The 56,090-nt window shown below is 59.4% G+C and carries 54 protein-coding genes and 2 pseudogenes (1 of these 56 cut by a window edge); 25 read left to right on the plus strand and 31 right to left on the minus strand.

The window, feature by feature from the left end; all coding sequences use genetic code 11:
* Positions 1 to 316, minus strand: the 5' portion of a protein-coding gene (locus Q9R34_RS03490; RefSeq protein WP_434125000.1) for a hypothetical protein. Its footprint begins 101 nt before the window's first position; only the first 316 of its 417 coding nucleotides appear in the window; it begins with the start codon at positions 314 to 316; its stop codon lies beyond the left edge, outside the window.
* 175 nt (positions 317 to 491) lie between these two features.
* Between Q9R34_RS03490 and rstA the strand changes: the two genes are divergently transcribed.
* The 6 genes from rstA (at position 492) to Q9R34_RS03520 (ending at position 5,732) form a co-directional block, all read left to right on the plus strand.
* Entirely contained in the window at positions 492 to 1,220 is a 729-nt protein-coding gene (rstA, locus tag Q9R34_RS03495; protein WP_485892408.1) for a two-component system response regulator RstA, read from the plus strand.
* Entirely contained in the window at positions 1,217 to 2,518 is a 1,302-nt protein-coding gene (rstB, locus tag Q9R34_RS03500; RefSeq protein WP_485892409.1) for a two-component system sensor histidine kinase RstB, read from the plus strand. The genes rstA and rstB overlap by 4 nt, the downstream gene beginning before the upstream one ends.
* Positions 2,519 to 2,538: 20 nt before the next feature.
* On the plus strand, positions 2,539 to 4,026 hold the full coding sequence (locus Q9R34_RS03505; protein ID WP_434125003.1) for a carboxypeptidase M32: 1,488 nt from the start codon (positions 2,539 to 2,541) through the stop codon (positions 4,024 to 4,026).
* A 155-nt stretch (positions 4,027 to 4,181) separates the two neighbouring features.
* Positions 4,182 to 4,637 (plus strand): acid resistance repetitive basic protein Asr, encoded by a 456-nt coding sequence (gene asr / locus Q9R34_RS03510; protein ID WP_485892460.1) that lies wholly within the window; start codon positions 4,182 to 4,184, stop codon positions 4,635 to 4,637.
* Between the two features lie 87 nt (positions 4,638 to 4,724).
* Complete coding sequence (gene ydgU / locus Q9R34_RS03515) at positions 4,725 to 4,805, plus strand: small membrane protein YdgU (RefSeq protein WP_455430548.1); 81 nt, start codon at positions 4,725 to 4,727, stop codon at positions 4,803 to 4,805.
* A 117-nt stretch (positions 4,806 to 4,922) separates the two neighbouring features.
* The gene (locus tag Q9R34_RS03520) at positions 4,923 to 5,732 is read left to right on the plus strand and encodes a trypsin-like serine peptidase (protein WP_434125004.1); all 810 of its coding nucleotides are present in this window, start codon (positions 4,923 to 4,925) and stop codon (positions 5,730 to 5,732) included.
* A gap of 67 nt (positions 5,733 to 5,799) precedes the next feature.
* On the opposite strand, the gene Q9R34_RS03525 is transcribed toward Q9R34_RS03520, so the two are convergent.
* Entirely contained in the window at positions 5,800 to 6,375 is a 576-nt protein-coding gene (locus Q9R34_RS03525; protein WP_434125005.1) for an Ail/Lom family outer membrane beta-barrel protein, read from the minus strand.
* 206 nt (positions 6,376 to 6,581) lie between these two features.
* Complete coding sequence (gene hrpA, locus Q9R34_RS03530) at positions 6,582 to 10,484, minus strand: ATP-dependent RNA helicase HrpA (protein WP_485892411.1); 3,903 nt, start codon at positions 10,482 to 10,484, stop codon at positions 6,582 to 6,584.
* A gap of 255 nt (positions 10,485 to 10,739) precedes the next feature.
* On the opposite strand from hrpA, the gene Q9R34_RS03535 reads away from it, so the two are divergent.
* On the plus strand, positions 10,740 to 11,339 hold the full coding sequence (locus Q9R34_RS03535) for an FMN-dependent NADH-azoreductase (protein WP_485892412.1): 600 nt from the start codon (positions 10,740 to 10,742) through the stop codon (positions 11,337 to 11,339).
* A 55-nt stretch (positions 11,340 to 11,394) separates the two neighbouring features.
* On the opposite strand, the gene Q9R34_RS03540 is transcribed toward Q9R34_RS03535, so the two are convergent.
* The 3 genes from Q9R34_RS03540 to Q9R34_RS03550 are packed head-to-tail and all read right to left on the minus strand — an operon-like array spanning position 11,395 to position 14,521.
* On the minus strand, positions 11,395 to 11,724 hold the full coding sequence (locus Q9R34_RS03540) for a YdbL family probable chaperone protein (RefSeq protein WP_434125076.1): 330 nt from the start codon (positions 11,722 to 11,724) through the stop codon (positions 11,395 to 11,397).
* Complete coding sequence (locus Q9R34_RS03545) at positions 11,724 to 11,912, minus strand: YnbE family lipoprotein (protein WP_033747068.1); 189 nt, start codon at positions 11,910 to 11,912, stop codon at positions 11,724 to 11,726. Before Q9R34_RS03545 ends, Q9R34_RS03540 begins: the two co-directional genes overlap by 1 nt.
* Entirely contained in the window at positions 11,909 to 14,521 is a 2,613-nt protein-coding gene (locus Q9R34_RS03550) for a YdbH family protein (protein ID WP_485892413.1), read from the minus strand. Before Q9R34_RS03550 ends, Q9R34_RS03545 begins: the two co-directional genes overlap by 4 nt.
* Before the next feature lie 143 nt (positions 14,522 to 14,664).
* Between Q9R34_RS03550 and Q9R34_RS03555 the strand changes: the two genes are divergently transcribed.
* A complete protein-coding gene (locus Q9R34_RS03555) occupies positions 14,665 to 15,663 on the plus strand; it encodes a 2-hydroxyacid dehydrogenase (RefSeq protein WP_485892414.1) in 999 nt (332 codons plus the stop codon).
* 39 nt (positions 15,664 to 15,702) lie between these two features.
* Here the strand turns inward: Q9R34_RS03555 and Q9R34_RS03560 are convergent, their stop codons facing one another.
* From Q9R34_RS03560 to Q9R34_RS03570, 3 genes are all read right to left on the minus strand, one after another.
* On the minus strand, positions 15,703 to 15,975 hold the full coding sequence (locus Q9R34_RS03560; RefSeq protein ID WP_033790146.1) for a putative hemolysin: 273 nt from the start codon (positions 15,973 to 15,975) through the stop codon (positions 15,703 to 15,705).
* Between the two features lie 460 nt (positions 15,976 to 16,435).
* Positions 16,436 to 18,565, minus strand: coding sequence for a Fe(2+) transporter permease subunit FeoB (gene feoB, locus Q9R34_RS03565; protein WP_485892416.1), 2,130 nt, complete (start codon positions 18,563 to 18,565; stop codon positions 16,436 to 16,438).
* Positions 18,562 to 18,801, minus strand: coding sequence for a FeoA domain-containing protein (locus tag Q9R34_RS03570; protein ID WP_485892417.1), 240 nt, complete (start codon positions 18,799 to 18,801; stop codon positions 18,562 to 18,564). The genes feoB and Q9R34_RS03570 overlap by 4 nt, the downstream gene beginning before the upstream one ends.
* Positions 18,802 to 19,011: 210 nt before the next feature.
* Between Q9R34_RS03570 and Q9R34_RS03575 the strand changes: the two genes are divergently transcribed.
* On the plus strand, positions 19,012 to 19,194 hold the full coding sequence (locus Q9R34_RS03575) for a hypothetical protein (RefSeq protein WP_434125012.1): 183 nt from the start codon (positions 19,012 to 19,014) through the stop codon (positions 19,192 to 19,194).
* A 12-nt stretch (positions 19,195 to 19,206) separates the two neighbouring features.
* Here Q9R34_RS03575 and Q9R34_RS03580 read toward each other — a convergent pair.
* Positions 19,207 to 20,985: pseudogene (locus Q9R34_RS03580) on the minus strand (EAL domain-containing protein).
* A 332-nt stretch (positions 20,986 to 21,317) separates the two neighbouring features.
* On the opposite strand from Q9R34_RS03580, the gene Q9R34_RS03585 reads away from it, so the two are divergent.
* Complete coding sequence (locus tag Q9R34_RS03585) at positions 21,318 to 22,766, plus strand: methyl-accepting chemotaxis protein (protein WP_485892419.1); 1,449 nt, start codon at positions 21,318 to 21,320, stop codon at positions 22,764 to 22,766.
* A gap of 6 nt (positions 22,767 to 22,772) precedes the next feature.
* Here Q9R34_RS03585 and Q9R34_RS03590 read toward each other — a convergent pair whose 3' ends face one another.
* On the minus strand, positions 22,773 to 22,976 hold the full coding sequence (locus tag Q9R34_RS03590; protein WP_434125015.1) for a DUF3606 domain-containing protein: 204 nt from the start codon (positions 22,974 to 22,976) through the stop codon (positions 22,773 to 22,775).
* A 295-nt stretch (positions 22,977 to 23,271) separates the two neighbouring features.
* Here Q9R34_RS03590 and Q9R34_RS03595 point away from each other — a divergent pair, with 295 nt between their 5' ends.
* Both Q9R34_RS03595 and Q9R34_RS03600 read left to right on the plus strand, forming a co-directional pair.
* On the plus strand, positions 23,272 to 23,502 hold the full coding sequence (locus tag Q9R34_RS03595) for a transcriptional regulator (protein WP_434125016.1): 231 nt from the start codon (positions 23,272 to 23,274) through the stop codon (positions 23,500 to 23,502).
* Between the two features lie 137 nt (positions 23,503 to 23,639).
* Positions 23,640 to 24,176 carry a DUF2058 domain-containing protein gene (locus tag Q9R34_RS03600; protein ID WP_434125017.1) on the plus strand — a complete coding sequence of 179 codons (537 nt, stop codon included), beginning with the start codon at positions 23,640 to 23,642 and terminating at the stop codon, positions 24,174 to 24,176.
* Positions 24,177 to 24,224: 48 nt separating this feature from the next.
* Here Q9R34_RS03600 and Q9R34_RS03605 read toward each other — a convergent pair whose 3' ends face one another.
* From Q9R34_RS03605 to Q9R34_RS03635, 7 genes are all read right to left on the minus strand, one after another.
* Positions 24,225 to 24,923, minus strand: a complete 699-nt coding sequence (locus Q9R34_RS03605; RefSeq protein WP_434125018.1) for an RluA family pseudouridine synthase — start codon at positions 24,921 to 24,923, stop codon at positions 24,225 to 24,227.
* Positions 24,924 to 25,705: 782 nt separating this feature from the next.
* Positions 25,706 to 26,128: a DUF4354 family protein gene (locus tag Q9R34_RS03610; protein WP_434125019.1), complete on the minus strand. Its 423-nt coding sequence runs from the start codon at positions 26,126 to 26,128 to the stop codon at positions 25,706 to 25,708.
* 77 nt (positions 26,129 to 26,205) lie between these two features.
* On the minus strand, positions 26,206 to 26,508 hold the full coding sequence (locus Q9R34_RS03615) for a hypothetical protein (protein WP_485892420.1): 303 nt from the start codon (positions 26,506 to 26,508) through the stop codon (positions 26,206 to 26,208).
* Positions 26,509 to 26,628: 120 nt separating this feature from the next.
* Positions 26,629 to 26,853, minus strand: coding sequence for a YgdI/YgdR family lipoprotein (locus tag Q9R34_RS03620; protein ID WP_434125021.1), 225 nt, complete (start codon positions 26,851 to 26,853; stop codon positions 26,629 to 26,631).
* A 226-nt stretch (positions 26,854 to 27,079) separates the two neighbouring features.
* Positions 27,080 to 28,060: a LacI family DNA-binding transcriptional regulator gene (locus Q9R34_RS03625; RefSeq protein ID WP_485892421.1), complete on the minus strand. Its 981-nt coding sequence runs from the start codon at positions 28,058 to 28,060 to the stop codon at positions 27,080 to 27,082.
* 133 nt (positions 28,061 to 28,193) lie between these two features.
* On the minus strand, positions 28,194 to 29,249 hold the full coding sequence (locus tag Q9R34_RS03630; RefSeq protein WP_485892423.1) for a sugar phosphate isomerase/epimerase family protein: 1,056 nt from the start codon (positions 29,247 to 29,249) through the stop codon (positions 28,194 to 28,196).
* Positions 29,250 to 29,270: 21 nt separating this feature from the next.
* A complete protein-coding gene (locus Q9R34_RS03635; RefSeq protein ID WP_485892424.1) occupies positions 29,271 to 30,500 on the minus strand; it encodes an MFS transporter in 1,230 nt (409 codons plus the stop codon).
* A 289-nt stretch (positions 30,501 to 30,789) separates the two neighbouring features.
* Between Q9R34_RS03635 and dgoR the strand changes: the two genes are divergently transcribed.
* From dgoR to Q9R34_RS03660, 5 genes are all read left to right on the plus strand, one after another.
* Entirely contained in the window at positions 30,790 to 31,479 is a 690-nt protein-coding gene (gene dgoR / locus Q9R34_RS03640; RefSeq protein ID WP_485892425.1) for a D-galactonate utilization transcriptional regulator DgoR, read from the plus strand.
* Positions 31,476 to 32,351, plus strand: coding sequence for a 2-dehydro-3-deoxygalactonokinase (locus Q9R34_RS03645; RefSeq protein ID WP_485892426.1), 876 nt, complete (start codon positions 31,476 to 31,478; stop codon positions 32,349 to 32,351). Before dgoR ends, Q9R34_RS03645 begins: the two co-directional genes overlap by 4 nt.
* Positions 32,335 to 32,952, plus strand: coding sequence for a 2-dehydro-3-deoxy-6-phosphogalactonate aldolase (locus Q9R34_RS03650; protein ID WP_434125027.1), 618 nt, complete (start codon positions 32,335 to 32,337; stop codon positions 32,950 to 32,952). The genes Q9R34_RS03645 and Q9R34_RS03650 overlap by 17 nt, the downstream gene beginning before the upstream one ends.
* Positions 32,949 to 34,097: a galactonate dehydratase gene (gene dgoD, locus Q9R34_RS03655; protein ID WP_485892428.1), complete on the plus strand. Its 1,149-nt coding sequence runs from the start codon at positions 32,949 to 32,951 to the stop codon at positions 34,095 to 34,097. Before Q9R34_RS03650 ends, dgoD begins: the two co-directional genes overlap by 4 nt.
* A gap of 85 nt (positions 34,098 to 34,182) precedes the next feature.
* Complete coding sequence (locus Q9R34_RS03660) at positions 34,183 to 35,574, plus strand: MFS transporter (protein WP_485892429.1); 1,392 nt, start codon at positions 34,183 to 34,185, stop codon at positions 35,572 to 35,574.
* A 164-nt stretch (positions 35,575 to 35,738) separates the two neighbouring features.
* On the opposite strand, the gene Q9R34_RS03665 is transcribed toward Q9R34_RS03660, so the two are convergent.
* The 3 genes from Q9R34_RS03665 to Q9R34_RS03675 form a co-directional block, all read right to left on the minus strand.
* Positions 35,739 to 37,163 (minus strand): alpha,alpha-trehalose-phosphate synthase (UDP-forming), encoded by a 1,425-nt coding sequence (locus tag Q9R34_RS03665; protein ID WP_485892431.1) that lies wholly within the window; start codon positions 37,161 to 37,163, stop codon positions 35,739 to 35,741.
* 112 nt (positions 37,164 to 37,275) lie between these two features.
* Entirely contained in the window at positions 37,276 to 37,818 is a 543-nt protein-coding gene (locus Q9R34_RS03670) for a GNAT family N-acetyltransferase (protein ID WP_485892433.1), read from the minus strand.
* A gap of 112 nt (positions 37,819 to 37,930) precedes the next feature.
* The gene (locus Q9R34_RS03675) at positions 37,931 to 38,326 is read right to left on the minus strand and encodes a RidA family protein (RefSeq protein ID WP_434125032.1); all 396 of its coding nucleotides are present in this window, start codon (positions 38,324 to 38,326) and stop codon (positions 37,931 to 37,933) included.
* A 139-nt stretch (positions 38,327 to 38,465) separates the two neighbouring features.
* On the opposite strand from Q9R34_RS03675, the gene Q9R34_RS03680 reads away from it, so the two are divergent.
* Entirely contained in the window at positions 38,466 to 39,071 is a 606-nt protein-coding gene (locus Q9R34_RS03680) for a TetR/AcrR family transcriptional regulator (RefSeq protein WP_434125033.1), read from the plus strand.
* Positions 39,072 to 39,209: 138 nt separating this feature from the next.
* Here Q9R34_RS03680 and Q9R34_RS03685 read toward each other — a convergent pair whose 3' ends face one another.
* Positions 39,210 to 39,362, minus strand: coding sequence for a hypothetical protein (locus tag Q9R34_RS03685; protein WP_434125034.1), 153 nt, complete (start codon positions 39,360 to 39,362; stop codon positions 39,210 to 39,212).
* A gap of 113 nt (positions 39,363 to 39,475) precedes the next feature.
* A complete protein-coding gene (locus tag Q9R34_RS03690) occupies positions 39,476 to 39,769 on the minus strand; it encodes a hypothetical protein (RefSeq protein WP_485892435.1) in 294 nt (97 codons plus the stop codon).
* 260 nt (positions 39,770 to 40,029) lie between these two features.
* Here Q9R34_RS03690 and Q9R34_RS03695 point away from each other — a divergent pair, with 260 nt between their 5' ends.
* From Q9R34_RS03695 to Q9R34_RS03710, 4 genes and pseudogenes are all read left to right on the plus strand, one after another.
* Complete coding sequence (locus tag Q9R34_RS03695) at positions 40,030 to 40,803, plus strand: COG4705 family protein (RefSeq protein ID WP_485892436.1); 774 nt, start codon at positions 40,030 to 40,032, stop codon at positions 40,801 to 40,803.
* A 317-nt stretch (positions 40,804 to 41,120) separates the two neighbouring features.
* Positions 41,121 to 42,284, plus strand: a complete 1,164-nt coding sequence (locus Q9R34_RS03700; RefSeq protein WP_485892437.1) for an MFS transporter — start codon at positions 41,121 to 41,123, stop codon at positions 42,282 to 42,284.
* A 1,027-nt stretch (positions 42,285 to 43,311) separates the two neighbouring features.
* The gene (locus tag Q9R34_RS03705) at positions 43,312 to 44,022 is read left to right on the plus strand and encodes a colicin-like pore-forming protein (protein WP_485892461.1); all 711 of its coding nucleotides are present in this window, start codon (positions 43,312 to 43,314) and stop codon (positions 44,020 to 44,022) included.
* Positions 43,995 to 44,198: pseudogene (locus Q9R34_RS03710) on the plus strand (colicin-like pore-forming protein); the annotation flags it as partial. The gene Q9R34_RS03705 and the pseudogene Q9R34_RS03710, both read left to right, overlap by 28 nt.
* 34 nt (positions 44,199 to 44,232) lie before the next feature.
* Here Q9R34_RS03710 and Q9R34_RS03715 read toward each other — a convergent pair.
* Positions 44,233 to 44,556, minus strand: coding sequence for a colicin E1 family microcin immunity protein (locus Q9R34_RS03715; protein ID WP_434125039.1), 324 nt, complete (start codon positions 44,554 to 44,556; stop codon positions 44,233 to 44,235).
* 418 nt (positions 44,557 to 44,974) lie between these two features.
* Here Q9R34_RS03715 and ttcA point away from each other — a divergent pair, with 418 nt between their 5' ends.
* Entirely contained in the window at positions 44,975 to 45,904 is a 930-nt protein-coding gene (gene ttcA / locus Q9R34_RS03720) for a tRNA 2-thiocytidine(32) synthetase TtcA (protein WP_485892439.1), read from the plus strand.
* A 501-nt stretch (positions 45,905 to 46,405) separates the two neighbouring features.
* On the opposite strand, the gene zntB is transcribed toward ttcA, so the two are convergent.
* Together zntB and Q9R34_RS03730 are read right to left on the minus strand one after the other, a co-directional pair.
* The gene (zntB, locus tag Q9R34_RS03725) at positions 46,406 to 47,389 is read right to left on the minus strand and encodes a zinc transporter ZntB (RefSeq protein ID WP_434125043.1); all 984 of its coding nucleotides are present in this window, start codon (positions 47,387 to 47,389) and stop codon (positions 46,406 to 46,408) included.
* Positions 47,390 to 47,508: 119 nt separating this feature from the next.
* Positions 47,509 to 49,128 (minus strand): peptide ABC transporter substrate-binding protein, encoded by a 1,620-nt coding sequence (locus Q9R34_RS03730; protein WP_485892440.1) that lies wholly within the window; start codon positions 49,126 to 49,128, stop codon positions 47,509 to 47,511.
* Positions 49,129 to 49,284: 156 nt separating this feature from the next.
* Here Q9R34_RS03730 and mpaA point away from each other — a divergent pair, with 156 nt between their 5' ends.
* Entirely contained in the window at positions 49,285 to 49,992 is a 708-nt protein-coding gene (gene mpaA / locus Q9R34_RS03735) for a murein tripeptide amidase MpaA (RefSeq protein WP_485892441.1), read from the plus strand.
* Here the strand turns inward: mpaA and ycjG are convergent.
* Positions 49,967 to 50,950 carry an L-Ala-D/L-Glu epimerase gene (ycjG, locus tag Q9R34_RS03740; RefSeq protein WP_485892442.1) on the minus strand — a complete coding sequence of 328 codons (984 nt, stop codon included), beginning with the start codon at positions 50,948 to 50,950 and terminating at the stop codon, positions 49,967 to 49,969. The genes mpaA and ycjG overlap by 26 nt on opposite strands.
* Before the next feature lie 143 nt (positions 50,951 to 51,093).
* On the opposite strand from ycjG, the gene tpx reads away from it, so the two are divergent.
* Positions 51,094 to 51,597 (plus strand): thiol peroxidase, encoded by a 504-nt coding sequence (tpx, locus tag Q9R34_RS03745; protein WP_434125047.1) that lies wholly within the window; start codon positions 51,094 to 51,096, stop codon positions 51,595 to 51,597.
* 18 nt (positions 51,598 to 51,615) lie between these two features.
* Here the strand turns inward: tpx and tyrR are convergent, their stop codons facing one another.
* The 4 genes from tyrR to pspD form a co-directional block, all read right to left on the minus strand.
* The gene (gene tyrR / locus Q9R34_RS03750) at positions 51,616 to 53,202 is read right to left on the minus strand and encodes a transcriptional regulator TyrR (RefSeq protein WP_434125048.1); all 1,587 of its coding nucleotides are present in this window, start codon (positions 53,200 to 53,202) and stop codon (positions 51,616 to 51,618) included.
* A gap of 146 nt (positions 53,203 to 53,348) precedes the next feature.
* Positions 53,349 to 54,416, minus strand: coding sequence for a TIGR01620 family protein (locus tag Q9R34_RS03755; RefSeq protein WP_434125049.1), 1,068 nt, complete (start codon positions 54,414 to 54,416; stop codon positions 53,349 to 53,351).
* A complete protein-coding gene (locus tag Q9R34_RS03760) occupies positions 54,413 to 55,807 on the minus strand; it encodes a YcjX family GTP-binding protein (protein ID WP_485892443.1) in 1,395 nt (464 codons plus the stop codon). Before Q9R34_RS03760 ends, Q9R34_RS03755 begins: the two co-directional genes overlap by 4 nt.
* On the minus strand, positions 55,791 to 56,036 hold the full coding sequence (gene pspD / locus Q9R34_RS03765; RefSeq protein WP_033746947.1) for a phage shock protein PspD: 246 nt from the start codon (positions 56,034 to 56,036) through the stop codon (positions 55,791 to 55,793). Before pspD ends, Q9R34_RS03760 begins: the two co-directional genes overlap by 17 nt.
* Positions 56,037 to 56,090 lie beyond the last annotated feature (54 nt).

A 56,090-nucleotide genomic window follows, 5' to 3' on the forward strand; every position in this document is an offset into this window, starting at 1 on the left:
CAGAGAGCGGATAAGGCAGCTGGATATCGAAACGACTGATGTGCTGCTGTTCGGCCAGGGTAATCAGGCGGGCGATATTGATTTCGTCGCTGACCTGGGTCGAAATGATTTGTAATGCTAATTCTTTCAGATGCTCGTCGCTCGCCTGTAGACTGCGAACCGAGGATTTACGCGTCACCATGCCGAAAATCGGCATCACGCCGTAGATGGCGTCAACGAAACTCCAGCGTTTTTTGCAGGAGGCGGAGAGAAAATCGCTGTAGTTCAGGCAGATGCGGTCACTGTATACGGCTGAAGCCAGCTCTTTATCAGACACCCTCTCTCTCCCTCTGTTTTTCATTATGGTTCAGAACCTTGCTTAAACGCGCTGTTAATGATGGCACATTTTGCCGTGCGGATACCAGTCGCGCAGGGATATTTCGTGCGATGGCATAGTGCTCACGGCCGGGAAAAGCTATGCTGCTCGCCAGGCTTATTTGTCGCAGTGGATTATGAATAAAATCGTTTTTGTTGAAGACGAACCGGAAGTGGGTTCACTGATTGCGGCCTATCTTGGCCGCCACGATATCGAGGTGATCGTCGAGACGCGCGGCGACCGCGCCGAAGCGGTGATTGCGGCTGAACAGCCGGACCTCGTGATGCTGGATATCATGCTGCCGGGCAAAGACGGCATGACCCTGTGCCGCGATCTGCGCAGCCAGTGGCAGGGCCCGATTGTACTGCTCACCTCGCTCGACAGCGACATGAACCATATTCTGGCGCTGGAGATGGGCGCGCAGGACTACATCCTGAAAACCACCCCGCCTGCGGTGCTGCTGGCGCGGCTGCGGCTGCATCTGCGCCAGGCGCAGCTCGGCCAGAGCGAGGATGCGCCCGCGCCTGCTTCGGCGCAAAAACAGAAGCTGTTGCGCTTCGGCTCGCTCACCATCGACGCGCTGAATCGCGAAGTCACGCTGTTTAGCGAACAGATTGTGCTCTCCACCGCCGATTTCGATCTGCTGTGGGAGCTGGCCACGCACGCCGGACAGATCCTGAATCGCGACGCGCTGCTGAAAACCCTGCGCGGCGTCAGCTATGACGGACTGGATCGCAGCATCGACGTGGCGATTTCCCGCCTGCGCAAAAAGCTGCACGACAGCGCTACCGAGCCTTTCCGCATCAAAACTATCCGCAATAAAGGCTACCTGTTTGCGCCGCAGGCATGGGATACCCAGGCATGAGAAAGCTGTTTATTCAGTTCTATCTGCTGCTTTTCGTCTGCTTTCTGGTGATGGCGCTGCTTGTGGGTCTGGTCTATAAATTTACCGCCGAGCGCGCTGGCAGGCAGTCGATGAATGACCTGATGGCGAGTTCGCTCTATCTGATCCGCAGCGAGCTGCGCGAAATCCCGCCGCGCGACTGGAACAGAACCATCAAAAGCCTCGATCTCGGCCTGTCGTTCGACCTGCATATTGAGCCGATGAGCAAATATCAGCTCGACGAGCCCGATATGCGTCGGCTGCGCGCCGGGGAGATCGTCGCGCTGGACGATCAGTACACCTTTTTGCAGCATATTCCACGCAGCCATTATGTGCTCTCCGTCGGCCCGATCCCCTACCTCTTCTATCTGCATCAGATGCGGCTGCTGGATATCGCGCTGCTGGTGTTTATCGGCATGTCACTGGCGCTGCCGGTGTTTATCTGGATGCGGCCGCACTGGAAAGAGATGCAGCGCCTGGAGATTGCGGCGCAGCGCTTTGGCCGCGGCGAGCTGGATGTGCGCACCCATTTCGACAACACCTCCAGCCTGTTCCGCCTCGGGGTCGCCTTTAACCAGATGGCGGAAAACATCAATACGCTGGTGGCGAGCAAAAAGCAGCTGATCGACGGCATCGCCCACGAGCTGCGCACGCCGCTGGTGCGCCTGCGCTACCGGCTGGAGATGAGCGATAACCTCACCGCGGGCGAGTCCGCCGCCATCAGCCGCGATATCGGCCAGCTGGAGAGCCTGATTGAGGAGCTGCTGACCTATGCGCGGCTCGACCGACCGCGCGTCGATCTCAACCTGACCTCGTTCGATCTGGCGAACTGGCTGCGCGAACATATCAACGATGTGCGCGCCCTTAATCCACACACGCAGATCGATCTCGACCTGCCGCAGCGCGAAAATCACGGCGTCTCCGACACCCGCCTGATGGAGCGCGTGCTGGACAATCTCGTTAACAACGCGCTGCGCTATGCCGATCATCGGCTGCGCGTCAGCCTGTGGTTTGACGGCGCGCTTGGCTGCCTGCAGGTAGAAGATGACGGCCCCGGTATCCCGGCCGAGGAGCGCGAGCGCGTCTTCGAACCTTTTGTTCGCCTCGATCCAAGCCGCGACCGCGCTACTGGCGGCTGTGGTCTGGGACTCGCTATCGTTCACTCTATCGCGCAGGCGCTCGGCGGCCGCGTCAGCATCGAAGGCAGCCCGCTCGGCGGCGCCAGCGTTCGCTTTTGCTGGCCGGTTGATCTTCCTTTACGTGACCTTTCGGCGCGATAAACCTTCACAAGGAGTTTCTGTTGACTACTGCTTATCAACAACTTAGTGCGACTTTCCAGCGACTCTCCCGCTTCGGCCACCTGATGGCAGTGGCAGGCTGGGACATGCAAACCATGATGCCGACCGGCGGCAGCCAGGCGCGCGGCGAAGCGCTGGCGGAAATGGGCGTGCTGCGCCATGAAATCCTGACCGATCCCCGCGTCGGCGAATGGATTCAGGAAGCTGAGCAGGCTGACCTGAACGACGTCGAGCGCGCCAACCTGCGCGAGATGCAGCGCGCCTGGCAGCAGGCATCGCTGCTGCCCGCCTCGCTGGTCGAGGCAAAATCGCTGGCCGGCTCGCGCTGCGAGCACGCCTGGCGCGAACAGCGTCCGGCGAACGACTGGCAGGGCTTTGCCGCCAACCTGAAAGAGGTGGTACGCCTGAGCCGCGAAGAGGCGCGGCTGCGCGCGGAGGCGAACAACACCTCGCGCTACGACGCCCTGCTCGATCTCTACGAGCCTGGCATGACCGGCGCGAAGCTGGACGCCACCTTCGGCGAACTGAAAAGCTGGCTGCCCGATTTGCTGCAGCGCGTGGTGGAAAAGCAGGCGCAGGAGCCTGTCCAGCAGCCGCAGGGCCCGTTCGCCGTTGCCGCGCAGCGCGAGTTGGGCCTGAGCGTAATGACCACCCTGGGCTTCGATTTCTGCCACGGGCGTCTCGACGTCAGCGCCCATCCTTTCTGCGGCGGCGTGCCGGAAGATGTGCGCATCACCACGCGCTACAATCAGGAGGAGTTTCTCAGCGCGCTGATGGGCGTGATCCATGAGACCGGCCATGCGCGTTACGAGCAGGGCCTGCCGCAGCAGTGGCGCGACCAGCCGGTAGGTCTGGCGCGTTCGACCGCCATCCATGAGTCGCAAAGCCTGTTTATGGAGATGCAGCTGGGGCGCAGCCGCGCCTTCCTGCAGCGCATTCTGCCGCAGGTCTGCGACAAGCTGGGCGCGCAGCCAGCGCTGCAGCCGGAAAACTTCGTGCGTCTGACGCAGCGCGTCAAACCTGGCTTTATCCGCGTCGACGCCGATGAGCTGAGCTATCCGGCGCACGTGATTTTACGCTTCGAGATTGAGCGCGCGCTGATTGAAGGCGACATCGAGGTCGAGGATATTCCGGCGCTGTGGGATGAGAAGATGATGCAGGCTTTGGGGCTGGATACCCGCGGCAACTACCGCGACGGCTGCATGCAGGATATTCACTGGACCGACGGCGCCTTCGGCTACTTCCCAACCTATACGCTGGGCGCCATGTATGCGGCGCAGCTGTTCCAGGCGGTGAAGAAAGCGCTACCCGATTTAGAAGAACGCCTGCAGCATGGCGAACTCCAGCCGGTATTCGACTGGCTGCAGCAGAACATCTGGCAGCACGGCAGCCGTTTCCCCACCGAGCAGCTGCTGATCAACGCCACCGGTGAAGCGCTGAACCCGCGCTTTTTCCGCCAGCATCTTGAACAACGCTACCTGAATCGTTAATCTGTGCGGCCTTCGCGGCCGCCCTTTTCCCGCTTTGTACAATCGGTTACACGCCGATACCAAACACCCACGGAAACGCCTCCTCGTTTTTTTTATAGTCTTTTCACCGGCCCCGCAGTGGGCTACACATGAAAAAAATGTTCGAGGAATTTGCAATGAAAAAATTGTTTGCACTGGTCATCGCCGCTGCTATGGGTCTCTCTTCTGTTGCTTTCGCTGCTGACACCACCGCTGCGCCGGCTGCTGCCCCTACTGCGACTACCACTACCGCTGCACCGGCTAAAACCACGCACAAAGTCGCTCACAAGAAACACAAAGCCGCTCAGAAAGCGCAGGCTGCTAAAAAGCACCACAAAAAAGCAATGAAAAAAGAGGCAGCGCAGAAAGCGCAGGCCGCTAAAAAGCACCACAAAAAAGCCGCTAAGCCAGAAGCTGCACAGAAAGCGCAGGCTGCGAAAAAACACCACAAAGTAGCTAAGAAAGCCGCTGCAACGCAGAAAGCGCAGGCTGCTAAAAAACACCACAAAGTCGCTAAGAAAGCGGCTGCACCGCAGAAAGCGCAGGCTGCTAAAAAGCACCACAAAGTCGCTAAGAAAGCCGCTGCTAAATAATTAAGGTCGCGCACCCTGCGCCTTAAGACGCGTTGACTAATAAAAACACCCGGTTCTGCCGGGTGTTTCGTTACTGGAGTTGCGGAAATGGTGCGTCGCTATCGTTTTGAAATTATCCTGCTGGTGATGATCCTGTGCGGCGTCATCGCGGCCTTCTTTTTTATTTAGTCGTTGTAGCGTGCTGATTATTCCAATAAATCTCCCTTTTTTACCGCTCACCGACTATAGTTATTACGCAAGCGTAATGACAATAACTTCTTTTTAAATCTCGCCATTGAGAGACCTATGCGCCTGGCTATTTTGCTGTTGACTGGATTGTTCTGTTTCACCACTCTGGCCCACGCCGATGATGATGACGATGCGCCGAATCCCGATGAGATCAAAATGCTTTTCTTTGGCAAAGATCACCGTAAGGCGATTAGCGATGTCACGGCCGCGCCCTGGGACGCCATCGGCCAGCTGGAAACCGAGAGCGGCAACCTCTGCACCGCCACGCTGATCTCTGCCCATCTGGCGCTGACGGCGGGACACTGCCTGCTGACGCCGCCGGGCAAATTCGACAAGCCGGTGGCGCTGCGTTTTATGGCGAGCGACAGCGGCTGGCGCTATGAAATCCACGATATCGACGCGCGCGTCGAGCCGTCGCTGGCGCGCAAGCTCAAAGCAGACGGCGAAGGCTGGATCGTCCCCAGTGATGCGGCGCCGTACGATTACGGTCTGGTGATCCTGCGCAATCCCCCTTCCGCCATTAACCCGATTCCGCTGTTCGACGGGTCGCGCAGCGATCTGACCGCCGCCCTTAAAGCGGCGGGCCGCAAGGTGACGCAGGCGGGCTATCCCGAGGATCACCTGGACTCGCTCTACTCCCACAGCGACTGCCTGATTACCGGCTGGGCGCAGCGCGCCGTGCTGTCGCACCAGTGCGATACGCTGCCAGGCGACAGCGGTTCGCCACTGCTGCTGAAAAACGAAAACGGCTGGCAGCTGATTGCGGTGCAGAGCTCGGCGCCGGCGGCCAAAGATCGCTACCTGGCCGACAACCGCGCCATCGCGGTGACCTCGTTCCGCGACAGGCTGGAAGCGCTGGCGCAGTAAAACAGAGTGAACAGAAAAGGCGCGCTGGGGTTGCCAGTCGCGCCTTTTTTATTGCTGAACGCCAGCGTCAGAAGGTGTAGCCCAGGTTAAGGACAAAGCCGTCAATCGACATCTCTTTATCGGCTACATCGAGACGCGATCCCTCATAGCCAATATCGATTGCCAGATTCTCTACGGGATTAATCTGCACGCCTGCGCCGTACATCAGCGACGTTTTCTTCTCGCTGAGAGAGCTGTCGCCCATATAAACGTAACGCCCTTCGTAGTTATACCAGCTTTCGCGATAGTCGACTTTATTGTAATTAAGACCGAGCAACCCATAGACGCTGATATATTGGTTGAAGCGCCACGCGGGGCCGACCGATAACGAATAATATTTTACCTTCGCATCGCCGTCGAATATATCCATCGAGCCGGTAAAAGGGGTATAGCTGCCGCTGCCGCTCATATAGGTCAGCGAGCCAATCAGGCTCAGCGGCGAATCCCACTCATAGCGGTACTTAAGGTTAATCCCGCGGATATTTTTAAAATCCTGCACTTTACTTTGCGCATAGCCAAGCGTCACCGTCTGTTGATCGGCATTCGCGTTGGCATATATTCCCAGAGCAGCCACAATGAGGCTGACTAAAACAGACTTTTTCATATTTATCTTCCTTAATTAACGGTAGCTATCCGGCGCGTGCCTCACGCCAGCCGTGATTTTATCTAAAAATTGAGGCGACGGTCGAAAGCGGCGCGATAATTTGCGTCTGTTTTAAGCACGGGTGTAAACAATTTTTTAGCGCAGGCGATAGCGGGACGAAAAAAAGCCGCAGCGTTTTCGGCTGCGGCCTGCGAGAGCGTCAGCGATTACGCCGCGAACTGCTCCATCGTTTGCAGGATGCGCTTGTCGGAGACGGGATAAGGCGTGCCGAGCTGCTGGGCGAAGTAGCTAATGCGCAGCTCCTCAATCATCCAGCGGATGTCGCGTACCTCTTCATCATCCTGACGCTGCGGCGGCAGCTTATTGCGCCACGCCTGCCACGCCTGCTCAACCGCCTGCACCTTCAGCATGCGCGCGCGATCGCTGTGCGGATCGGCGGGCAGTTTTTCCAGCCGACGCTCAATCCCGTGCAGATAGCGCAGCGTGTCGCCCAGTCGCTTCCAGCCGTTGCCGGTAACGAAGCCGCGATAGACCAGGCCGCTCATCTGCGCCTTAATGTCCGACAGCGCCAGCGCCATGGTCATATCGACGCGCCCTTTCAGCCGCTTGTTGATGTTGAACACGGCGGTAAGGATCTGCTCAACCTGTCTGGCGATCTCCACCACCGTCTCGTTCAGCTCGGCGCGTACCTTCTCGTGCAATTGCTCGAAGTTTTGCTGCTGCCAGGCCGGGCCACCCGCTTCCGCCATCAGCTTGTCGACGCCGCAAGCGATACAGTCGTCGATCAGATCCAGTACCTTGCCGTAGGGGTTGAAGTAGAGCCCCAGCTTGGCTTTGTTCGGCAGCTTTTCGTGCAGGTATTTTATCGGCGAAGGAATATTGAGCAGCAGCAGGCGACGCTGGCCGCGCCACATCATTTTCTGCTGCTCCTGTTCGCTGTCGAACAGGCGGATGGCCACGCTCTCTTTCTCGTCGACCAGCGCTGGCCAGGCTTTGACCTGATAGCCGCCGCGCTTCTGCTCGTAGCTGCGCGGCAGATCGCCGAAGCTCCAGATATGCAGGCCGTTCTGCTCCAGGCCGTCATCCGCCACCTTTGACAGCGTCTCCTGCACTTTTTCTTTCAGTTCGGCTTTCAGCGCGCTGAGATCTTTGCCCTCTTTCAGCTTGCGGTTATGTTCGTCCACGACGCGAAACGTCATTTTCAGGTGATCGGGCACCTGTTCCCACTGCCAGTTTTCCCGCTCCAGCGTCACGCCGGTCATGCGGCGGAACTCTTTCGCCAGCGCGTCGAGCAGCGGCAGCGACATGGCGGTAACGCGCCCTAAAAAGGCATCGGCATAGTTGGGCGCAGGCACCAGATTGCGGCGCAGCGGCTTCGGCAGCGACTTAATCAGCGCGATAATCAGCTCGCGGCGCACGCCGGGGATCTGCCACTCGAAGCCCTGGTCCTCGACCTGATTAAGCAGCGGCAGCGGAATATGCACCGTGACGCCGTCGGCGTCCGCGCCCGGCTCAAACTGATAGCTGAGCTTCAGCTTGAGGTTGCCCTGATGCCAGAAGTTGGGGTAGTCGAGCTGGCTGACCTTGTCCGCGCCCTCTTTAATCAGCATCTGTTTGTCGAAGCTAAGCAGATCGGGAGTATCGCGGCTCGCCAGCTTCCACCAGCTGTCGAAATGCTTCGCCGACACCACCTGCTGGCCGACGCGCTGGTCATAAAAGTTGAACAGGGTGTCGTCATCCACCAGGATGTCGCGGCGGCGCGATTTATGCTCAAGATCTTCGACTTCGCTGCGCAGCTTCTGGTTATTGCGGAAGAAGGCGTGGCGCGTCTGCCAGTCGCCCTCCACCAGCGCGTGGCGGATAAACAGCTCGCGGCTCAGCGTCGGGTCGATGCTGCCGTAGTTGACCTTGCGCGCGGCGACGATCGGCAGGCCGTACAGCGTGACCTTCTCCTGCGCCATCACCGCGCCCTGACCTTTTTCCCAGTGTGGCTCGCTGTAGCTGCGTTTAATCAGGTGCTGCGCCAGCGGCTCGATCCATTCGGGGTCGATACGCGCCGCGATGCGCCCCCACAGGCGGCTGGTTTCCACCAGCTCCGCCACCATGGTCCATTTGGGTGGCTTTTTAAACAGCCCGGAGCCGGGGAAGATGGCGAAGCGGGCGTTGCGCGCGCCGGTAAACTCCTGCTTTTCGGCGTCTTTGATGCCGATATGTGACAGCAGGCCGGTAAGCAGCGCGCAGTGCACCTCGCGAAAGCCGGCCGGCTCGCTGTTGACCGGGATCCCTAGCTCGCGAACCACCTGGCGCAGCTGAGTATAGATATCCTGCCATTCGCGCACGCGCAGATAGTTAAGAAAATCCCCTTTGCACTGGCGGCGGAACTGGTTGCCCGACAGCGCCTTCTGCTGCTCGCCCAGGTAGTTCCACAGGTTGACGAAGGCGAGAAAGTCGGACTCTTTGTCGGCGAAGCGGCGATGTTTCTCATCGGCGGCCTGCTGTTTCTCGACCGGACGCTCGCGCGGGTCCTGAATCGACAGCGCCGAAGCGATAATCATCACTTCGCGCACGCAGCCAAAGCGCTGCGCCTCCAGCACCATGCGTGCCAGGCGGGGATCGACCGGCAGCTGCGCCAGCTGGCGGCCTGAGCCGGTGAGCTTGTAGTGGCCGGTCTCGCTGTTGAGCGTAAGCGCCCCCAGCTCCTCCAGCAGGCGCACGCCATCCTGGATATTGCGCTTGTCGGGCGCTTCGACGAAAGGAAAGGCGCCGATATCGCCCAGCCCCAGCGCCGTCATCTGCAGGATCACCGACGCCAGGTTGGTGCGCAGGATCTCCGGGTCGGTAAAGGCCGGACGGCTGAGGAAGTCATCTTCCGAATAGAGACGGATACAGATGCCGTCGGAGACGCGGCCGCAGCGCCCTTTACGCTGATTGGCCGAGGCCTGCGAAATCGGCTCGATCGGCAGACGCTGCACCTTGGTGCGATAGCTGTAGCGACTGATGCGCGCGGTGCCGGGATCGATCACATATTTAATGCCGGGCACGGTCAGCGAGGTTTCCGCCACGTTGGTCGCCAGCACGATGCGGCGCCCGCTGTGCGACTGGAACACCCGGTTCTGCTCGGCGTTCGAGAGGCGCGCGTAGAGCGGCAAAATTTCGGTATGCGGCAGATCGCGCTTCGCCAGCGCGTCGGCGGTGTCGCGAATTTCGCGCTCGCCGCTCATAAAGATAAGAATATCGCCGCGCCCTTCGTCGCCCAGCTCGTCGACCGCGTCGAAAATCGCCTGCAGCTGATCGCGCTCGCTGTCGTCCGCCTCTTCGACCACCGGCCGGTAGCGCACTTCCACCGGGAAGGTACGGCCCGACACCTCAATCACCGGCGCGTTGTGGAAGTGGCGCGAAAAGCGCTGCGGATCGATGGTCGCCGAGGTGATGATGATTTTCAGATCGGGACGGCGCGGCAGCAGCTCGCGCAGATAGCCGAGCAGGAAATCGATATTCAGGCTGCGCTCGTGTGCCTCATCGATAATGATGGTGTCATATTGCAGCAGCAGGCGGTCCTGCTGGATTTCCGCCAGCAGGATACCGTCGGTCATCAGCTTCACCTGGGTGGTGTCGCTGACCTGATCGTTAAAGCGCACTTTGTAGCCGATGCAGCCGCCGAGCGAGGTTTCAAGCTCCTCGGCGATGCGGTTGGCGACGGTGCGCGCCGCCAGGCGACGCGGCTGCGTATGGCCAATCAGCCCTTTTACGCCGCGTCCCAGCGCCAGGCAGATTTTCGGCAGCTGGGTGGTTTTACCCGAACCGGTTTCACCGGCGACAATCACCACCTGGTGGTCGCGTACCGCCTCGGCGATCTGCTGCTGCTTCTGACTGACCGGCAGGTTGTCGGGAAAGGTTATTTTCGGCGTTGCGGCGGCACGGGCGGCGACGCGCTGCTCCGCCGTCGCAATCTCCTGGCTAATTTCGTCGGCGACGGCCTGCAGCGCCGCTGGGTTAGCCACTTTACCGGCGCCGCGCAGACGGCGCTGCAGGCGCTGGCGGTCGCGCAGCATAAGATTGTCGAGCCGCGGCCACAGCGGCGCAAGAGGAGAGGAAACCGGTGATGACATAGTAATGGAGTACCTTCTCAGACGGAGCCGCTGCCCGTCGCAGCGTCCGATAGCCGGGTTAACCGACTGATTCTAAAAATTGTATTGGATAAAGCGTAACACATTTTATCACGACCGGCTCTGCCTTCCATGCCAGGCTTATTCAAGAAATTCGAACATAGCTCTCGAAATATTGCGCTTTTACCGCGTCGCTAATGACCGTAGAGTGTAACCCATTGAGCGGGAAGCCTTCCGCGTAACAAACAGGAAACAGCAATGAGCAAAGTATTGGTTCTTAAATCCAGCATCCTCGCTGGTTACTCACAGTCAAGCCAGCTGGCCGATTTCTACGTTGAAGAAGCGAAGGCCAAAGGCGATCAGGTTACCGTTCGCGACCGGGCTGCGGATCCGATTCCGGTGCTGGATGGCGAACTGGTTGGCGCGCTGCGTCCGTCAGACGCGCCGCTCTCTCCGCGTCAGCAGGAAGCGCTGGATCTCTCTAATGCGCTGATCGACGAGCTGCAGGCGCACGACGTGATTGTGATCGCCGCGCCGATGTACAACTTCAACATCCCGACCCAGCTGAAAAACTATTTTGACCTGGTTGCTCGCGCTGGCGTCACCTTCCGCTACACCGAAGCGGGTCCGGAAGGCCTGGTGAAAGGCAAGCGCGCGGTGATCCTCTCCAGCCGCGGCGGCATTCACAAAGATACCCCGAGCGATCTGCTGACGCCGTACGTTAAGCTCTTCCTGGGCTTTATCGGCATCACCGACGTTGAGTTCGTCTTCGCCGAAGGCATCGCCTACGGTCCGGAAGTGGCCACCAAAGCCACCGACAGCGCGAAAAACGCCATCAAACAGATTGTTTCTGCCTAATCATTATTATTATTCGCTCTGTGTTTCGATTGCCAGGCATGACGCCTGGCTTTTTTTATTTCTGCATCCACAGCCCGTTGAGGCCGCGCACATATTCGCCCTCGCCCGCGCGCGCCACCAGCTTTGCGCCAGCGATACGCGCCACCTGATCGGTGGTGAGGTTGTTCTGCTGCGCGATGCGCTGATATTCCACGCTTCGTCCGGCGTTAATCCGCTTTACCAGCGCCTGCGTCTCGCCATCCTGCTGGCGCGCGGCGATATAGCCGCTAAAGGTTTCCCCGACTCGCCCCTGCTGGCGCGCCTCATCCAGCGTCAGCGCCAGCGCCGGCTGCGCCGTGCCGATCAGCAGCAGCGCAGCCAGGAGCGGCTTGCGCAACGCGCGCATCAAAACAGATCGCTCTGATTCTTCAGCAGCGCCTCCACGTCTTTGTCCACCTTGATATGAATTTCATGTTCAATCTTCACGTTCATATTGATGGTGATCGGCTCCTTCGGCGCGGCCACCTCGATGCGCGGCACGCAGCCGGTCAGCGGCAGCCCGACTGCCAGCACCAGTAACGCCCTGAGGCTCATGGTTGTTGATCCCTTTTGGTCGGCAGAGTGGCGTTCTGTTCCACCCAGGATTGCAAATTATCGCCAAAGCGCAGGCTGCGCCAGAGTTGAAACAGGTTCTGCTGATGGCGGTAGTTAAGATTGACAGTCTGTTTGCGGTTGCTGAACTGGCTGACGCCCTGCACCTGCGCCTGCATAGCGAGATTGCCAAGGTTGTCGAGATTGAGCGTCGCCCACGAGCGCGAGATCTCCATATAGCGCAGCCAGTCCATCGCCGCGCCCGCGGCGACGTTGCCAGCGGTGATCGCGTCAGCCATATCTTTATCCATACGGAACGTCAGAGCGCCGCTGTTAGCGATCCAGCCATTCTGCACCAGCCAGCGCGGATTGTTTACCCACAGCGGCAGCTCGCCGTTGATCCTGCCGGACATAGCGAACTGCTTAGGCTTTAGCGCGGTGACCAGCTTGCTCAGGCTGATATCGCGCAGGCTCAGCGTCGCTGCCTGGTGCTGCGGCAACCGCAGCGCGGGCAGCGTAACCTTGCCGCCCAGCAGCGCCATGCTGACCGCCTGCAGCGTCAGCGGCCGCGCCTCGCTCCAGGGATAGTAGCCCTGAAGATCGGCGCGGATATCCTGCATCGCAAACTGGTTGGTGATTTCGCCGATGCGCAGCTGCACCGGCCCGCGCACGCCAAGCTGCCACTGCTGATCTTTCAGCCGGAACGGCAGTGAGAAGTCGACGCCGTTGATCTGGTTGTCCGACGTCCAGAGGCTGCCCTGCGTCACCGTCCAGTGCCCGCCCGCGCGGAATCCCTCTTTCGCCGCGGCGGAGAACGCCACCTGCGCGCGCAGCTCGCCCGCGCGGATTTTCATCTTGAGATCAGGGTTGAGCAGCGGCTGAAACACCCTCAGCGACTGCGTCGGCCACCAGGCCTCGCCGCGCAGGCGCTCGCCGTCCCAGCGGCCGTGTACGCGCAGCGGCCCAATCGCCTGCGCCTGCAGCGCGCCGCGCCAGATAAAGTGGCTGGGATCCTGGCCTTTCGCCTCGAAGCGCAGCGACGAGGCGGGCAGACGCCCGCCGAAATCGAACCGCGTCTCTCCCGCGTCGATTCGGAAGCCGCCGTTAAAGGCGGGTCGCTGCGCGTCGCGCTGCCAGTTGACCGGCGCGCTGAGTGTCAGTCGCGGCCGCATCACCTGCGCCATGCCGTACTGCATCTGATTAAAGCCGGCATTCAGGCTGTCGAGATGGATAAGGGTGTCGCGCCAGCCACCCGCCCCCAGAATGGTCCAGGCGGCGTTGAGCGGCCGCATGTCGCCGCTCCCCCAGTAGCGCCATTTCCACTCTCCTTTATCGGGCCAGAAGTTGCTGGCGCGCCCGTCGAGGTGCAGCCTGAACTGGCCGAAGCTCGGATCGTGCGCCTTGAGTATCGCCTGCAGGCGACCGTCGATGCCCTGTGAGGCGAGCCGCACGCCCGCCAGCGGCCAGCGCGCCTCATCGACCTCCAGCGTGGAGAGAAGGCGGCCGCGCAGGCGCAGCAGCGCGCCGGGCTGGAACCTGAGCTGCGGGTCGAGCAACGGCCCGCTAAGATCGCCCGGCAGCGCGGCGTAAAGCTGCATCGCCGCCAGCTTGCTTTCGCCGGTAAGGCGCAGCGGCAGCGCGCTGTTTGTCATGCTCAGCCTTCCAGGGCCGATATTCAGCACCGCGTTGCCTTTGCCGCCGCGTCCCTGTGTCAGCACGTTGAGCCGTCCGGCGAACTGCGTCTCTTCCAGCCCCTGCCGCCAGTTATCAAGTCTGAGATCGAGAAAGCCGGAGAGCGTCTGCTCGCCGGTCGGCCAGCGGTAACGCCCTTTAACAATGCGGATCTGCCGCGCGTCCGCCTGCCACGGCAGCGTCAGCAGCGGCTGGCCGTCGCCGGTGGTGTAGAGCGCCAGTTTTCCCTGCTGCTGCTGCCAGTCGAGCGTCAGACGCAGCGGTTCGCCAGCGTACTGCAGCTCGCCCTCCAGCTGACCGCCGATTGGCAAGCCGTTGGCGAACTCGGGCAGCTCGAACCGGCCATGCAGCGTCACGGGCTGCGGCAGCGCCTTATGGCGCAGCGTCAGCTGCTCTACGTTAAGCTGCTGCCCCTGCAGGCTGGCGTCGATATTAAGGTTGTCGCCGCGATAGCGCAGCGTCTGTTTAGTAGGGGTAAGGCTGAGATCGAAACGGCCGGCGTAGGCTTGCCAGGGCGCAATGGTAAGATTATCGAGCTGGATATCGGCGCCGGGCAACAGCTGCTGCCACGCCGCGAGGCTTTTCGGTGTGCCGGACTGCTCGCTTTGCGGCAGCTGCTGCAGGCAGTCGCTGTCGAGCGTCACCTGACGCGCGGCGAGCCGCCAGCGCCGGTCGTGCCAGCCAAGCGAGACCTGCTCAACGCTTGCCAGCGCGCACTCGCCCGCCAGGTAGCGTACCTGCGGAAACCACAGGCCGCCGTTGCGCCAGCGCGGCGATCCTTCCAGCACGATGCGCGTATCCGCCGGCAGCCAGATGCCAGCCAGACGCGGCAGCCATTGCGTCACAGTGAGCAGCAGCCCCAGCACCAGCAGCGTCAGCGCCAGTAAGGCAGCAAGTAGTCGGCGGAGGCTCCGCGGCATGGCAGCACTATTCCTTTTCCTGACAGGTTCCTGCCCCTGATGATGGCATGTAATCGGCCTGAGGTGAAGGCGCGCCGCCGACGGCAGCAAAATCCACAATAAAACGTTATGCTGTGTGGATACCCGAATGCAGGAGCGTAACGATGAAAATCGCGGTTTACAGCACGAAGCACTATGACCAGAAATATCTCGATCGCGTTAACGAAGACTACCAGTTTGAACTGGTCTATTTCGACTTTCTACTGACGGAAGCGACGGCAAAAAACGCCGTTGACTGCGACGCCGTCTGCATTTTTGTCAACGACGACGCCAGCCGTCCGGTGCTGGAGGAGCTGGCGGCACTTGGCGTGAAGTATATCGCGCTGCGCTGCGCCGGTTTTAACAACGTCGATTTAGCCGCAGCGGAGGAGCTGGGTCTGAAGGTGGTGCGCGTACCCGCCTATTCGCCGGAGGCGGTGGCGGAACATACGGTTGGAATGATGATGACGCTTAACCGCCGTATCCATCGCGCTTATCAGCGCACGCGCGACGCCAACTTTTCGCTCGACGGCTTAACCGGCTTTAATATGCACGGCAAAACCGCAGGCGTGGTCGGCACCGGCAAGATCGGCATAGCGACGATGCGCATTCTGAAAGGTTTCGGCATGCGCCTGCTGGCGTTTGATCCTTACCCGAGCGCGCAGGCGCTGGAGCTGGGCGCGGAGTATGTCGATCTGAAAACCCTGTTCGCCGAGTCGGACGTGATCACGCTGCACTGCCCGCTGACACCGGAAAATCATCATCTGCTGAACGCCGCCGCCTTTAACCAGATGAAAGATGGCGTAATGGTGATTAACACCAGTCGCGGCAAGCTGATCGACTCCCAGGCTGCGATTGAGGCGCTCAAACAGCAGAAAATCGGCTCGCTCGGCATGGATGTCTACGAAAATGAGCGCGATCTCTTCTTTGAAGACAAGTCTAACGACGTGATTCAGGACGATGTGTTCCGTCGGCTGTCAGCCTGCCATAACGTGCTGTTTACCGGCCATCAGGCATTTCTGACCGCTGAGGCGCTGACGGCGATTTCGGAAACGACCTTGTCGAATCTCAGCCAGCTTGAAAAAGGCGAAGTCTGCCAGAACCAGCTGTCCGCCTCGGCCTGACCCGCCGGGCGTAGCCGTTGAGTCGCGCCTGCGGTTTTGTTAGCGGGCGCAGTTGCCGCCGATCAGCGCCTGTTCATCGCAGCGGCGTCCGTTCGCCAGCTGGCACATGCCGATGCGCGTGCCGTCCAGCTGGTGAGAAAAGGCCAGCGTGCCTCCGGCCCCCGCGCAGTTGCTTTCCGCCAGCGACGACATAATGACGTGCGGCTGAATATGGGCTGCGGTGGCTTGTTGCGGCGGTTCGTTATCGCTGTTGCTGCTGCATGCGGAGAGCAGCAGCGCAGCGCCGGCCAGCAGAAAGGTGGCTGCTTTCATCAGTCGGACTCCGGAAGTATTAGGGTTAGAGGCCGGTCAAGCATAAGACAGGCGTCGCAGCCGGTCGATAGGCGACACAGCTTTTTACAAAATTTTCTCTGGCGCTTTGCAAGCGGAATAATCTTGTTTCGCTTCGCTAACGCTTCTCTCAGTTGCTGATGGCTGGCGTTATAGCAGGACCACCGCAAGCAAAGGTGACGCCGTCACATTATTCCTTACCACAGCTGCTTCACCTTCGTGATGCCAGCGAGCGCCCCCCGCCTTCTCTTCCTGCTCGCTAATCCCTTGATCTCGCGCAATAAAGGGCGCGCCTGTTCCTGAACTGTTGAGGCCTGATTAAGAAACGCCGCACTATAGTCAGCGTCGAGGTAACGCCTCACTACAACAAGTACGGCTATTGATTCATTTAGCCGGGTCTTCCGGTAACGCTCCACGACAGGAGCGTTTTTTATTTGCCGGGTTAATGCCCGCACCCTTTACAGCTGCCGCATCCGCCGCCCTCTTTGGCTGGCTGCAACCCAGGCTGCAGGCTGACGCGCTGCTGGCGCAACAGGGTCACCGCGGCCACGCCTGCCGCAACAATAGCCGCCAGGCAGATCAGGCTGAAACCGGGATGCTGTGTAAAGGTGCCGATCTGGTAAATCAGGGTCGCCGCGCTATAGGCCATAACGGTTCCCCAGATCAGAGCAAACCACATCCACTGCCGTCCCGCCTCTTTCGCCAGCGCGCCCATCACCGAGGCGCAGGGCACGTAGAGCAGCACGAAGACCAGATAGCTGTAGGCCGCGAGCGCGCTGCCGAACATCGTCTGCATAACGCCTACCGCGCCCTGACTCATTTCGCCGTCTCCTTTGCTCGCTTCAACAGGGTTAAACAGCGTCTGCGGGCTGAGCGCCTGTTTCAGGTTCTGCCCGGTTTCATCCAGCGCCGAGGCGAAAACCGCCGTCAGGCTTTGCGCTGGCTCAGCGTCCGGCGCATTTTGCGGCTCCGCCAGGTAGAGCGCGTTCAGGGTGCCGACCACACTCTCTTTCGCCAGGGCGCCGGTTACCAGCCCAACGGTCGCCTGCCAGTTGTCGGGCTTGATCCCCATCGGCGTAAACAGCGGCGTCAGGTAGCGGCTGGCGGAAGCCAGTACCGAGTCGTCGACGCGCGGCGCCCGATGGCCGCTCACCGTCAGGCTGGAAAGTAGGCCAATCACCACGCAGGCCGCGACGATCACCCTGCCCGCGCGAATAACGAAGGCGTGCAGCCGAAACCAGGTCTGCAGCAGCAGGATGCGCATCACCGGCACATGCCACAGCGGCAGCTCCATGATGGCACAGGAGGCGCCGCCCTTTAGCAAGGTATGCTTCAACACCAGCCCGGTAAAAACCGCCGCCACGATACCGAGCAGATAGAGCGAAAAGATGACGCCCGCGCCGGCGTTACCGAAAAAGACGCCGGAAAATACGGCGAATATCGCCAGCCGCGCGCCGCAGGACATAAAGGGGGCCATCAGCATCGTAACCAGCCTTTCCCGCTCGGTTTCCAGCGTGCGCGCTCCCATCACGGCCGGCACGTTGCAGCCAAAGCCGACGATCAGCGGCACAAAAGATTTCCCCGGCAGCCCCAGCCAGCGCATCAGCCGATCGACCACAAACGCGGCGCGCGCCATATAGCCCGACTCTTCCAGCAGCGTCAGAAAAAAGAACATCAGCGCCAGCTGCGGGACCAGCGGCAGGACGGTGGTAATGCCGCCACCGATGCCCTGCACCAGAAAAGAGGTGATCCAGTCGGGAAAGTGAAGCGCGGCGCAGATCTGCGCGGCGCCGTCGATAAACAGCGCCGTGGACCCCTTATCAAATACCGGCTGCAGCGCGCCGCCGATATTGATGGAGAAGTAAAACATCAGGTACATCACCCCTAAAAACAGGGGAAAACCGAGCCAGCGGTCGAGGAACAGATTATCCAGCGCGCGCGTCAGACGGTGGGCGCGACGCGACCCGCCATCGCAAGCGGCCTGACAGATGGCGCGGATGCGGGCCAGCCGCGCCTCCGCATCGACTTCCGCTCGGTTCAGCAGTAGATCCGCAGGCGGCGCGGCGGCAAGGCTTTCAATGGCTGCCAGCAGCGCCGTTAGCCCTTCGGACGTCGAGGCGGACATCAGCACTACCGGACAGCCGAGCTGGGCGGCCAGCGCATCGGCATCCAGTTCAACGCCGCAGGTTCTGGCGACGTCGGCCATATTAAGCACCACGATCGTCGGCAGGTTCAGCTCGCGCAGTTGCAGGGTGAGCCACAGGCTCTTCTCCAGGCTTGACGCGTCAATCACGTTGATCAGCACGTCCGCCTGGCCGCTCATTATATAGCTGCAGGTGACGCGTTCGTCGGCGGAGAGGCCGTCTTCAGCCTGCACCGTTTCAAGGGAATAGATGCCAGGCAGATCGATCAGCGTGACGGCTGCCTCGCCGGTGGTGAAGGTGCCCTGTTTGCGCTCGACGGTGACGCCGGGCCAGTTGCCGGTGCGCTGCCGCAGCCCGGTCAGCAGATTGAACAGCGTGGTTTTACCGGCGTTAGGGTTGCCCGCCAGTACGGCGTTGATACGCTTCATGCCTGCTCGCCTCCGTCAACGGCCTCAAGGCGCAGCATCGCCAGTTCAGCTTTACGGAGCGCATAGCTGCTGTGGCTGAGACGCACCTCCGCCGGATCGCCCAGCGGCGCAAACCTGACGATATCGATGACCGCACCAGGCACGAAGCCCAGCGATAAAAATTTACGACGGAAAAGCTCGGACAGGTCGTTCCTGAACCCTGTAATACGCCATTGACTCCCGGGGGTTATCAACATGATCTCATCTCCGATATCTCTGTGCCGCAACTATGCAATTGCGAACAATTATCGTTATTGATTTAGATCGCGTTAAGGGCGAGATGCGGGTAAAGAGTAGCGTGGTTGATGCCGGGTTGATGAAACCGCCGCTTACGGCCTGGACGGTTCAGCGGCCGTTAAGGCAGGGAAAGCGAAGATAGCCGTCACATGGTGAACGGAAATCTCTTTATGCTGAAACCTGTTGCGCTTGTTGTCTGCCTGCTGCTCTCCGGCTGCGCGGTGCCGCGCCATCATCAGGCCAAAAACCTCAACGCCCCGCCCGAGTGCACCTCCCACGACAGCGAGATCGACTGCACCTGGAACGACGTGCCCGAGAGTCCCCAGGCTCAGGCCGCCGCTGAGGCGCAGTAGCGCAGGCGCTTCTCAGCGACATTTGTTACGCAGCCGCCAGTCGAGCCACGCATCCAGCTCGCGATCGGGCAGCGGTTTGGCATAGAAATAGCCCTGCGCCTAGTCGCAGCCATACTCGCACAGCATGCTGGCTACGTCTCCGCACTCAATGCCCTCCGCCAGCACGACATAGTCCAGCTCTTTCAGCATGGTGATAATGTTGCGCGCGATAATACGCGACGCCGTGTCGGTGGCGAGGCCGCTGATTAACGAACGGTCCAGCTTGATGACATCCAGCGGCATGCGGCGCAGATAGCTGATATTGCTGTAGCCGGTGCCGAAGTCGTCCAGCGAGATGCCGAAGCCGCGCAGCTTAAGCATCTCCAGCCCGCGCAGCGCGGCCGGATTTTCAATCAGCCGCTCGGTCTCCAGACACTCCACGCCAAGCAGCGCGTTAGGCAGCCTGACTTTCAGCATCTTATCCTCCAGCATGTCGGCGAACCCCTGCCGGGCGAAATCATGCAGGCTGACGTTGACGGAAATCGGCAGCTGGATGCAGTGATTACGCAGCCGCGCCAGACGGGCAATGACGCGATCGATCACCCAGGTGTTCATCTCGGAGAGCAGTTCGGTCTGCTCCGCCAGGGGGACGAACGCCGAGGGCGGCAGCTCGCCCAGCAGCGGATGGCGCCAGCGGATCAGCGCCTCAAGCCCCACCGGCGCGCCGCTCTGCAGACAAATTTTGGGCTGGTAGGCCAGATAGAGCCCCTCTTCGTTTCTCAGCGCAGAGGCAAGTTCATGCATCAGGTTAAAATCGCGCGTGCGGCGCACATCCTCCGACGCGCTATAGGTCCGCGTCGCCACCCCGCTGCCGATCGCCTCATGCAGCGCGCTGAGGCCACGACGTAGTACCTCCTGCGCCGGCGACGCCACGGCCGTGAAGTCCACTCCGCCGGTAAAGGTATTCAGGGTCACCGACAGCCCCTCGCCTAAATCCGCGCTGATGCCCTCCATGCGATTCGCCACCCCGGCGGCGCTGAGCGGGCTTCTTTCGCTGGTAAGCAGCGCAAACCGGCCGGTAGCCACGGTGTAGAGCAGATCGCCAGGCCCCAGGCGCAGGCGCAGCGGCAGAAGCGTAGCGACATCTTTAAGCAGCCCCTCGACCGGCCCCATCCCCATTGAGCGCGCCAGCTCATAGGCGCGCGCCATGTCGATGCAGTCAATCAGAATCAGCCGCCGCGGCTGCGTATCGCCGCTCGCCGTCAGGTAGTGCAGATCGCGGATCAGCCGCTGACGATTAGGCAGCCCGGTCACCGGATCGCTGAAGCCGGCGGCGTGCCAGGCTTCGAGAAACGAGATTACCAGCGCGCCGAGCAGCGTCAGCGCAGTCAGCTGTTCAGGATTGAGCGAATGCGGCTCGCCGTCGGTCACGCACAGCGTGCCGAGGATATGGCCAGTGCGGCTTTTCAGCGGCACGCCGGCATAGAAGCGAATCCAGGGATCGCCGATGACGAACTTGTGCTTTACAAAGCGGGCATCCAGCCAGGTATCGGAAACCACCATCGGCGCTTCGGAATCGATCACGTAGCGACAGAGCGAATCCTCTCGCGTCGAGAACTTAAGCGCAAAGTTGCGCGCCGCCCGAATGTACTGAAATTCATCGTCGACGATGGAGATAAAACAGCCGGGAATGCCGAGCGCCTGGCTCGCCAGCCGGACAAACTTCTCAAGAACCCCATCGCGACTTTCGTCAGGTTCGCGCAGCGCTTCAAGCGCGCGCAGGCGACTTTCGTCGTCGGAACATGTTTGCATGGTTCCTCCGGCCCGCACCAGTTCTGGAACGAACAGAAAATAATTGTGTTTAAAAGCAGACCGGGAAAAACCGACTAAAGTACAAGGCAAATTATCTGATTTTATCTGGTACGAAATCTTAAGCGCATTTTGCCCGCATGGCACACTAAATTCTTATGAACAATGTCAAATAATCCGAAAAATAAAAAAATTACAAAATGATCGTTTCCTTTTTCCTGATTCACTGCCACACTGTAGAGGTCAATAGAGTTGCACGCAATTAAATATCAAACTATATAAAAACAAAATTTCGCCATTCTTTACACAGCAATAACAACACCAGGGAATTCACTTTGCACTTCCTCAGAAATTTCACTATTCGTCGGGTAGTACAGGCTATTTTACTGGCTGCGCTGCTGGTCGTGGCGCTGGCTGGCGCTTACGGTTCTGTTGTTATGCGCGACCTGCATCAGCGCGCCGAAGCGAGAGACGTCGTCAGCGCGCAGCTGGTTTTCCTGACGCGCGCCGGAAATGCGATGGCCTCAGGCTCCGCCGAGGAAAAAGCGTTGCTGCAGGCGGAGGCCCCCGCCGGCGCGGACTGGGCGCCCCTTAGCGCCGCCCTGCACGACACCCCCGCACGCTTCTCCGCCGTGGCGAAGGAGCGGCTAAGCTTTCTGCAGCGTCAGGCTGCATCGGACGAAGCGGCGACCGCCCGCGATCGTGAGCGTCTGCAGAGGACATTTCTTGTCGCCGCGCTGATGACGCTGGGCCTGCTGATCTTCTGCGACCGCTTTCTGGTCACCCATCTGGTGAAGCCGCTTGGCGTGATGCGCGAGCATTTCAGAAGCATGGCAGCAGGCGATCTCTCGCGCGAGCCGCAGGAGTTTGGCCGCAACTGTGTCGGGCAGCTGGTTCCACTGGTGCGGCTGATGCAGCAGAGCCTGCTCACTACGGTGCAGGCGGTACGTGACAATAGCGGCGTGCTGCGCCGGGAAGCGGCGGATATCGCCGCCGGTAATACTGATCTCTCCGACCGCACCACTCGCCAGGCGGCGGCGCTCGAACAGACCGCCGCCAGCATGGAGGAACTGACCGCCACGGTGAAGAATAACGCGCTGAGCGCCCGGGAAGCGCGCGAGCTGGCAGGCGCCACCGCGCAGACCACCCGACAGGGCGAGGTGCTGGTTCACTCCGTCTCTACGCTGATGCGCGATATCGCTGATGAAGCGGAAAAAATTCGGCAGTTTACCGCTACGGTCAACAGCATCGCTTTTCAGACCAACATTCTGGCGCTCAACGCGGCCGTTGAGGCGGCGCGCGCAGGCGAACAGGGCCGCGGCTTCGCCGTGGTCGCCTCCGAGGTGCGCACGCTCGCCCAGCGCAGCGCCGCGGCAGCTAAAGAGATTGAGGAGTTAATCAGCGGCGCGGTAACGCGCGTACAGGAAGGCGCGGCGGCAGCCGGCCGGGCCGGGGAAACCATGGACAGCGTCACGCAGCGCGTCTCGGCGGTGAACGATCTTATCGGCCAAATTGCGCTGGCCTCAGAAGAGCAAAGCAAAGGCCTTTCTCAGGTCGCGCTGGCTGTTGCCGATCTGGATCGCGTCACGCAGCAGAACGCTTCGCTGGTTCAGCAGGTTACCGCGTCAGCGGGCAGCCTGAACGGACGCACCGAAACCCTCGCCGCCGTTATCAGCCACTTTATTACGCCAGCTGACGTAGGGCATGACCCGAGCCGTAACGCGAAATTAAACAGCGCCAATACGCCTGCCGCGCCGCGGCCAGCTGGCGCCGCTGCCTTATAAAGGGCGTCAGTAACAGGGGCGGCGCGAAGGCGGATTCTCTTTCAGCCAGCGGCGCACCTTTTCCACATCCGGGCCGGCCTCTTTGACAGCCCGGATGAGCCGGTCCTGAGTAATATGCAGCGTCAGCATCCAGAAGGTGATTTGCCACTGTTCGTTTACTTCCACGCAGGAAAGATCGGCAGGGACGCGACGAACGATTGGGTCTCTCATATCAGGGTCCTTATTATCGGCAAGACAAAAACGCCAGGATATTAATCAGCTTGCGAAGCCACACATCCTGAATGTCTGGCTCGGGATATAAAGCGGATTTATCCCTAAACGATTCTGTCGCGGAATTATGAGAGGGTTCTGAGAGGCGCAGCCTGGATAAAATCGGGTGGCGTGTGACGATATCCCCCAGAAACAGCAAAAGCCCGCTTCCAGGAGGCATAACGTCTGTTAACCCATTGGGTCTTACAGCAAAGGTCCTGCTGGAACCGAGCTTGTTGCATAAATGAGAAAAATGATGACCAATAAATCCTTTATGCCAGGCGTGGTTGTTCAGCCTGATGTCCGCTCTCTGCGCATCGCCGCTGGCCTGACGCAGGAGCGCGCCGCCGAACGGTTCGATCTGAGTCTGCGCGGCTGGCAGCTTAAGGAAGCCACATCCAACCCGGGACTGCTCAGCCAGGGAGAATATGAGCTGCTGCTGTTGCTGGCTGGCAAACATCCCCATTTCACGCTTGCCCCGCGCTAGCCTCTCCGCAGTGCTTTCCGCCTTCGCTAATGCGTTCCCGCTGCTGCGCGCGGGCCGGAATCGCGCGACCGGCCCTCGGCGGCCACCCGATTTACAGGTATAATCAGAAAAATTTTTTAGCGGGCTTAGTAATAACGATGACGAAACTTACCTTACAAGAGCAGATGCTCAAAGCTGGCCTGGTCAGCAGCAAGAAAATGGACAAGGTGCAGAGAACCGCCAAAAAATCGCGCGTGCAGGCGCGCGAGGCGCGACAGGCGGTGGAAGAGAATAAAAAGGCGCAGCAGGCGCGCGATAAGCTGCTTAACGAACAGCAAAAGCAGGCGGTGTTGTCGCGCGAGTATAAGGCGCAGATCAAGCAGCTGATTGAGATGAACCGCATCGACATTTCACGCGGCACTATCGGTTTTAACTTCACCGATAATAATCTGATCAAAAAAATCGAGGTCGACAAGGCGACTCAGGCACAGCTGATTAGCGGCCGACTCGCCATTGCGCGCCTGGCGGCGGAGAACGGCGAAAGCCATTACGCCATTATCCCCGCCAGCGTCGCCGATAAGATCGCGCAGCGCGACGCCAGCAGCATCGTATTAAACAGCGCGCTCAGTCAGGAAGAGCAGGATGAAGACGATCCCTACGCTGACTTCAAGGTGCCTGACGATCTGATGTGGTAATGCCCGCCCCACTGCGCGCTGTAGAAGCAAAACTCCGCTGAAACGCGGTTAAAACGGGCTGGCATGGCGCGCTTCTATGCGCTCTCCGCTCACCGGATGGGTAAAATGCAATTCGCTGGCGTGCAGCATCAGCCGCGGCGCGCGGTCGGCCCCCGGCAGCAGACGCCCGCCATAAAGATCGCAGCCCAAAATAGCATGCCCCAGCAGCTGGCAGTGAATGCGCAGCTGATGGGTGCGCCCGGTCTCCGGCGTCAGCGCGACGCGCGTCAGCGGCAGCGCCACGCCCTCTTCTCCCGCCTGATAAAAGCGCTCAACGACGCGATAGCGAGATCGCGCGGGCTTGCCGCTTGCGGCGCAAATCGTCATCAGCGGGAAGCGCGCCGGATCTTTGGCGATCGCCGCCTCGATCATCCCCTCGTTTTCCGTCACATGTCCACACAGCAGCGCGCTGTAGCCCTTGCTCACCGTGCGCTGGCTGAACTGCTGGCAGAGCGCGGCGTTGACGGCTTTATTGCGCGCAATCACCATCAGCCCCGAGGTCCCGAAGTCGAGTCGATGCACCAGGGTGCAGCCGGGAAAACGCGCCGCCAGCCGGTAGTGCACCGAATCGAGGTTAAGGGGATTCTTCCCCGAGAGGCTGAGCAATCCGGCGGGTTTATTGATCAGCACCAGATGGTCATCCTCATAGAGCGTCTCGATCTGTTCCAGACACGGCGGGGCGATAAAGGTATCGACAATAAGTGACATCAGGCGGTCCAAAGAGAGTGAGCGCGGATAGTAGCGAATTTTTCCCGCGCTGGCGACGCGGCCTCTCCTCTTTAAGAGGCCGCGCGCGCTTTTACGCGACGCGAGACCAGCTTGCTGTCTGCCACCGTGCCGGGCTATCTGCTCCTCGGCAAGGTCTTGACGATCGGGGAAAGGCTGGCGTGCGCGGTGATTGCGGCGGGCAGCGAGGGGCCGGGCTAAGCAGAAAGCAACGGCCCGCGCGAGCGGGCCTGTGACGTTACCAGCGGTGAATGCCATCCGCTGGCGGCGGGCCTAAATGCTGAGCGGCGCTGCCTGGCGCAGGTGGCGGGCCCAGATGTTGAGAAGCGCTGTCCGGCGCGGGCGGCGGCCCACTATGATATGAAGCGCCAGGTGCGCGATGATGATGCCTGCCTGGGGAGGATGCATAGTGGTGATGCCCTCCTCCATCCGCCATGACGCAGCCTGACACTGCGGCAGATCCTAAAAGTAGTGTCAGAGCCGCGAATGCGTGCTTAACCATTTTATTTCCTCTGATTATTTACCCGCGGCCTCGCCGGCGCGAGGCAACGAAAATATCGCAAAGTGGACAAAAATAATAAATTAAGGCCTGCAGCAAACTGCCTTGCGCCTGGATAGCATTCAGGCGCTGGTTTAATGTCGATCAATGCCATTAGCTATTGCCGCATTTTGACTTAGCGAAATAAAATGAGTGGATTGCTATTTCAAGAGCGCGGATTTTTTATCTCACCAGCCGCTCTTACTCATCTTTTCACGCGCTCCCTTCAGCGCTTCACCGCCGCGGTAAGGCATTGGTCACCCGTCGCAAGTTTGACAAAAGGCAGGTCAAACAGCGCAGCGTTATCACTGGTAAACATCACGGTGCCGTAACGCGACTCTCCCGACTTATAGGGCGAAAGCAGCTCCAGCTGAATACCGTTGCTCATCAGCTGATGTCCCTGACTGTCGAACAGAAACAGGCACATCTTATTATTTTTGCCCGGCGTAAACGCCTCTTTTCCGTTGTTATTGATCGTCACTTTATAGGAGACCTGATACTGTGCTTTGTCCGTTACGCTGTTCCAGACGCTGCCCTGCGCATCCTTCGAGGCGAAAACGGTAATATCAGGCGTACTTGCCGAGGCGATGCCGCTGCCGGTGACAAGCATAGCGGCGGTAAGAAGCAGTGCTTTAGCGGATTTAGACACGTGATTTACCCTTGTTTAAAAATAAGCTGTGTGGTGGCGCTGAGGCGCGCTACCACAGCCACTGAAGTGGCAGTCAATCAATGCTGAACCTCAACCTGATTCCAGCCTTGTTTATACATACAGTCTTTAACTAAAATCTCCCTTTGATAGCGATTCGAATCGCTTACGCTATAGCTGACGTCAGATTCGTCGCGCTTTCTATCATGAGAGATGGACTTGCCGCTCACAACATTATCTGGCGGCAGGTCGCGCAGCGCCTGAGCCTCGCAGGCGGTCTCAACCACAGTCTCATCGCGCTCGCTTGCCCCCTGCTTGACCCACTTATATTCAGCGCAGCTTGTCAGAAAGAGAGGCAATATCAGCAAAATCATTCTTTTCATAACGACCTTCAACCTGCTTCATTTAAAACCTGAATCTGCTGCAAACCGCGAGTTGTGCGCTTACGTCTCGAAAAAGCCGCTTGCGAAAGTATTCAGGATGCGGCGCAGTAAAGCCGGTCCCTATTCTTTTACGATCTCTTTTACATCACGCTTCTGTAGCTGATGCATATTTCCGCTCGCATCTTCATAGGAGATCATACCTGTTTCTTTATCAATGGCAGGTTTACCGTTCGCATTAATCATATGCCCGTCATTGGTGGAAATAATGTAGCGCCCTGCACAGGCGGAGAGCGTTGACGCTGCCGCCAGCAACATTAAACTTACCGCTGCCTTTTTGATAAGCATGACTTTGCTCCTTTTGTTAATCAGAATCAGAAAGTGTTAATTTCACCTGCCATCCTGGCGCGCATAAATTAAACCCGTCTTAAACAGACTGTGCTGATATATTCGGAACTGACCCATAGCTGACTTTTATCAATAAAAAAGTTCGCCTGCGAAAATTTCGTCCGCCTAATGTGTAAAGCATTAATACGCTATTAACGGATGAACATAACCGGTGCCGATTTTTTCCTCAGGCGCTGGCGCGCAAAATCAGCCGCCACGCCATCATTACCCGTTCCGTGGGCGCCTGCGGATCGGCTATTTTTTTCAGCAGCAGGTCAAAGGCCGTGCGGCCAATCGCAAGCGACGGCTGCGCAACGGTGGTGAGCGGCGGCGAAACGATTTCGGCTAATTCGGTGCCGTCGAAACCGGCCACGGCGATATCCTGCGGGATACGCAGGCCCGCAGACTCGATGGCGGACATCGCGCCAGCCGCCAGCGTATCCGATACGGCAAACACCGCGTCGGGCCGGGTGGCGCCCTTCAGCAGCGCCTGCATCGCCTGCTTGCCGGCGCTGAAGCTCAGATCGGTGGCGTAGCCGATCGCCTGCCAGCTTAACCCCTGACGCTTCAGCTCCTGCTGATAGCCCTGCTGGCGCAGCTGGGCATATTTGTAGCTGAGATCGTGGTTAATCAGGGCGATATAACGATGGCCGCCCTCAGCCAGGTGGGCGACCAGCTGGCGCGCTGCGTCGGTATCGTTAATCCCTACGCAGGAGATATCACCGCTATCAGCATATTCCGCGCACTGCACCCAGGGCATCTCGCCAATCAGCTGCGTCAGCTCTGGCAGCCGGGTGAAGGCGTCCATCGTAATCACGCCATCCACCACTTTTCCCGCCAGCAGCTGCAGGCTGGAGCGTGAGCGATTGATATCGCCACCGGCGTTGCACAGCAAAATGCGATAGCCGTTCTGTTCCGCCTGCTCCTCGATCCCCTTGACGATTTCGGCACAAAACGGGTTGGAGATATCGGAAACCAGCACCAGCACCATTGAGCTGCGCGCGGTGCGTAGCTGGCGCGCCAGCAGGTTGGGTTGATAGTTGCTGGCTTCTATCGCCTTCAGCACCTTATCCCGGTTGATTTCCTTGACGCTGCCGCTGTGGTTAATGACGCGAGAAACCGTGGCAACGGAAACGCCAGCCAGCTTCGCGATTTTTTGAATGGACATAGAGGGATGACTTCCTGGGTCAGTTTCGGGTCTGTCGCTATCATAATCCCCTGCGAGACAAGACGTGAGTCCAGCTCCGCCGCTGGCGCTCAGCGACAAGGCGCGCCACCTGATGACCTCGGTAACGCGGCGATCAATCCGGCAGCCCAAGCGCGGCGCGCACGCTGGCGCTGCTCTGCCGGGCGGCGAAGTCGTCAAAGCCGTGCTGCGCCACTGGAATAATGTGGCGGCGAATAAACTCCGCGCCCTCGCGCGCGCCAGCCTCCGCCTCTTTCAGGCAGCACTCCCACTCCAGCACCGCCCAGCCATCATAGTTGTACTGCGCCAGCCTGCTGAAAATACCCTTGAAGTCGATCTGACCGTCGCCCGGCGAGCGAAAGCGTCCGGCGCGGTCGATCCACGTCTGGTAGCCGCCGTAGACGCCGCTGCGGCCGTTCGGCAGGTACTCCGCATCTTTGACGTGAAAGGCTTTGATGCGCGCGTGGTAGATGTCAATAAACTGCAGGTAGTCAATGTGCTGCAGGTGCAGATGGCTGGGGTCAAAGAGAATATTGCAGCGCGGATGGTGCTCAACCTTCTCCAGGAAGCGCTCGAAGGTCACGCCGTCATGGAGATCTTCACCGGGATGCAGCTCATAGCAGAGGTCAACGCCGTGGCGATCGTAGATGTCGAGCAGCGGCTGCCAGCGGCGCGCCAGCTCGGCGAACGCCTCCTCGAACAGCTGCGGATTTTGCGGCGGCCAGGGATAGAGATAGGGCCAGGCGAGCGAGCCAGAAAAGGTCGCATGGGCGTGCAGCCCGAGGTTTTGCGACGCGGCTGCCGCCAGCCTCACCTGCTCTGTCGCCCAGGCAGTGCGCGCCTCGCGCTTGCCGCGCACGCTGGCTGGCGCAAAGTTGTCGAAGGCGGCGTCGTGCGCCGGATGCACCGCTACCAGCTGTCCCTCCAGATGCGTTGAGAGCTCGCTGATGCACAGCCCCTTCTCCTGCAGCACGCCGCGCACCTCGTCGCAGTAGGTCTGGCTGCTGGCAGCCCGCTGCAGATCGAATATCCCAGGATGATTGCAGGGGATCTGCAGGGCTTTGTAGCCGAGCGAAGCCGCCCACTGCGCCAGCCCCGCCAGCGAATTAAACGGCGCCTGCTGGCCGATAAACTGCGAAAGAAAAATGCCTGGACCTTTCAGCGTTTTCAAAATCACCTCTCCTCTATTCGCTCAGTCGCGATACCTGAACGTGAACAGAAACAGTATGGCGATTGCCGCGGCGGCAATCGCCGGGATCCACCAGAACAGCGCCCAGCTGGCGGCGGAAACCTGACCGGCGACCAGATGGTTATAGAGCGCCCCGGAGATTTGCGACCCCAGCAGCATGCCGATGCCGTAAGTAAACATCACGATCATGCTCTGCGCCTGACCTTTTACTTTCTCGCCCGCGATGCGGTCGGTGTAGATAAAGCCGACCACAAAGAAAAAGTCGTAGCAGATGCCGTGTAGCAAGATGCCCAGCCAGATGAGAGCACGCCCCTCTTCGCCCATGCCCATGGCGAACAGCGCATAGCGTACAAACCAGGCGGTCATGCCCACCAGCAGCATGATTTTTACGCCGAGGCGACGGAATAGCAGCGGGATCACCAGCATAAAAAAGATTTCCGACATCTGGCCGAACGACATCAGCGTACTGACGTTTTGCACCCCAGCGTCGGCCAGCCAGGAGGCGGTAAAGGCGTAATAGGTGCCGAGCGGAATAGAGATCAGGGTGGCGCAGAGCGAAAAGATAAAAAAGTGACGGATTTTCAGCAGCGCGAAGGCGTCGGCGCAGAAGAGATCGCGCAGGTGAAAAGGCCCGCCTTTCGCTGGCGCGGGCGTGTGCGGCAGCGTCAGGCTATAGATCGCCAGCATGACCGAGCTGATGGCCGCCAGCGTAAAAATGGCGACGCTGGAGGCGATGCCGACGACACCGATAAAAATCCCCGCCACGATCCAGCCAATGGTGCCAAAAACCCGCACCACCGGGAAACTCTTCTCGCTGCTCGCCAGGCTGTGAAAGGCGATATTATTGGTCAGCGCCAGCGTGGGCATATAGCACAGGGTGTAGCCGAACAGTAAGGCGATGAGCAAGCCGCCGTTTTCCGCCACCACCGCCTGCGGCACAAACCACAGAATGAGTGCGCCAGCCAGATGCATCACCGCCAGCACCTTTTGCGACGGGAAGAAGCGATCCACCAGCATGCCCAGAACAAAGGGTGACAGTATCGACGCTATCGGCCCGGCCGAAAAGGCATCGCCAATCAGCAGCGACATATTGTGCTGCGTCATCACCAGCCCGAGCGTTACCGACCAGCTGCCCCAGATAAAAAACTGCAGAAACATCATGAGCGACAGCCGCGGCACCAGCATGCGCTGTGCCGCTACGGCGCGGTCGTGACCTTGCGTGTAAGAAACCATAGCCGCCTCGCAGAGAAAAGTAATCGATTACAATTAACATCTATTAAAAAAGTAATCGATTACAAAGCATCTTTCTCTTCTATTGATCACATTTTGCACAACGAGCTGGAGGCAAACGCCTTTTACGACATGATGCTTTTGTGATCCATATTGTAGTACAAATATTTTTTATCGTACTACAATAGCGTCATGCAGAGAGCTGCTTATGTCCGCGTTGTACTTCAAACATGAGGCGAAACTGAGCGCCCGGGGTAAAGTAGAGGCAAACAGACCGGCACAAGGAGCTTCTATGACCCTCAATAAAACCGACCGCATCGTGATTACGCTGGGCCAGCAGATCGTCAGCGGCAAATATCTGCCCGGCGCGCCGCTGCCCGCCGAGATGGAGTTGTGCGAGGAGTTCGCCACCTCGCGCAATATTATCCGTGAGGTGTTCCGTTCGCTGACGGCGAAGCGGCTGATTGAAATAAAGCGCTACTACGGCGCTTTCGTCACGCCGCGCAATCAGTGGAACTACCTGGACTCGGACGTGCTGCAGTGGGTGCTGGAAAACGACGACGATCCGCGCCTGATCGCGGCCATGAGCGAAGTGCGCAACCTCGTGGAGCCTGCCATCGCCCGCTGGGCGGCGGAGCGCGCGACGTCGCAGGATCTGGCACAGATTGAAGCGGCGCTCAACGACATGATCGCTAATAACCAGGACCGGGACGCCTTTAACGAGGCGGACATTCGCTATCACGAAGCGGTGCTGCGCGCGGTGCACAACCCGGTGCTTGAACAGCTCAGCGTGGCGATCAGCTCCCTCCAGCGCGCCGTCTTCGAGCGCACCTGGCAGGGCGACGAGGCCAATATGCCGAAAACGCTAAGCGAACATAAAGCGCTGTTCGACGCCATACGGCTGCAGAACGGCGAGGCGGCAGAGCAGGCGGCTTACACCATGATCGCCAGCTCGACACACAGGTTAAAGGACATCACATGAGATCTCGCTATATCGCCGTTGACTGGGGCTCCACCAATTTGCGCGCCTGGCTTTTCGACCATGAACGCTGCCAGGAAAGCAGAACGTCAGAAGCGGGCGTTACCCGGCTGAACGGAAAGCGCCCGCAGGCGGTATTAGACGAGATCACGCAGGGGTGGCGCGACGGTGAGACGCCGGTGGTGATGGCCGGCATGGTGGGCAGCAACGTGGGCTGGAAAAGCGTGCCCTATCTGCCGCTGCCTGCCCGCTTATCAGCGATCGGCGAGCAGCTGACGCCGATCGACCACAACGTCTGGATCGTACCCGGCTTGTGCGTCAGCCGCGAGGATCACCATAACGTGATGCGCGGCGAAGAGACGCAGCTGCTCGGCGCCCACGCGCTGGCGCCCTCGCCCGTTTACGTGATGCCGGGCACCCACTGCAAATGGGTGCAGATCGACAACGAACGTATTCTCGACTTTCACACCGTGATGACCGGCGAACTTCACGCGCTGCTGCTGCGCCACTCTCTCATTGGCGCCGGTTTGCCTGAGCAGCAGCCGTCGCAGACGGCGTTTGACGCCGGGCTGGCACGCGGAATTGCGACACCGGCGCTGCTGGCGCAGCTCTTCGAGATCCGCGCCGCGCATATCCTCGGCAGCCTGGCGCCTGAAGAGGTCAGCGACTTCTTATCCGGTCTGCTGATTGGCGCAGAGGTCGCCACGCTGCGCGAACGCTTTGGCCATCAGCCGATCGCCCTCGTCGGCGGAGCATCGCTGACCCGCCGATATCAACAGGCGCTGGCCGCCATTGGCCAGCAGGCCAGCGTAATAGCTGGCGATACCGCCTTTCAGGCAGGCATAAGGAGCATCGTTAATGCAATGGCAAACTGAACTTCCCCTTATCGCGATTCTGCGCGGCGTCACGCCCGACGAGGTCGTGGCGCACGTCGGCGCGGTTATCGACGCGGGTTTCGATGCGGTAGAAATTCCGCTCAATTCGCCCCAGTGGGCGCTCAGCATCCCGCTGATCCTTGAAGCTTACGGCGACAGGGCGTTGATAGGCGCCGGCACGGTGTTGAAAATCGAACAGGTGGACAGGCTGGCGGAGATGGGCAGCAAGCTTATCGTGACGCCGAATATTCAGCCGGCGCTGATCCGCCACGCCGTGAGCCTCGGCATGATCGTCTGCCCTGGCTGCGCGACGGCCAGCGAAGCCTTTAACGCGCTGGAGGCTGGCGCGCAGGCGTTAAAAATCTTCCCCTCCTCCGCGTTCGGTCCGGGCTACATCAAGGCGCTAAAAGCGGTGCTGCCCGACGACGTGCCGGTGCTTGCCGTGGGCGGCGTTACGCCGGAAAACCTGGCGCAGTGGCTTGAGGCGGGCTGCGCAGGGGCCGGGCTCGGCAGCGATCTCTATCGCGCCGGTCAGCCCGTGGAGCGAACCGCGCAGCAGGCGGCCGCCTTTGTTCAGGCATACAGAGAGGCAGTGAAATGAAAATAACCCGGCTCACCACCTACCGTTTACCCCCGCGCTGGATGTTTCTTAAAATCGAAACCGACGAAGGCGTCGTCGGCTGGGGAGAACCCGTTATCGAGGGGCGCGCGCGCACCGTCGAAGCCGCCGTGCATGAACTCGGCGACTACCTGATTGGTCAGGATCCGGCGCGCATCAACGATCTGTGGCAGGTCATGTATCGCGCCGGGTTTTACCGCGGCGGTCCGATCATGATGAGCGCCATCGCCGGCATCGATCAGGCGCTGTGGGATATCAAAGGCAAGGTGCTGGACGCGCCGGTGTGGCAGCTGATGGGCGGTCTGGTGCGGGATAAAATCAAAGCCTATAGCTGGGTGGGCGGCGATCGACCGGCGGACGCGATCGCCGGCATCCATCGATTACGCGAAATCGGCTTCGACACCTTCAAGCTTAACGGCTGCGAAGAGCTGGGCCTTATCGACGACTCGCGCAAAGTCGACGCCGCGGTGAATACCGTCGCGCAAATTCGCGATGCGTTCGGCGATAAGATTGAGTTCGGCCTCGACTTTCACGGCCGCGTGAGCGCGCCGATGGCGAAGGTGTTGATCAAAGAGCTTGAGCCCTACCGCCCGCTGTTTATCGAAGAGCCGGTCCTGGCGGAGCAGGCGGAATATTACCCGAGGCTGGCGGCGCAAACCGCTATCCCTATCGCGGCGGGCGAACGCATGTTCTCGCGTTTTGAGTTCAAACGCGTGCTCGAGGCGGGCGGGCTGGCGATTCTGCAGCCCGATCTCTCCCATGCAGGCGGCATCACCGAATGCGTCAAAATTGCGGCGATGGCGGAAGCTTACGACGTCGCCCTGGCGCCGCACTGCCCGCTCGGCCCGATCGCCCTCGCCGCCTGTCTGCACGTCGATTTCGTCTCGCGCAACGCCGTTTTCCAGGAGCAGAGCATGGGCATTCATTACAACCAGGGCGCGGAGCTGCTCGACTTTGTGAAAAACAAGGCGGACTTCAGCATGGAAGGCGGCTTCTTTAAACCCTTAATGAAGCCGGGGCTCGGCGTGGAGATCGATGAGGAGCAGGTGATCGCACGCAGCAAAAACGCGCCAGACTGGCGTAACCCGCTGTGGCGTCATGCGGACGGTTCCGTCGCGGAGTGGTAGGGCGAATGATGTAGCCCGGCTCCGCTCGCCGCGGACTATCTGACAATCAATAAATAGAAAACACACCCTCTGTAAATAACAGGGCATGGTGAACGGCTTCGCCATGCCCAAAATCTGGAGACAGATTACGATGACTATTTCTGTAAGCAAGGCAAAACCAGGGCGACGTCGTTATCTCACGCTGTTGATGATCTTTATTACCGTCGTAATCTGCTATGTTGATCGGGCTAATCTGGCCGTGGCTTCCGCGCATATTCAGCAGGAGTTCGGCATCACTAAAGCGGAGATGGGCTATCTCTTTTCCGCCTTCGCCTGGCTTTATACCCTGTGCCAGATCCCCGGCGGCTGGTTTCTTGACCGCGTTGGTTCGCGGCTGACCTATTTTATCGCCATTCTGGACTGGTCGGTGGCGACCCTGCTGCAGGGCTTCGCCACCGGGCTGGTCTCGCTGATCGCCCTGCGCGCCGTAACCGGCATTTTCGAAGCGCCCGCCTTTCCCACCAATAACCGCATGGTCACCAGCTGGTTTCCGGAACAGGAGCGCGCCTCCGCGGTGGGTTTCTTCACCTCTGGACAGTTTGTCGGCCTGGCCTTTCTGACGCCGCTGTTAATCTGGATTCAGGAGCTGTTGAGCTGGCACTGGGTCTTTATCGTCACCGGCGGTGTCGGCATTATCTGGTCGCTGGTTTGGTTCAGGGTTTACCAGCCGCCGCGTCTTACCAAAAGCATCGGCAAGGCGGAGCTCGATTATATTCAGCGCGGCGGCGGCCTGGTTGACGGTGACGCGCCCACCACCCGCGCAGCGCGCCAGACGCTGAGCAAAGCTGACTGGAAGCTGGTGTTTCATCGCAAGCTGCTGGGCGTCTATCTGGGACAGTTCGCCGTGACCTCGACGCTGTGGTTTTTCCTGACCTGGTTCCCAAATTATCTGACTCAGGAAAAAGGCATCACCGCGCTGAAAGCGGGCTTTATGACCACGGTGCCCTTTCTCGCCGCTTTTGTTGGCGTGCTGCTCTCCGGCTGGCTGGCGGACAGGCTGGTGAAAAGAGGCTATTCGCTCGGCGCGGCGCGTAAAACGCCGATTATCTGCGGGCTGCTGATCTCCACCTGCATTATGGGCGCCAACTACACCGACGATCCCGTCTGGATTATGGCGCTGATGGCGGTGGCCTTTTTCGGCAACGGCTTCGCGTCGATCACCTGGTCGCTGGTGTCGTCGCTGGCGCCGATGCGTCTGATTGGCCTGACCGGCGGCGTATTTAATTTCGTCGGCGGGCTGGGCGGCATTACCGTTCCGCTGGCGGTCGGCTATCTGGCGCAGGATTACGGCTTTGGCCCGGCCCTGCTCTATATCGCGGCGGTGGCGTTGATCGGCGCGCTCTCCTATATCCTGCTGGTGGGCGAGGTAAAACGCATCGCCGAACCTGAAGCAAGCCAGAAGGGTCTGCGTCCACTGGAGACCCCTCAGTCAAAATAGGGGTTGAGCAGCGGCGCCACCCGCGCGCGGGCGCGGCCACCGGCACCTTTGTGCTGCCCGAAGGCAGCGCCTGATGCCCTGACGCGAAGCATCTGATGCCTGAGGCGGATATCTGTTCTGCCTCAGGCGCGCCTCGCCTTTTCTGACTAAGCGGTTGCCCTTCGCTAGTAGCGGAGGCGCCCATGGCGTCCCGCGATCAACAGGCTGCTCTCCTGCGGCGCCAGACTCTCCTCTTCCGTCTCGTTCAGGCTGGCGAGCAGGCTGTCGGCCCACCAGTGGCAGTCGAGGCGTCGGATGCCTTTCATCAGCCTGGCGTGCCGGTTCTGACGCTCCTTTAGCGGCAGCCGCAGCGCGGTATGGATAGCGTCGGCAATGGCGTCGGGATCGTAGGGATTGACGACAATCGCCCCATCCAGATGCTCCGAAGCGCCTGCGAACTGCGACAGAATAAGCACGCCGGGATTGGCGCGGTCCTGCAGCGCCACATACATTTTCGCCATCAGGCTCATGCCGGCCATCAGCGGCGTCACCAGCGCGACGCGTGACGCACGGTAGATGCCCGCCTGCTCCTCCCGACTGTAGGCGTGCGTCAGGCAGCTCACCGGATACCAGCCCAGCATACCGTGCGCGCCGTTCATTTCACCGCACCGGCTTTCCAGATCCTGAGCGACCTCTCTGACGCGCGGAAGATGCCCGGCGGCCTTTGAGGCGAGCTGCAGCAGGCGAATCGATCCCTCATGCTCGGGATGGGCGCGCAGCAGCACCTCCATGGCGCTGAGGCGATACGGCAGCCCGGCGCTGCTGTCCAGATGACCGCCGCTAAGCACGGTGTGTTCCGGCAGCGTGTCGCGGCACTGCTGCTCCATCAGGCGACAGCTGTTGCTCTCTTTCAGATACTCCACATCCTCCAGGTCGATCCCCACAGGAAAGACGCCGTTCGTAATGATGCGGCCATGGACGCGTACGCGGGTGGCGCTGAGACGCTCGGTGCGGTATTCGCTTTCGATCCACAGCAGAAAGTTATTCATATCCTGAAGGGTCTGAAAGCCGATTAGATCGCTGCACAGCAGCGACTCGGCCAGCCACTGCCAGTCTGGAATCGCCTCAAATCCCTGCCCCGCAGGAAACGGCTGATGAAAGAAAAATGCGGTGCGGTTGAGCAGCCCCGCCTCGCGCAGCAGTTTTATGCAGGGAATGAGATGGTAGTCCTGAATCAGCAGCCGATCGTCCGGCATCGCATACTCCGCGATCGCCCGGGCATAGGCTTCGTTGATTTTCTGGTAGTGACGGCGGCCGTGGTGGGTAAAGCGCGCCAGGTCGGGACGCTGATGAAAAACGGGCCACAGCCCCTGATGAACGTAGCCGTGGTAGCCGACATCCGACTCTTCCTGGGTCAGCGGAAACGTCAGGGTGTCAAACTTTTTTCCGTGGCGAAATGAGAGCGTGCGCTGCGCGTCGGGCGCCATCGCTTCGCATTTTCCGTTCCAGCTAACCCATAGTCCGCCGCGGCGCGACAGGATAGTTTCATACAGCGCCGAGAGCGTGGCGTGCTGAGAGTAGTTATGTGAAACCAGAATTAAGCCTGACATAGAAGGATCCTGTAGTGCCTCCGGATTATTGCCGGACGGCGAAGATGAACTGGACAGATTAATGGGCTGACGCAACAACATCTGGATAAGGCCGCTCATGATTCTGCGGCCGTTACTGCAGCGCGCAGGATTCGGCGTGCGCCTCGACGTCGGCGTTCAGGAGGCGAAAAATATGCAGCCCTGGAACGGTCGGCACGGCGCTAAAGCCGTTCTTGATCAGGAACGGCGACGCCTCGCTGCTCCAGCTGAGAACGGCGCAGCAGCTTTGCGTGGCGGGATGGCTCAGACTGCAGCTCAGCATCCAGGAGCCCAGTCCGATAAAGCGGTACTCCGGCGCGACAATCAGGTCGCGCAGCACCACCGTGCCCGCCAGATCGGTGACCATACGCGCGAAGCCAATCTGCCTCGCTTTGCGATAGAGGCCGAAACAGAGGCTGCCGTGCAGCGCCAGCGCCAGATGTCGCCGTCCGGCGGGATGATGCAGCGAGCGGCAGATAAAACCGGCGTCCAGCGCTGCATGGTCGGTGCTGAGGTAAAAGTCATTGTGATACCACTTGCGGGTCGAGAGGATTTTACGCCGCTGCTGCGCGGCCAGATCCGCTACCGCCGTCTCGCTGCTGAAAACGCGAGGAAAGGTTCCATTGAGGCATTTCATCAGGTTCATTCTCCTTATGCAGGTGCTGCAGAAGATTCAACCATGGGCCGTATAAAAATTTTGTATTAATGAGAGGCGCGCAAATAAAAATTGAGTAAAGGTGCTGCGCTGTTTACTGCGCGGGGATTCTGGCAATCACTTTGATTTCAAAATCGAAGCCTGCCAGCCAGTTGACGCCAACTGCCGTCCAGTTCGGATAAGGGGGCCTGGGGAAAGCAGCTTGTTTGACCTGCATAATGGTCGGAAACTGCCTTTCCGGATCGGTATGAAAGGTCGTGACGTCAATCAGATCGTTAAAGCTACATCCGGCGGCGGCCAGCGTCGCCCGGAGGTTATCGAAAGCAAGCTGCACCTGCACGGCAAAATCGGGCTCCGGCGTGCCGTCGGCGCGACTGCCAACCTGTCCTGAGACAAACAGCAAATCCCCAGAACGGATGGCGGCGGAATAACCATGCTCTTCATAGAGCGCGTGGCGGTTAGCCGGGAAAACGGGTTGAGGCTGATTCATGGTATTTCCATCTTTCAGGTCATCAAGCGGGATGCGCAGCCGGTATAAAACATTTAATATACGCCGCGTATGTAATATTAATCACACATACGCGCCGTATGTCAATTCAGATACGACGCGTATGTGACAAGGAGTGCTTATGGCTGTGAAACGCCGCGCCGAAACCATGGAGGCAAACCGCGCCAGGCTGATAGCCGCCGCGCGAAAAGCCTTTGCGGAAAAAGGCTTTGCCGCCGCATCGATGGATGAGCTGACCGCCAGCGTCAATCTGACTCGCGGCGCGCTGTACCATAACTTTGGCGATAAAAAGGGATTGCTGGCCGCCGTCGTCACCCAGATCGATAGCGAGATGGCGCAGCACGCGCGGGATGCCGCCGCAGAGGCTATAGATGAGTGGGAAAAGCTGCTGGCGGAAGGGATTGCCTATATCAGGATGGCGCTGGATGAGGAAGTGCGGCGCATCGTGCTGCTGGATGGCCCCGCTTTCTTAGGCAATCCGGCCCAGTGGCCAAGCCAGAATAGCTGCCTCGAATCCACCCGCCAGCGCATTGCAGAGATGCTGGAACGCGGCGTCATTAAGACGGTAGACCCGGACGCGACCGCCTGCCTGCTGAATAGCGCCGCGCTCAATGCCGCCCAGTGGATTGCCGCCAGCGACGATCCGCAGCAGGCGCTGCCGAAAGTCGTTCAGGTGTTCACACTGCTGGTGATGGGGTTGCGTCAGACGCCTGGCAGCCTGCCGTGAGAAAACTGCCGTTCGCACTGACCGGGATCGCAGGAGAAAACAGCACTATTAGAAAAATGGTAAGCGCGAACTCGCCCCAGTTCAGGGCGAAAAGAGAGAGCAGCGTCATGCCCGCTACCGCGCTAAAGCTCAATTGCATTACCAGTGATGCGGTGGTGCGGCGATAGAATCTTCAATAATCAGCTGACGGACCTGCTCGTCGGTCTGCTGCGGCGACTGCGCCGCTGAAGCCCGGATCCAGAGCAAACTGATGGCCATAACAAGCGAAACAGCAATGGTGCGTGTATCCATAATTTCCCCTGATGATAAGGGGGACAGATTACGCCAGCCCGCCGGCTGGCAATGAGGCGAAAAAACCCCGTTTATGCGCTTTTTTTGCGCCGAGAGCGCTGATGACTGACTGGTCAGCTTTTATTCAGCGTGTAGTTAAAGACGCGGCCATTTTTGGTTTGTACGGTTAGCGTTTTGCCTGCCGTCGTGTCGAGCGTTCTCGCTTCGCTGTAGTTCCACATCAGCAGCTGCTGTCCGTTGGGATATGGCGTTTCCGTATCGGGCGGGCCGAACATCTCAATAAGCTCGGCGCGGGTGGTCAAGCCTGCGCGTATTTTCTGAATGCTCGCCGTATCAAAATTTTGCCCTGTGGAGCTGGAGCAGGCGGTTAGCGCCAGCAACAGAGCAGTGGCTATGCATGCTTTCACTTTTATTTTCCTGCTGTTAAAAGAAACGACAGTGTAGCGGATCTCCCCGGCCCTGCCTGCTTTATGTTCAAAGAGGCTATCTTGCCCCCGGTGCGCAGGGTACGCAATTTATGCCGAACGCCTGGCCTGACCTGCGCCAGCGTGCTGCCAGGTACGCCCTGTTCGCTTATACATTCACGCTGCTTAATCTTCACTTAAGAATAATCTTATAGGATAGGCGCTGTATTAGCCCAACCCGGGCTTTTCCGGAGCCTACTCTCATGCAAAATAAGATCGCAGATTCTCAATTCCTCAGTAAAGTCCCCGCCGTTACGCTGGCGTTCTGGCTAACCAAAATTGCCGCCACCACGCTGGGTGAAACCGGCGGCGATGCGGTGACCATGTCGATGAATCTGGGCTACCTCACCGGTACGCTGATTTTTGCCATTATCTTTTTAGTCGCTGTCGTGGTGCAGATTAAACGCCACAGCTTTAATAAGTGGAGCTACTGGTTTACCGTGGTTGCTACCACCACCGTCGGCACCACGCTGGCAGACTTTGCCGATCGCTCGCTGGGAATAGGCTATCTGGGCGGCACGCTGCTGCTGAGCACGCTGCTGGTTCTCTCGCTGTTTGTCTGGCGCATTACCTGCGGCTCCATCGCCGTGCATTCTGTCAACAACCGGCTAACCGAGAGTTTTTACTGGGTCACCATTATGTTCTCGCAAACCCTGGGCACGGCGTTAGGCGACTGGACCGCAGACAGCGAAGGGCTGGGCTACGACGGCGGGATCCTGCTGTTTGTCGGCGCGCTGGCGATTATCTGGGCTGCCAGCCGCTTTACCTCGTTCTCACGCACCGCGCTGTTCTGGGCTGCTTTTATCCTGACCCGACCGCTAGGCGCGGTGGTAGGCGATTTCCTTGATAAGCCCGTCGCATCGGGCGGCCTTGCGCTGAGCCGCTATAGCGCCTCGCTGACGCTGGCGCTGCTTATTATCGCGTTTCTCTGGCTGCTGCCGCAGCGTGCGGCGCTTAAGACCGCGACGGCGAGTTAATAGCACAGCGCCAGCGGCAGCCTGGCTGACAATATTTATCGCAATGAGATTATTTTAAAGCCGCCAGCGATGGCGGCTTTTGTATTATCTGGGGGATGGAAAAGTCGCGCGGCTCGTACGCCAGGGGCGGAGCAGGCTATTATTGAACATCCGGATCATATGGCTCGTATCATTGGAGAAACTCCTCCGCCGCGCCTCGCCTCAGTGGTGATCGAGTTACGCAGAGCGATAAGAGAGGGGAATCAGCCCGTAACGGATGAAATGGAGGTTGAGTGAAGAGCAATAGCCCTGAGAATAGCGGCACGTCAGAAAAATCAATGTTAAACCGCACGCTTATCCTGCTGTTTGCCATCACAGGCGGGATGGCGGTCGGGAATCTCTACTGGGCACAGCCGCTGCTGAATGATATCGCCCTCTCATTTGGCGCACAGCCAGACTCTGCGAGTATGCTGGTCACCTTCACGCAGTTGGGCTACGCAACCGGCATTCTGCTGCTGGTGCCGCTGGGTGACATCCGAAATCGCCGCCGGCTTATACCCATGCTACTTTTTCTCTCTGCACTTTCTCTTTGTCTGACCGCCGTCGCGCCTTCTATGCCATTGCTGATGGCGGCAATGGCGCTGACCGGGCTGACGACCGTCGCTGGCCAGCTTTTGACGCCTTTTGCTGGCGATCTGGCGAGCCCGTCGCAGTTAGGAAAAGTGCTGGGCACGATCATTTCAGGGATGCTTATCGGTATCCTCTTGTCCAGAACCGTCAGTGGGCTGATTGCCGATTTGCTCGGCTGGCGTGCGGTCTATTTTATCGCGGCGGGCGGCGCGTTGATCCTGTCATTCCTGATGCTGCGTATGCTTCCAGCCGATATTCCTCGTCAGCACCTGAGCTACAGAGCGTTAATGCGCTCGCTGCTGTCGGTGATAGCGGAAAGCGCAACGGTGCGTATTACCCTGCTTATCGCTGCCTGCGGCTTTCTTGTTTTCACGATGTTCTGGACCAGCCTGACGTTTCTGTTAAGTGCAGCGCCCTTCTCCTATACCGTCAGCCAGATCGGCCTGACGGGGCTGGCAGGACTGGCCGGCGCGCTGATGGCCAGACGGGCAGGCATTCTGCATGACCGGGGGTATTCGGTGGCGGCGACGGGCCTGGCGCTGTTACTGGCCCTGGTGGCTATCGGCGTGGCCGCCTGGGGCCGCAACAGCATCTGGCTGATCATCCTGGCGATTATCCTGATCGATATCGCCGTACAGACGTTGAACGTGTTGCATCAGACACGCATCATTTCTGTTAACCCAACAATGCGGAGCCGACTAAGCACCATCTTTGTCGTCTCTAACTTTATCGGCGCGGCGATGGACTCAGCGCTGGCGGGCCTACTGTGGCACGCGGGAGGCTGGAGCGCGGTCATGACCGGCGCGACGGGGTTTCTGGCGCTGGCGCTGGCGATCTGGTCTATGAAGCGAGATAGCCTAAAGCTCACATAACGGCTATCAGACTGTAGCGGTGAAGTACGCTAACGACGCAGTGCCTTTGCAGATTCATGGCAACGCGGAGATAAGGATTCTGGCTGAATGGAAAGGCTAATCTGTACGACTGGTAAGAAGCGCTGCTAATTAGGTACGACAGGCAGAGAGCCATGCTGCGATACCGCCAGTTAAAGCTGAACTGACTCTTACTACCCGCTTTGCCAGAGATAAAACCCGCAGAGCCCTTCGCCAGAGTTCCATACCAAATCCTTAATCATAACGGCCTGCCCCCTGAAATCATCCGTGCTCCCCAGGTCGAGCGCAGTCAACAGCAGGCCAATAAATACCAAAAGGACTGTTGCTTGTTCTTTTGCCTTTTGCTAAATCGACGGTTCGTCGCAGCCAACCAGCATCAACGGTATGACGGTTAGCGTTATCAATTCATCATATTTCATTTCTTAATTCCCTCTCATTCGATAATGAGGACGTAGCGTAACTTGAGAAATTTGCTATGCGTTTAGTCAAAACAAGATAATTAAAACTGCATTGACATAATAACTTCTCGAAGCAACTCACACTCGATAGCCCCAGCACAGAATTAATCATCCTTACCTAACATTAGCTAACCCCCTTATTTTAGGTGTCTTGTTTTTTTGGATGGAGGTTTTCAAAAAAGTTAATTAACCCTGAAAAATATTAACCTTCCCAGCCACATAAACTACACGCCCAGGCATTTAAGTTTTGATTGCAATAATTGCTTTTACTGATGTATGAAAGATATTGCTAGCGAACTAATCGCTAATTTAGATCAATTTTGAAAAGGGAGTTTTATATGGCCGGATTCAATTATGGCGGACAAGGGGATGGTACGAACTGGAGTTCAGAAAGGGGCGGCCCTGCTCCAGGTGGCGGTAGCAAAGGAAATGCCGGAAATCGAGATAATGCGGGTTCAGGGGGAAGCAGTAGCAGAGGTAGTAACCCTCAGCTTCAATCTTATACAGTAATTTCATCAATCGTTGGACAGGCTGCAGCGCAAGCTGCAGGCATGCAACCTGGTTTGTATTTTGGCTATATTGTAGATGACTATGGTAATGTAGTCGGACAATTTCCTGTTGGAACAGATGATGCTAATGGTCAGGATCTTGGTTCTCTGTCAGCACGTGGAAATAACGGCGGCATTCGTAAGGACGCACCATTGCAAGGACCTGGCCCAGGTTACACTGGAGACCAGTCTGAAGCCCGCATTGCGCGATTGAAGGAGACTATCCGCAAAAATTATACATTAGCGCATAGCACTCAAAGTGGAAATCGCATTTATAAAGCCAGGCAAGACACTCTAAAAGCGCAACGAGAACTGGCATCAATTAATTATTCACGCCAGCAAAAAGCGCAAGAAGCCCTGGATCTGCAAGACGGCATCAAGCTGGTTGCTGATTTCTACAGTGAACTTACTGGTAAATATGGGCAACAAGCAGCTGCACTTGCTCAGGAGCTTGCAGAACAGGCTAAGGGCAAAACAATCCGCAATGTTGACAACGCGCTGGTTGCCTATGATAGATACCGCTCATATTTAGGCGCAAAATTTAGCGCAGCAGACAGGGCTGCAATCCTTAATGCCCTTAACTCCGTGGATATGGCACGAATGGCGTCTCAGCTATCTAAAATGTTGGTTATTATGGCAAAGCAACAGATGCATATGGTGTTTTCCAGGAGGTTAAAAGAGGGTTTGAGACTGATAACTGGCGCCCTGCATTAGTCAAAATCGAAGCGCTCACTGCTGGAAAAGTTGCCAGTGCTGTTACTGCATTCGCTTTTTCCTCAATCTTTGGTTTGCCATTAGGTATTATAGGTTTTGCTTTGATAATGGCATTAGTGGGAGCGCTGGTAAATGAACAACTTATAGAAACAATCAATGGGCGTTTAGGTATTTAATACCCCAAAGCAAGCACAACAGGCTGAACAGTGTTCAGCCTTTCTTAAGAAAAGGAATCGCCCCTAAGGAGAGGGGTATTGCAAAGAAAAAACAGAAGACCCAATAGAGTGCAACCAATCCATTTTTACCTATATCGTCTTTAAAAAAACCTCGGTGCCAGAAATTTTCTTCCGTAAATTTCAGGGCGACATTCTCTACAGCAAATCTTGCAAATGGAAACGCTAACCACGATAGAAATGCAAATCCCATCCAAAGCTGATTTACGGGATCATATGGATTCTCATAACATCCTTGAACGATAGCTAAAACGCCAATTAACCCAATAAGCAAATTGACAAAATAATATTTTAGTTTCATTTTCTCCTCCTGAAAATTTCCTTTAAACTTCAGCAAGCGTCTGACTAAATCAACTAAACAATTGACGTTATTATACACAGGATAATTAAAGCGACATCAACTTTGAGTGAATTCATCTTTAGGTAATGCCACCTACCCATACACCAAAATAGTTATTCACCACCGGGAGTATGAGCTTACAAAGGATCCGCAGGTGCAATTTGTTCATCATGCAAAAAGGTAAGGCGTGCAAAAGCCGCACTGCCCTCTATCCAGTACAGGAGAACTCTGAACATCGCGATAAAACGTGCTGGCATTCGCCGCCGTAATCCGTACCATACGCGGCATACTTTTGCCTGCTGGCGATGCTGAATAGCAGGATGGCGCGCCGAAGCGCTGCGCGTTATCTGCCCTCTTTTGGTTGCTGAGATATAATTTAATGCAAGAAAATCAATCGGTTGACAAGAAAGAACAGTACAACCTCAACAAACTCCAGAAGCGCCTGCGCCGCAACGTCGGCGCCGCTATCGCCGACTACAACATGATTGAAGAGGGCGACCGCATTATGGTCTGCCTGTCAGGCGGCAAAGACAGCTATACGCTGCTGGAGATCCTGCGCAATCTGCAGCAGAGCGCGCCGGTTAATTTCTCCCTGGTGGCGGTCAACCTCGACCAGAAACAGCCGGGCTTCCCGGGGCATATCCTGCCGGAATATCTGGAATCGCTGGGCGTCGAATACAAAATCGTCGAGGAAGACACCTACTCCATCGTCAAAGAGAAAATCCCGGAAGGCAAAACCACCTGCTCGCTCTGTTCGCGCCTGCGCCGCGGCATTCTCTATCGTACCGCCACCGAGCTGGGCTGCACGAAAATCGCGCTGGGCCACCATCGCGACGACATTATGCAGACGCTGTTGTTGAACATGTTCTATGGCGGGAAAATGAAAGGCATGCCGCCGAAGCTGATGAGCGACGACGGCAAGCATATTGTTATCCGCCCGCTGGCCTACTGCCGGGAAAAAGATATCGTACGCTTCTCTGAGGCGCGCAAGTTCCCGATTATCCCGTGTAACCTCTGCGGATCGCAGCCAAACCTGCAGCGCCAGGTGATCGGCGATATGCTGCGCGACTGGGACAAGCGCTATCCGGGACGGCTTGAGACGATGTTCAGCGCGATGCAAAACGTTGTGCCGTCACACCTGGCGGATACCGCGCTGTTCGATTTTAAAGGCATCCAGCACGGCGATGCGGTAGTGGACGGCGGCGATCTCGCTTTTGACCGCGAAACGCTGCCGGTGCAGCCTGCTGGCTGGCAGGAAGAGGAGGATGCGACGCCGACGGTACGCCTTGACGTGCTGCAGCTGCCCTAATTAACCGCCGAAGTAAAAAAGGCGCGCTGTTCAGTCAGCGCGCCTTTTTTTTACCTGTGCGGCTCGGGATCGAGGATGGGCGGATAACCGGGTTCTGGCTGCGGATCCGGTTGCGGACTCGGCGGCGGCTGCGGCATGGGATCGGGGATTGGGACGGGATCGGTAGGAATCGGATCGCTGGCGAAAATGGATGTCATACCCTGCTCCTCTGTGGTCGTTGTCCTTTAAGCATAGGTATAACTCAGCCGCAGGGGCAAAAAAAAGCCGGCGGATAAGGCCGGCGTATCGAATTAATATGTGCTATGCAGCAATTCTAAAAAGGAAGTAAGACAATATGGAGCGCAACGCCCATCGCTTGACGTTGCATTCACCTGCGGGACTGAGTTTGCCGCTGTTGCCCGGGAAGGTTATTGACCTCGATCAGCTTTTTTTCCCTTTTTGCCTCTTGCCGCGCATTATTCCCCTGCCCTTAACCTCAGCAACTATTTGATTACATTATCGTCACAGCCAGTGCCGCCGTCTTAGCCACCAGGCGACGCCGACAATCATGATCAGCAGCAGCAGGCAGAACATGCTAAAGCCAAAATGCCAGTTGGCGCCTGGAATGCCGCCGAGGTTAACGCCAAACAGCCCGGTCAAAAACGTCGTCGGCAGAAAGATCATCGCCAGCAGCGACATGGTATAGGTGCGGCGGTTCATCGCCTCCGCCATCTGCGAGGCGACCTCATCGGCCAGTACGGCGGTGCGCGCCACGCCAGCGTCGAGATCGTCCAGCCCGCGCCCTAGCCTGTCGGAGACCTCCTGCATACGGCGACGGTCGCTGTCATCCATCCACGGCAGCTTCTCGCTGGCGAGGCGCGAATAGACGTCGCGCTGCGGCGTCATATAGCGCCGCATCACGATCAGCTGCTTGCGCAGCAGCGACAGTTCGCCGCGCGCCGGCACGCGCTGGTCCAGCAGCGCATCCTCCAGCACGATAATTTTGTCGTGCAGCTCTTCGATAAATTCGCTGGCGTGATCGGTCAGCGCGTCGCAGATATCCACCAGCCAGCTGCCGCCATCTTCCGGCCCGTTGCCGTTTTGCAGATCGGTCAGCACCGCATCCACCGCATAGACCTTGCGGCGGCGCGTCGACACGATCAGCTTGTCGTTGATAAAGACCCGCATCGCCACCAGCTGCTCCGGCCGGGAGTCGGCGTTGTGGTTGACGCTGCGCAGCACGATCATAAAGCCGTCACCCAGCCGGCTGACGCGTGGCCGCATGCTGTCACCCGCCAGCGCGTCGCGCACCGTGTCGGGGATCAGCGGCGTAGACTGCAGCCAGTCGGCGCTCTCGCGATGGGTATAGTTAAGATGCAGCCAGCAGGGACGCTCGCAGTGGATGACGTCCTTATCTTCAATGGGGATCACGCCGCCCTTGCCATCAAGCTGGCAGGCGATTATGGCGTCGGATACCTGCAACGCTTTGCCTTCAATGACGTTCACTCACTTGCCTCACTAAAAAAATCAATACGATACAGTCTAGCGCGGCGCGGTTGAGTTGCAATCATCAGGCTGTGAGCAAAGATGTCTGCAGGCGGCCTGCCTGGCAGGCCGCCTCGGGCTTAGTGTTTTTCGATCCACAGTTCGCGGCTGTAGGCGACATCTTCAGGGTTGTTGATGGGATAGCCTTTCACCCACGGCTTGATCAGACGGCCGTTGGTGTACTGGTAGATCGGCGCGATCGGCGCCTGGTCCGCCAGAATCTGCTCCGCCTTGTTGTAGTCGCTGTTGCGCGCCTCAGCCTGGGTTTCGCCGCTCGCTCTGGCGAGCACCGCGTCGTAGTCGGCGTTGCTGAAGCGCGCGATATTACTGCTGTTGCCGCTGGTCAGCAGGCTGAGAAAGGTAGAGGGCTCATTGTAATCGCCCACCCAGGAGGCGCGGATCACGTCGAAATTGCCGCTGTTGCGGCTGTCGATATAGGTCTTCCACTCCTGATTCTGTAGCGTCACCTGAACGCCCAGGTTCTTCTTCCACATCGACGCGACGGCGATAGCGATTTTCTGATGGCTTTCCGAGGTGTTGTAGAGCAGCGTCAGGTGCAGCGGTCGGTCGGGGCCGTAGCCAGCGGCGGCCAGCAGCGCCTTCGCCTGAGCGTTAAGCTCCTGCTGGCTGTGCTGCTCGATATAGGACTGCGCGGGCTTGAAGCCTGCGGTCACGTCGGGGGTAAAGCGCCAGGCGGGCTTCTCGCCGGTGCCCAGCACTTTTTCCGCAATGATGCGGCGGTCGATGCTCCACGACAGCGCCTTGCGCACGCGCGCATCCGCCGTGGCGCCCTTTTGGGTGTTGAAAGCGTAGTAATAGGTGCCGAGCTGGTCAGGTGTATAGACCTCGCCCGGCAGCGTTTTTTTCAGCTGCGCATACAGGTTTTTTGGGAATGATTCGGTGATGTCGATATCGCCTGCCCGGTAGCGCTTGGTTGCGCTCGACTCTTCGTTGATGGGGATAAAGGTCACTTTGGTCAGCACCGAATGCGCGTCGTCCCAGTAGGCGGGATTGCGCGTCAGCACGATTTTCTCATTTACCATGCGCGACTCCAGCTGATAGGCGCCGTTGCCCACCAGCTTGCCGGACATGGTCCAGCCGTCGCCCGCGCTGGCGATAACGCGCTGCGGCACCGGGTAGAGCGCCACGTTGGCCGCCAGCGCCGGGAACCAGGGCACCGGCCGATCGAGCGTCACTTTGAGGTGCTGCGCGTCGACGGCGCTGACGCCGAGCCGATTCGTTGGCATCTCGCCTTTGGTTATCGCCGCGGCGTTGCTGATGCCCGCCAGCCCGGCGAACCAGGCAAAAGGCGAACTGTTTTTCGGCTCGACCAGACGCTGCCAGCTATAGACAAAATCCTGCGCCGTCACCGGCTCGCCGTTGGACCATTTCGCGTTGTTGCGCAGCGTAAAGATCCAGGTTTTATTGTCGCTGCTGCTCCAGCTTTCAGCCACGCCTGGCACGATATTGCCCTGCGCATCCTGGTTGGTCAGCCCTTCGAAAAGATCGCGGATCACCTGAATTTCCGGCAGGCCGACCGCTTTCATCGGATCGAGCGAGGCGGGCTCATCTTTGATATGGCGGACGATCTCCTGCCGGGCGGCCAGCTGCGCGCCAGCCGGCAGCTGCGCCGCCAGCGTCGGCGTCGCGACAGCGGCGAGGATCAGCGCCATCAGCGTCTTGCGAAATGTGCTTTTCATCTTCACTCCCTTACCCTAATGAAGCGCTGCGCAACGCACTGCAAGGCGCAGCATGACCCGGGCACTGTAGCGCAAATGGCTGAAGGATAAATAGCGATTTTCCGCACGCATCTTTTCCGCTACTTTGTCTGAAGAGGGCATTACAGGAGAAAGCCGATGACGGTGTTACATCCGCGACCGCGACGCGGCAAACTTGAGATTCCATACCAGCGCTACGGCGACAGCGTGCTGGGCGCGCCGCTGCTCTGGTTTCCCGCACCGGCCGCCGATAGCGACAGCGGGCTGATCCTGGCGGGCACCCACGGTGATGAAAACGCCGCCGTCGCTACCCTGTCCGCCGCGATGCGCACGCTGCCGGACCGGCTGCGCCGTCATCACGTGGTGCTGGCGGTCAATCCGGACGGCTGTCAGCTGGGCCTGCGCGCCAACGCGCACGGCGTCGATCTCAACCGCAACTTTCCGGCGGCCAACTGGCAGAGCGGCGAGACGGTCTATCGCTGGAACAGCGCCGCTGAGGCGCGTGACGTGCTGCTCTCGACCGGCGATCGGCCCGGCTCGGAGCCGGAGACGCAGGCGCTGTGCGAGCTGATCCACGGGCTGAAGCCGCGCTGGGTGGTCTCCTGGCACGAGCCGCTGGCCTGTATCGACGATCCGCGCGGCAGCGCCCTCGGCCACTGGCTGGCGCAGCAGACCGCGCTGCCGCTGGTAGGCAGCGTCGGCTACGACACGCCCGGCTCGTTCGGCAGCTGGTGCAACGACCTCGGCCTGCCCTGCATTACCGCCGAGATGCCGGCCATTTCAGTAGATGAAGCGACAGAGCGCTATCTGGAGCCGATGATCAGCCTGCTGCGCTGGCAGCGATAACCACTTTGCCGCCGCTGACCTGAATGGCGGGCTCAACATCCACCGCCAGCCAGGTCGGCCCGTCGAGGTCGGCGAAGCGCGCCGCCGGTGCCAGCGGCAGCGCGGCATGAATCGCCCGCGAGGTGCAGATCATGCAGCCGAGCATCACCTCCAGCCCGAGCGCCTTCGCCTCTGCGGCCAGCGCCAGCGCTTCGGTCAGCCCGCCCGCTTTATCCAGCTTGATATTGACCATCTCATAGCGTCCCTGCAGCGCAGGCAGGCTGTCGCGGGTATGGCAGCTTTCGTCGGCGCAGATCGGCAGCGGATGGATAAAGTTCGCCAGCGCCGCATCCTGTCCGGCGGGCAGCGGCTGCTCCAGCATCGCCACCTCCAGATCCGCCAGCAGCTGGCAGCGCGCCGCCAGCCCTTCCGCCTGCCAGGACTCATTGGCGTCGACAATCAGCGTTGCCTGCGGCACCGCCGTGCGGATCGCCACCAGCCGCTCGGTGATAAAGGCGTCGTCCAGCTTGATTTTCAGCAGCGTCGCGCCGTGCTGCCAGAGCGCCCGGGCGCTGCTCGCCATCGCTTCGGGGGTATCAATGCTGACGGTCTGCGCCGTCACCACCTGCGCAGGCGCCGCGACGCCGCTCAGCGCCCAGAGATCCTGGCGCTGCTGGCGGCTCTGCAGATCCCATAGCGCGCTGTCGATAGCGTTGCGCGCCGCGCCAGCCGGCATCGCCATCTGAAGAGCCTCGCGCGTCATGCCCTGCTGTAGCGTCGGCAGGATCCCGGCAATCTGCGCCAGCACCGAGGCTTCGGTTTCGCCATAGCGGGCATAGGGCGTCGCCTCGCCGGTGCCTTTGATGCCATCCTCTTCAATCTCCACCACCACCACTTTCGCTTCGGTGCGGCTGCCGCGGGCGATGACGAAAGGGGTATGCAGCGGCCAGGATTCGGGATAGCTTTTTACCGTTCTCATACTCTCTCCATGTCATTCGATAACTGCGCGTCGTCTCGGATAATCTGCGTTTTCCGCTCGTAACTCTTTTCCAGGTATGTCATAAACCTTTTTTTCGCATCATACTTAGCTGCAGTCCGTTATCTGACGTTTAAGGAATCGTTATGTCTCACACTGTTCATTTTCAGGGCAACCCGGTTGAGGTTGCTGGTCACTTTCCCCAGGCAGGCGAGCAGGCGAAAGCCTTTTCGCTGGTGGCGAAAAACCTCGCCGACGTGTCGCTCTCTGAGTATGCAGGAAAACGCAAGGTTCTGAATATTTTTCCCAGCGTCGACACCGGCGTCTGCGCCGCCTCGGTGCGCCGCTTTAACCAGCTGGCCAGCGATCTGACCAATACGGTGGTGCTCTGCGTCTCCGCCGATCTGCCGTTTGCGCAGTCGCGCTTTTGCGGCGCCGACAACCTGAACAACGTCGTGACGCTCTCGACGCTGCGCGGCGCGGAATTCAAACAGGATTATGGCGTGGCGATTGCTGCTGGCGCGCTGGCGGGCCTGACGGCGCGCGCGGTGGTGGTGCTGGATGAGCATGACAAGGTGCTGTACAGCCAGCTGGTCGATGAGATCACCACGGAACCCGATTATGACGCGGCGCTGGCCGTACTGAAGTAGCGTTACCCCCGGCGGCGGTTAGCCGCCGTTTTTCTCCTTCTCCTCCTGCTCGCCGCGCCTCTGCCCTAACCCATACTCACGCAGCTTGTTGGCAATAGCCGTATGCGAGACGCCCAGCCGTTTCGCCAGCTTACGGGTGCTGGGATAGGAGAGATAAAGCCGGGTGAGCACGGAACGCTCGAAGCGGCTGGTGATCTCGTCGAGCGTGCCCTCCATCGCCTCTTCGCCCAGCGAGGCGTCCAGCGCCTGTTCAGGCAGCACGATATCCTGCGGGCGCAGCTCATGGCCCTCCAGCTGCGTCAGCGCGCGATAGAGCGCGTTCTTCAGCTGGCGGACGTTGCCCGGCCAGTTGTAGCGCGTCAGCAGGCCGTTAAGCTGCGGCGAGAGGCGCGGACGCGGAATGCCCTGCTCGTCGGCAAAGCGCGCCACAAACATCTCGGTCAGCGGCAGAATGTCGAGCGGGCGCTCGCGCAGCGGCGGCAGATGCAGCGTCAGCACGTTCAGACGATAAAAGAGATCTTCGCGGAACTCGCCGCGCTGCACCAGCTCGATCAGGTTCTTCTGGGTGGCGCAGATGACGCGCACGTCGACATGCACCTCATGCTCCTCCCCGACGCGGCGGAAAGTGCCGTCGTTAAGAAAGCGCAGCAGCTTGGTCTGCATGCGCGGCGACATTTCGCCGATCTCGTCAAGCAGCACCGAGCCGCCGTTGGCCTGCTCGAAGAAGCCCTTTTTCCCTTCGAGGGCGTTGGGATAGGCGCCAGCGGCATGGCCGAACAGCTCGCTCTCCGCGACGTCGTCCGGCAGCGAGGCGCAGTTAAGCGCCAGGAACGGCTTCTTGCCGCGCGCGCTGCGCAGGTGGCAGGCGCGCGCCAGCATATCTTTGCCGGTGCCGGTATCGCCGACGATCAGCAGCGGCGCATCGTGCATCGCCAGCTTGCGCGCCTGATCGATCACCTGACGCATCTTCGGCGTTACGGCGATGATATGGTCAAACTCCGACTCGTCGGTGACCACCAGGTTTTGCAACTGACGCCCCATGCGGGCGGTGGATTTCAGCATCACCATGGCGCCGACCGGCTGATCGCCTGCGCCTTCGTCGGCGGTCAGGTAGATAGGACGCGCCTCCATCAGGAAGTCGCGGCCGTCGATCACCACATGCTGCGCCTGCGCCTCGACGCGGTCGCTCTCCAGCCAGCGCTGAAAGTTAAAGCCGCTGATCAGGTTGCCCGCGCTGTGGTTGCGAATTTTTTGCTCGTCAAGATCGAACAGGTTCTGCGCGGCCGGGTTGGCCAGCTCGACTTTGCTTTTCAAATCAATCGAAAAAACCGGCTCCGGCATGGCGACCAGCAGCGCGCTCAGGGCGCGGTGCTCCCGCTCCGACGGCATATAGGCGACGGTGCGCACGTCGGTCACGCCGGGGGTGCGGCGGATCTCCGCCATCAGGCTGCTGAACTGGTCGAATTCAAGCGCAGAGAAGTTAAGGTAAATACGGCCGAGCGCCGCGATTTCAATGCCGCGTAAATCGATGTTGCGGGCGACCAGCAGATCGAGCAGCTCGCGCGCCAGACCGATGCGGTCCTGGCAGAAGACTTCAAGACGCATTGCGATGGCCTTAGTCAGGTGAAGAATCGGGAGATAATACGCTAACTTGCGGCAGGTCTGAAGAGGCGTGGAAGCAAAAGTTGACAGGTGTGTTCATCCTGCGGTGCGCGCCGCGCCAGCGGCGGCGCACCAGCAGGAAAAGGCGCTTAGCCTTCGCGTTTCGCGCCGCTTTTCGGCAGCGTCTCTTTAAGCTGGCTGATAAGATCGCGGCGGAAGTCGCCCAGCCGCGGCTTATCCTCCTCCAGCCAGGGCAGCGGACGGCACAGCTCCATCGCCTTGATGCCGAGCCGCGCGGTGAGCAGACCGGCGCCGATGCCCTGCGCGGCGCGCGCGGAGAGCCGGGCGGCGATATCCTGCGACATCCAGTCCATGCCGACTTCGCGCACCAGCTCCGACGCGCCAGCGAACGCCATATTCAGCAGCACCAGCCGGAAGAGCCGCAGCCGACTGAAATAGCCCAGCTCAATGCCGTAGATGGCGGCGATGCGGTTGACCAACCGCAGGTTGCGCCAGGCGATAAACGCCATATCCACCAGCGCCAGCGGGCTGACGGCGATCATCAGCGTTGACTCGGCGGCGTGACGGCCGATTTCGCGCCGCGCCTGGCGGTCCTGCACCGGCTGCACCAGCTGCGCGTAGAGCGTGACGGTTTCGCGGTCGTTCTGGGTTTCATGCAGCGAAGCGTGCCAGCGCTGCAGCGCCGGATGCGCCTGGTCCAGACCCGCCTGCTGCGCCAGTTTTTCGCAGAAGGCGCGCCCTTTGCCGACGCTATGGCTGTGCAGCAGCTCGCGTCCGACGTCGCGCGTTTCGGCGCGGGCGCGCAGCTTATAGAGGCGGCGCCACTCGCTGGTCAGCGCGCCGACGCCAGCGATCACAATCAAGGCGCCCGCCGCGCCGCTGCCGAGCGCAAACCAGTCGCGCGTCAGCCAGGCGTCGTGCATCCACTGGACGCTGTTTGCCGCGACGCTGACGGCGAACAGCGCCACACCTGCGCCGATCAGCCGACGCCACAGGCTGCGCTTCGGCCGCAGCGCCTGCTCCACCGCCCGCTCGCCTGCGCCCTCTTCTGCCACCTCGTCAGCCTGCTCGTCGAGGGCGAGAAACGCCTGGCGCGCCTCGCCCTCGAACGCCTGCGCCGGACGCAGCGCGGGCTCGCGCGGGGCGTCCAGCGGGCGGGCGAAATCGATACGCGGCTTAAGTTGTTCATCGTTCATCGCAGCTTGTCTCCTAATAAAAATTCCAGCGCGGCGTCCATGCGGATATGGGGCAGCGGTCGATCGATATCGAGCGGCTGCGGCCGGAACTGTTCAAACTGAAACCCCTGCTGCTGCCAGAAGGCGTGGCCAGGCAGGCGCGGCGGCACTTCGCCTGGATAGAAGGTCAGCGCCTCGCCGTCCGCCAGCCGCTCGCCGCGCAGCGCCGGGATCTTTTCACCGCGGTGATCCACCAGCCCGCTCTGGGTCGCCTGCACTGACGCCAGGCCGACGCAATCCATGCTGATGCCCTCAAAGGCGGCGTTTTGCCACGCGTCCTGCACCAGCTGCTGCAGCAGCGACACCATATTGGCGTGCTGATCGGCGGTGATATGGTCCGCTTTGGTGGCGGCGAACAGCAGTCTGTCGATCACCGGCGAAAAGAGCCGGCGGAACAGAGTGCGCTGTCCGTAGTGGAAACTCTGCATCAGCTGCGTCAGCGCCAGCCGCATGTCGTTAAACGCCTGCGGGCCGCTGTTCAACGGCTGCAGGCAGTCCACCAGCACGATCTGGCGGTCGAAGCGCAGGAAGTGATTGCGGTAAAAGTCCTTCACCACGTGCTGACAGTAGTAGCGAAAGCGCTGCTGCAGCATGGCGAAGTTGCTGCCTTTATCAGCCTGCGCCAGCTTGCCGCGTTCCGCCTCGTCCGCCAGCGGCCAGGGGAAAAACTGCAGCGCGGGCGCGCCCGCCATCTCGCCCGGCAGCACAAAGCGCCCCGGCTGGATAAAGTGCAGCCCTTCGGCCTTGCAGCGGTGCAGGTAGTCGGTCCAGGCGGCGGCGATGGCGGCCAGCCGGTTTTCATCGGCGGGCGCAAAGGGATCGAGCGACGCGCAGAGTTCGCGCCACGGCTGCGCCCACTGGGCGCGATCGCCCTGTAACAGCCCGACCATCTGCCGCGACCAGTCGAGATAATCCTGCGCCAGCATCGGCAGATCGAGCAGCCATTCGCCGGGATAGTCGACGATTTCCAGATAAAGCGTGGCGCTCTCTTTGAAGTGGCGCAGCAGCGAATCCTGCGAGCGGTAGCGCAGCGCCAGCCGCATTTCGCTGACGCCGCGCGTCGGCGTCGGCCAGGCGGGCGGCGTGCCGTAAAGCTGCGCCAGCCCTTCGTCGTAGGTGAAGCGCGCCGTGCCCATATCGCGCTGCGGAATGCGCTTCACGCCCAGCAGGCGTTCGTCGCGCACCACGGAAAAGAGCGGCAGCCGCGCGCCGCTGTGCACGTTAAGCAGCTGGTTGACCAGTGAGGTGATAAAGGCGGTTTTCCCGCTGCGGCTCAGGCCGGTGACCGCCAGGCGCAGATGACGATCCGCGCCGCGGTTGAGGAGTGACAGTAGTTCAGACTTGTTTATCATCTTTTTCCCTGATGAAGCGCGCCGCCGCCCGCTTCATCACGCGCTGCAGCAACGGCTCCAGCGCCAGGGAAAGCAGAATGCGCAGCGGGCGACGCGCCACCGATTTGACCGCCCAGCCGGTCAGTCCGGCCGGTCCATAGCTCACGGCATTGATAATGATGAATTTCCCGACCGACTTCAACGCGGGGGTCGCGCGGCGGCGAAAAGAGGACGTGCGTGAATATAACAAAGTATACCTCCGGTTGACGGGGATAACGGGGCCGAAGCGGCCCCGTTCAGGGAA

The sequence above is a fragment of the Enterobacter sp. BRE11 genome, from assembly GCF_031844285.1.
Lineage (GTDB): Bacteria > Pseudomonadota > Gammaproteobacteria > Enterobacterales > Enterobacteriaceae > Pantoea.

Coding starts and splice junctions, on each gene's coding strand:
- Q9R34_RS03645 (WP_485892426.1), top strand. CDS start 31,476: ATGAGATCTCGCTATATCGCCGTTGACTGGGGCTCCACCAATTTGCGC.
- Q9R34_RS03520 (WP_434125004.1), top strand. CDS start 4,923: ATGCGCCTGGCTATTTTGCTGTTGACTGGATTGTTCTGTTTCACCACT.
- ydgU (WP_455430548.1), top strand. CDS start 4,725: ATGGTGCGTCGCTATCGTTTTGAAATTATCCTGCTGGTGATGATCCTG.
- Q9R34_RS03680 (WP_434125033.1), top strand. CDS start 38,466: ATGGCTGTGAAACGCCGCGCCGAAACCATGGAGGCAAACCGCGCCAGG.
- Q9R34_RS03665 (WP_485892431.1), bottom strand. CDS start 37,163: ATGTCAGGCTTAATTCTGGTTTCACATAACTACTCTCAGCACGCCACG.
- Q9R34_RS03755 (WP_434125049.1), bottom strand. CDS start 54,416: ATGAACGATGAACAACTTAAGCCGCGTATCGATTTCGCCCGCCCGCTG.
- Q9R34_RS03760 (WP_485892443.1), bottom strand. CDS start 55,807: ATGATAAACAAGTCTGAACTACTGTCACTCCTCAACCGCGGCGCGGAT.
- Q9R34_RS03605 (WP_434125018.1), bottom strand. CDS start 24,923: ATGTCACTTATTGTCGATACCTTTATCGCCCCGCCGTGTCTGGAACAG.
- feoB (WP_485892416.1), bottom strand. CDS start 18,565: ATGAAGCGTATCAACGCCGTACTGGCGGGCAACCCTAACGCCGGTAAA.
- Q9R34_RS03525 (WP_434125005.1), bottom strand. CDS start 6,375: ATGAAAAAGTCTGTTTTAGTCAGCCTCATTGTGGCTGCTCTGGGAATA.
- Q9R34_RS03575 (WP_434125012.1), top strand. CDS start 19,012: ATGCTGAAACCTGTTGCGCTTGTTGTCTGCCTGCTGCTCTCCGGCTGC.
- Q9R34_RS03555 (WP_485892414.1), top strand. CDS start 14,665: ATGAAAATCGCGGTTTACAGCACGAAGCACTATGACCAGAAATATCTC.
- Q9R34_RS03695 (WP_485892436.1), top strand. CDS start 40,030: ATGCAAAATAAGATCGCAGATTCTCAATTCCTCAGTAAAGTCCCCGCC.
- Q9R34_RS03550 (WP_485892413.1), bottom strand. CDS start 14,521: ATGCCGCGGAGCCTCCGCCGACTACTTGCTGCCTTACTGGCGCTGACG.
- Q9R34_RS03650 (WP_434125027.1), top strand. CDS start 32,335: ATGCAATGGCAAACTGAACTTCCCCTTATCGCGATTCTGCGCGGCGTC.
- Q9R34_RS03635 (WP_485892424.1), bottom strand. CDS start 30,500: ATGGTTTCTTACACGCAAGGTCACGACCGCGCCGTAGCGGCACAGCGC.
- mpaA (WP_485892441.1), top strand. CDS start 49,285: ATGACGGTGTTACATCCGCGACCGCGACGCGGCAAACTTGAGATTCCA.
- dgoR (WP_485892425.1), top strand. CDS start 30,790: ATGACCCTCAATAAAACCGACCGCATCGTGATTACGCTGGGCCAGCAG.
- Q9R34_RS03705 (WP_485892461.1), top strand. CDS start 43,312: ATGCAACCTGGTTTGTATTTTGGCTATATTGTAGATGACTATGGTAAT.
- Q9R34_RS03715 (WP_434125039.1), bottom strand. CDS start 44,556: ATGAAACTAAAATATTATTTTGTCAATTTGCTTATTGGGTTAATTGGC.
- Q9R34_RS03660 (WP_485892429.1), top strand. CDS start 34,183: ATGGTGAACGGCTTCGCCATGCCCAAAATCTGGAGACAGATTACGATG.
- ttcA (WP_485892439.1), top strand. CDS start 44,975: ATGCAAGAAAATCAATCGGTTGACAAGAAAGAACAGTACAACCTCAAC.
- Q9R34_RS03600 (WP_434125017.1), top strand. CDS start 23,640: ATGACGAAACTTACCTTACAAGAGCAGATGCTCAAAGCTGGCCTGGTC.
- Q9R34_RS03560 (WP_033790146.1), bottom strand. CDS start 15,975: ATGAAAGCAGCCACCTTTCTGCTGGCCGGCGCTGCGCTGCTGCTCTCC.
- Q9R34_RS03615 (WP_485892420.1), bottom strand. CDS start 26,508: ATGAAAAGAATGATTTTGCTGATATTGCCTCTCTTTCTGACAAGCTGC.
- rstB (WP_485892409.1), top strand. CDS start 1,217: ATGAGAAAGCTGTTTATTCAGTTCTATCTGCTGCTTTTCGTCTGCTTT.
- Q9R34_RS03595 (WP_434125016.1), top strand. CDS start 23,272: ATGACCAATAAATCCTTTATGCCAGGCGTGGTTGTTCAGCCTGATGTC.
- rstA (WP_485892408.1), top strand. CDS start 492: ATGAATAAAATCGTTTTTGTTGAAGACGAACCGGAAGTGGGTTCACTG.
- asr (WP_485892460.1), top strand. CDS start 4,182: ATGAAAAAATTGTTTGCACTGGTCATCGCCGCTGCTATGGGTCTCTCT.
- tyrR (WP_434125048.1), bottom strand. CDS start 53,202: ATGCGTCTTGAAGTCTTCTGCCAGGACCGCATCGGTCTGGCGCGCGAG.
- Q9R34_RS03730 (WP_485892440.1), bottom strand. CDS start 49,128: ATGAAAAGCACATTTCGCAAGACGCTGATGGCGCTGATCCTCGCCGCT.
- Q9R34_RS03545 (WP_033747068.1), bottom strand. CDS start 11,912: ATGAGCCTCAGGGCGTTACTGGTGCTGGCAGTCGGGCTGCCGCTGACC.
- Q9R34_RS03685 (WP_434125034.1), bottom strand. CDS start 39,362: ATGGATACACGCACCATTGCTGTTTCGCTTGTTATGGCCATCAGTTTG.
- Q9R34_RS03675 (WP_434125032.1), bottom strand. CDS start 38,326: ATGAATCAGCCTCAACCCGTTTTCCCGGCTAACCGCCACGCGCTCTAT.
- Q9R34_RS03570 (WP_485892417.1), bottom strand. CDS start 18,801: ATGTTGATAACCCCCGGGAGTCAATGGCGTATTACAGGGTTCAGGAAC.
- Q9R34_RS03620 (WP_434125021.1), bottom strand. CDS start 26,853: ATGCTTATCAAAAAGGCAGCGGTAAGTTTAATGTTGCTGGCGGCAGCG.
- Q9R34_RS03535 (WP_485892412.1), top strand. CDS start 10,740: ATGAGCAAAGTATTGGTTCTTAAATCCAGCATCCTCGCTGGTTACTCA.
- dgoD (WP_485892428.1), top strand. CDS start 32,949: ATGAAAATAACCCGGCTCACCACCTACCGTTTACCCCCGCGCTGGATG.
- Q9R34_RS03700 (WP_485892437.1), top strand. CDS start 41,121: ATGTTAAACCGCACGCTTATCCTGCTGTTTGCCATCACAGGCGGGATG.
- Q9R34_RS03590 (WP_434125015.1), bottom strand. CDS start 22,976: ATGAGAGACCCAATCGTTCGTCGCGTCCCTGCCGATCTTTCCTGCGTG.
- tpx (WP_434125047.1), top strand. CDS start 51,094: ATGTCTCACACTGTTCATTTTCAGGGCAACCCGGTTGAGGTTGCTGGT.
- Q9R34_RS03625 (WP_485892421.1), bottom strand. CDS start 28,060: ATGTCCATTCAAAAAATCGCGAAGCTGGCTGGCGTTTCCGTTGCCACG.
- hrpA (WP_485892411.1), bottom strand. CDS start 10,484: ATGTCATCACCGGTTTCCTCTCCTCTTGCGCCGCTGTGGCCGCGGCTC.
- Q9R34_RS03540 (WP_434125076.1), bottom strand. CDS start 11,724: ATGCGCGCGTTGCGCAAGCCGCTCCTGGCTGCGCTGCTGCTGATCGGC.
- Q9R34_RS03670 (WP_485892433.1), bottom strand. CDS start 37,818: ATGAAATGCCTCAATGGAACCTTTCCTCGCGTTTTCAGCAGCGAGACG.
- ycjG (WP_485892442.1), bottom strand. CDS start 50,950: ATGAGAACGGTAAAAAGCTATCCCGAATCCTGGCCGCTGCATACCCCT.